Source organism: Gimesia aquarii, from assembly GCF_007748195.1.
GTDB lineage: Bacteria > Planctomycetota > Planctomycetia > Planctomycetales > Planctomycetaceae > Gimesia > Gimesia aquarii.
On record NZ_CP037920.1, the window covers coordinates 3,640,655 to 3,693,945 of the forward strand.

A 53,291-nucleotide genomic window follows, 5' to 3' on the forward strand; every position below is an offset into this window, starting at 1 on the left:
TTGTCCATTGTGGAAGGGCAGAAGTGGTCAAAAACTGATAGCGTTTTTCAAATTTGTGGGAGTTCAGAGTTTTTGGAATCTTAACTCCTGTCTCTTTTTCAAACTGTGAAACTGTTTTGTCATCATAGCCCCAATTTAAACCAGGTAGCTGAAGGTAACCATTTAAAGTCAACTGAACAGCTACGCCCTGAAAAGAAGTGTGATTTTTATAGCGGGCAACTAATTCACTAAAAATATTGGTAATTTCATTTTGCACATGTGGATTTAACGGATTGTAATAAGGAGCTTGACCTCTAGTCGTACCTTTGGAATTTCGCCAGGTTCGACCATGTCGATTTACCAGCTCAATTCCCACAGCTTTATCGGGTTCTTTTGAAATTACATTTTCCAGAGATGGGATGATGGAAGAGAACTGTAATTCTGGTATCAAGGCAAGATGTTCTCTGTCAAAAATTCGAAATAGCATTTCTAAAACGTCTTTTCGGTCGAGATCTTGTCCCGTAGAGTGATACACGCCGGAATCATAGCGGGGAGTGGGATCTAAATATTTTGATGGATAGATCGTACTTCCATCTGCCGAAACAGCCATGAGAAGACTGTTAAACTGATGATAAGTCAGATAAGAGGCTAGTCGATTTCCCGCTTCATAAAATGTCTGCCAGTCATCCAAACTTCGATTACTCATTGCGTCCAGGACTTGTGTCGCCCCAAAGATTTCGGGTAATAAAGGCTTTTGTAGATAAGGTCCAACAAGTCGTTTCTTCTCTACCTGAGTATCAATAACAGGAGAAGCTTCCCCTTCTGAAAGTGGTAGCTCATAAACTTTTATTTGAGCAATCTCAGCTGGTACGTCAGATCCCAGGCTGTGGAATAGAATGATAGGATTATTGACTCGAGGCCAAAATATAACTTCTGATTGAGCATTATTTGATTTTCTCTGCAATGAATTATGCAAAGTGGAATTCGATTGATAAACTCCTGAATCAACACCTACTGGAACCAGCTGACCGGCTGCATCAGGCTCAAGAATACTAAAGCCTAGTTTTGATTGCTGTTTAATCGGATAAGTTACGACAAGTTTATGTGGCTGGTTAGTTTTTCTAATTTTGAGATGGTAAGCAGACCAGGGGAGAGACGATTCTTTGTTTAGTGTTGAGCCTGGAATCGACTTGAGAAGTGACTTGAGAGATTTTCCAAATCGCTTATGCGGACGACGCACAATCAAATCATGATGATTTTGAATCCCATTTAAATTAAGCTCATCGACTAATGGTAATGTTTCATTTATACGATATTGAAGTGACGGACTATTCTTTGTTGGGGAGATGACTACAAACTGGGCAAACGCCTGGTGTCCTGTATCCATTTCGACTACCAGATCATAGGCTCCTTCGGTAGGTGCGGTAACTGTAAAACCGAAACCCTCACTTAATAAGGCGTTCAGATTTTGCTGCATGATATCAATGGAACCGGAGGCAATTCGTTCCTTGGTACGAGCTCGAAACAGTGACCAGTGCATTTCGGAACCCATTGTTGCATCAGTTATCTGGAGAAACTTGGGAAATGCCTGAATCTCAATTACTTCATTTGGTTCAAATACCAGGTGTGGATGACTAACTTTTAAAGTGAAAGCATCTCCGGGGGACTGTTGGATAATTAATTGAGCGTTAGTTTGGCTAATAGGTAATATTTGTTTCTGCGTCAGAATATCTTTCAAAGCAAACTGGTGTTTCATTACAATTTGCGGATCATTTTGATCTTGAATGAAAACTTGTAGTTGCGTTGATACATCTCCGCGAACTTGAAATTCAATACTATTAAAAACGCAGTTTGTTTTCGGTCGATACAACACTTTTTGCTTAGTTTGTGAAATTACCGATGATTCATCTGCACTGACCCCAAGTGAATTTGCAGTATCGATTTGGCCATTGATGATATCAAATCGGGCATTCCAGTTTCGAGGAGTTTGTTCCCCCCATTCGACTCGGAGTTTCACCCTGACCAGACCATCCTGTTCTGCAGGCACAGAAATGGGGCTATGTAATAGGGTAAAAAAAACGACCAAGGTCAGAAATAGGTAATGTTTCACAGAATATCCACTATTTCATACCAGAGAAATTCGGTACTGAAGATTTGACGAATCTTGAATTGTGTGAGATGAATTGCCCTAAAGTTGGCTATCGTGAAATGATATCTTAGGCGAGAGAATGTGATTATAGTTATTTCAGTAAATGAGCCAAGAGCAATTTTTTTAGTGAGATACTGTGAAATTGAGTAGATTTTCAAAGAACACTCTTGACGTAAAACGAAAAAAATGTCAAAAAACGCATCCTCTCTCTCATAAATTGCTTTGACTCTCAACAAAGTGTTTATGAATGTTTCAATGTGGCAGACTAAATTCTGGTCAATAAGACCATGATAGGAATGCAAATGTTGGGACGACAAATCTCACTCCCTCTCTTTAACTGAATCCCTACCTGGACTGATCATGATGTTAAAAAACGGTTTTTCACTAGGATGCGGCGCGTTGGTTCTTGCACTGTTCACAGGCTGTGCTTCGATGGTGGAAATGCAGGCTATTGAACAATTTGCAAACGCCATTGAAAATGATGATCTTAAAAAACTGAAACATCATAGTACAATGAAGTTTTCTAAGGTTGCCCTCCGAAATGAATCTTCGATTGACGATCTGAAAATACTCCGAATTCCAACAGGAGAAACCACGGTAGTTAATATCAAAGATGTTTCGAAAAATCATAAAAAAGTGGTCGTCGAAGTTGGGGAAAACAAAAAGAAACTGCTCTACGATCTAAAACAAGTCACCAAAACAGGCAAATGGGTAGTAGATGATATCTATGTCAAGCAAAAACAAAAAAATCTATCTGTGATGAAATCGGTATCTGAGCAGATGGATTTACTACTCACTGTTCGCGAATTTGTATCTGCCTGGGAAGCTGGAAATCGTGACGACATTCTCGGTACAACGGATACAAAATTTAAAGAGGTTCTAGAAGAATTACATCCTGCATATCTGGCAAGGCTTTCTAAAAACATTGCAGGCGAACCCCAAAAATCAAAAAAGAAGAAGAAACCTGATGCACAGTTAGACAAAAATATCGCCATTGTCAGGCTGCCTCGTAAATCGGGACAGATGGTGATTTCAATGCAACTTGAGAAAGGTAAATGGAAGGCAACAGATGTTGCCGTAGAATCAAAGATCGATGGCAAGCATGTGAAATCTGCCAAAAAACAGGCGAAAATGTTATTGGCTGTTAGTCATTTTCTGGATGCCTACCAGCAAGGCAATAAAGATGATTTGAAAAAATATGCGACAGATCAATTTTTTCGTGGCAGCCTTGCTTTTGGAGACCTGACATTAGCTCCGTTACCTCTGGCAGCTGATGCTGCTGCAGATTATGAACTCAAAATTGAAAGTAATCTGGCAAGTTTTGTGACTCATGCTGCAGGTAGAATGATCAGCTTGTCCCTGATTAAAATTGAATCTGATGAAATCGACATTCCTGAAAAGTATCTGGTAGAGGAAGTCACACTGTTCCATGAGCAGGATAATCAGCAGGTAAATCTGACATCTTTATTTTCAGCGCGTGCTATCACAAAGTTGTTTGGTGATGCTCTTAATAAACGTGATATGAAAATTCTTGAATTTAGTTCGACACCAGATTTTTCTGCACGAGTTTGGAAGAGAGTAAAACCAAATTTAGTCCAGCAACTACCGGTTAAAGAGATCTCTGGCGATGATATCAAAATATTGGATACGAAATTCAATGGAGCCGTAACAACGGTTTCCGTACGACAGGGAAATCTCCCCCTGACTTATATTTTACGAGAGCATTTAGGGCAACTTTTAGTCGATGACATTCAACTCGACCTAAAGGGGAGACCATCTTCTGTAAAAGAGACTCTAGAAGTAATGATACAAGTGCAAAATTATGCGTATTATTTACATGAACAGGATATTCGAAAACTGCAAAGAAATTCCTCACGTGATTTTAACGAAATGGTTTGGAGACAAGTTGACCAGGTTCCTGAAACTGCATACCAGATTCCAGAGTTTCTTATGACTGAATTATCCAGTCTCGATCGTAATGAAAATGAGGAATACTGTCGTATTCAGCTAGGCGACAATTACAAGGGGGCCATTGTCATGATGAAAAAACAGTATGGCAGACTTGTGATTGATGATATTACGATTATGACTGATAAGGTTGCCTCTCAGTCGGTTTCGATGAAGAAAGAACTGCGATTAGCTATGGCGGCAGTTCCAGGGAAGCTACGACAACATACTGTCCAGGCAGCATATACTATCACGAATAAAGAAGATTCAGACACGAAGCCACCGGTTATTGAGCCTGCCGCATTCGAATCGCCTCAACAGGAGCCTTAAAATTGATCGTCAGGCCGTTCTTCGTTGATTGAATTTGAATTCAAATAGCGAATGTGTTTGTGAATTCTAACATTGCTGCTTTGATATCTGGTTTTTAAGTGTCCAGTATCAAACAGGTCCTCACGTATTTGCTCAAGATCATCTGAACCAATGGCATCAGTAAAGATTTTGGAAAGATAATCGACTCCGAGCTTGGATGGCTGAAATCGATGCTCATCATAAAATCCTAAGTGTAGTAATCTGGGGTGGATACCTCGCCAAGAATCTCTCAACGCATTTCCATTGATAGAACTGACATAAAAACCTTTCTGCTCACTCCACTGCAAGATCGCAACATAATTATTTTGGCGTTGTACGATCAGGTCGACTGCTTTGCCTCCTAATTGCGTTGCGTAAAAACGATCAAATAGAATGGGACGCCCTCCACGTTGGGTGTGTCCAATTTTTCGAGTAAAGGTTGCAGACTTTGCGAGTTCATGTCGTTTTCTGGAAACAAAGTAGTGATCCCCGAGTGAATCGATCAGCATGTTTTGCAACACTTCGGCAGCACCACTGAAAATCACGTTCCCCGCAGGGTCCACACTTTGAGAAATATCACCGAGTCGTTTCCCATTTTCATCTCGTAAACCTTCTCCGATGACGATCACCACGTTTTTTTGAACATCATATAAATCGCGTACTCGTTGCTCAAATCGTTCATAATTTAAAGGGACTTCCGGGATCAGAATAATATCGGGTTGACCATAGGCAGACCCCAGTGCGAGATAACCAGATTCTCGGCCCATTACTTCGACAATGGCGATGCGGCGATGACTTTCAGCAGTTGTTCGAATACGTTGGACTCCCTGAGCACAGACATAAACCGCTGTGGCATAACCGGGCGTGGCAAAATTCACAATGTCGTCTAATTCTATGTCTTGTTTGCTAGGCAGTTTTCGGAAGTGTTCTTTTTTGGTTTCCGGGTCGACTTCGCGAACCCACTCATTGGTTTCATCCAGGTAATTTAAACCCAGATCATTGTCGATGGTCTTGGGGGCTAAGACGCATGGCATAAATTGAGAAACAGGTTGCATCCCATTAATTGTCCCATCACCGCCAATACAGATTAAACCTTCGATGCCGAGTTGATCTAAACGTTTTTTGACGAGTTTCAATTCATCTGAATGCGATTCATCAATGTAAGTACGAGAGGAGCCTAATATCGTACCTCCACAACGTGGATCAAGTTCGGGAATTGTGGAGTATAAGGGATTGAGTCGCAGGTGGGGTACATTAGGATCTAGCAGTCCACCAAATCCTTTGATAATCCCTATCACTTCGATTCGTAGTTCATTTGCTCGTTCGACGGCTCCAAAAATTGTCGCATTCAAAGCCGGTGTATCTCCACCTGCCGTTAAGAGGGCAATCCGACGCATACTGATCTATTCCTACTGAAGTTCGAGTTGGATTTTGAAATTACCTTTGATTTCAGTATCCGATAACCTGAAGGGTAGACTTTAGTTAAGATTTGAAAAATGTGATTCGCTATTTACCCTTTTTGAAGATTTGCGATAATGCGATATGTAACTGCTGATGTTTCAGCACTATAGCATAGACTCAACAGTATCAGGTATTCTCGCATCGGATAATGATCTTGTTCAAATCGGATTTCAGGTATTTTTGAGAACTTTTGATGCACATTATCTAATGAATGACATCAGTTAGACTCCTTAACTCTTTGTTTTACCTATATTCTTAGAGTTTCGCTTCATAAGAGGTTTGACATGAAATATATATTTGGTTGTTTTCTCTCAGCAATCCTGGGTGGTCTGATTGTTACGTCAATGAATTCACCCTCTCGTGGTTGGATTTCAATTTCAGAAGCACAAGGTCCACCACCTAAGTTGACGGGACCGAGGATTTTACCTCCTACGCCATTACGCCCGCCAGGTTCGAATCCACCAGTGGCGAAAGATTCAAAATTACCTGACCGGAAGGAAGTCTTTAATGCACGTGGGTTGACGCCCGAAGAAGAAGTCAATGTGAGTGTGTATGAAAAATTAAATAAAAGTGTGGCACACATCACAACGAAAAGCACAAAAACAGATGGTTTTTTCTTACTTGAGTATGATACGGAAGGTGCTGGTTCTGGAGCGATCATTGATAACGCAGGCCATATTCTAACGAATTATCATGTCATCGAAGACGCTCAAGAAGTTAATGTAACGTTGTTTAATGGAAAGTCCTACCCGGCAACTTTTGTTGGCGCTGACGCGATTAATGATATTGCTGTGATTAAAATTGAGGAAGATCCGAGTGTCTTGAGTCCTGTGGTTATGACAGATTCCAGTCAATTAAAAGTCGGTCAAAGAGTTTTTGCGATTGGCAATCCTTTTGGTCTCGAACGAACGATGACGTGTGGCATCATTTCAAGTTTGAACAGATCATTAAAACTACGTGGTAACCGCACAATTAAATCGATCATCCAGATTGATGCTGCTGTAAATCCTGGTAATTCAGGAGGCCCCTTACTCAATTCACATGGCCAGTTAATTGGTATCAATACTGCTATTGCCAGTAAGACTGGCCAAAGTTCAGGTGTTGGCTTTGCAATTCCTTCGAATTTGGTGGCGCGTGTGGTTCCACAGTTACTGACACACGGTCACATGATCCATCCGGAAATTGGAATCCAGCGTGTCTACGAAACCGAACAGGGATTACTCGTCGCTAAGTTAACGCCCGGAGGGCCAGCCGAGAAAGCAGGGATACGTGGCCCCAAAATATTGAGACAGAGAAGAGGTTTGATTGTGATTGAGCGTATTGATCGCGGAGCCGCAGATTTAATTGTTGCCGTTGATCAAAAACAGGTCAAGTCCGCGTCTGATTTTCTTGACTATATCGAAAGTAAAAAACCAGGAGACACGGTGACTGTGACTGTTCTAAGAGGCAAAGAGCAAACTCCTACCAAAGTCTCAGTGACTTTGACGGCCAGTCACCCGAGTCGATAACAAAAAAAGCTCCCTGAATGCATGATTCAGAGAGCCTAGATGTAAATTGTGAATAAGCTTAGTTCAGTGCAGGTTCAACGTTAATTCGTCGACCTTCCTTGTCGAAGTAGACTTTTCCCTCAACCAGAGAAAAAATGGTATAGTCTCTCCCCATACCGACATTTTTACCAGGATGCCATTTTGTTCCGCATTGACGGGCAATAATATTTCCTGCCAGGACGCTCTCACCGCCAAACTTCTTGATTCCACGGCGTTGTGCCTCTGAATCACGCCCGTTACGGCTGGAACCTTGTCCTTTCTTATGAGCCATTTCTTTAATCCTCAGATCGCAAAACTCACCCGCATTTAGGGGTATCAGTAAAAAACGTGTTATTTAAGGCCGTATATTGGCGAATTAGGCCCGAACTTGCAAGTGATAATCGTATTTGACGCTCAGATCTCGCTTTTTTCCAGGGATTGGTAAAAATTAAGGCTTGGGGGCATCAGGATCTTCCAGATTCAGTACTTTTTTCATCGTAGCTGCCGTTTTAGGATCATCTGGTAGATAAACCCAGTAGGGATTCCCTTTCGGACGAAATTCCTGTTCCTGTTGCCCAAACTCATCGCCAGGTCGCCAATATTGCTGTACCAGAACTTTTCGTAGGGTAATCGTTTTTCCGTCAGGTCCTTCTACATTTTTATAGCCATTTGAGAGTCCCGAAAAGAGCAAAGTAAAGTAATCCGTATTGGGGTCAATTCCGGTCCACACACAAAGACCATAAATCGCATTTTCATCTTTTGCGTTCTTGGGAGTTTCAGCTGGTAGTTCGCCAATAATATCGACAGCATTCTTAAACTGGCGTCGTTCTCGTTGATTAATGATTTTCTCTGCCTCAGGAAGAATCTGATTGGGGTAGATTTTCTGTTGGCCATTATCGTTGGTAATCAGTGTCACTTCAGGAACAAATAAAGCTGGCCCTGGAGGCGGAACTTTTTCATTTTCAGGAGTGAATTCGTCGGTATCGTCACGTCGTTCGATAGGACGAAGGACGCATTTGTATACAATGTACCAAACTAAGGTTTTCTCTTTCTTGCCAGTTTTGGGGTTCGTCAAGTCCATGCGAACCATCCGCATCGGCTTGAAAGTCGCATCAAGTACCCATAACGATTTCTGAGCTGCCCGTTCCTCACCTGTGGCTGCTAAGTCTGCTTTAATCGTAAAGCCACGAGTCAAATTTTGAGCAACGGCTTGATTATCAGTCCATGAAAGATGCAAACATCCACAAATCAAAAGGATCAAAGCAGATTGGTTACGAGAATTATGCATGAAGAACCTCAGAGCTTCTGGCGAATCAACATTGAGAGCTGTTTTTGAGAGTACCAGTTTATCGACGTATTCACTGAAACTCCAACAGAGACTTTGTGGAAAATTATGAACGGTACAAATGAATATTTCCGAAAGTGCAAGATGGTGGAACAACTTTTAGCGACATCCACATAATCTGACTATACCCGTGCCGAGAATGGATGGTCAAGCTCTTGATTTGAGAACTCAGAGATTTCGCTGGCAAATTCAGGGCATAGCCATATTGATCCACGAATTTAAGTGGTTCACGTTCGTCGAGAAAGTCCTGTATGCGACTGAATGAGTCGAATTCAGGTGATGAACTGAGCCTTACCAGAACCACACAGTCGATTAATCAGCATAAACGCTACAAACGACAACTGATGTAGGATATGTTTTGATTCAGGGACTGTGCTTTAATGCAAATCATGTCCAGTCAGTTGTTGTTCGATTTCATCGGCATGTTGTGCGACAGCCATGACACTTTTGCGAATGTCCTCGGCATCTACAGTCGAACGCGGGAATGTATCGATCATCACAAATTTTGTCTTGCCATCTACTTCGCGGATGGAGATTCCGCCATGTGAAATCTCTGAATTTAGTCGAAGTGCTTCTTCATAATATTCGGGCTGTGCATCGCAGCAAGTGCTGTAGATCAATAATAATCGTTCATGCATCTGGTGATCGCTACGTTCAATAAACACAGTTTGTTTCCGTTTACCAGATTGTTTGACTTCCAGAATATATTGCAGTCCTTTACGTTTCCAGGAGACGTTCTTATTTCTGCCAAACGCTTCGAAAAGCATCGCTTCAATATTCTTCACTTGTCCCAAAACGGCATTCAGAAACTGTGCTGCCATGAACCCATTTTGGAATCGGTTGGCAGGACTCTTATCCAGCATCAAAGAGACACATTCCGCAATCTCCAGTGAAATGTGGGGACACAACTCACGCACACTTGGTGTGGGTTTGGATGTCACTTCCTGAATGAGAGAATTGAAATCCTGCCCACGATGAGGAAGTTGTCCCGTTAACAATACAAAGAAGCAAACTCCCAACGAATAAATATCTGATGTCGCCGTGGCAGGAGATCCCTGAAATAACTCAGGGGCCATGAAGTTTGGTGTACCTGCCAAGGATTCATGTGAATATAGTTGATCGTCAGCATTAATTCGTTTTGCCAGGCCGAAGTCCGCAATTTTAGGGACTCCCGAACTGGTTAAGAGAATATTCTCCAACTTCAGATCCTGATGAATAATCCCTTTCATATGCGCAGTTCCCAAGCCAGAGGCAATCTGCGCGATTAACGAAGTTGCATGTAAGGGATTAAGTGGGCCATCTTCTCGGATGATATGACTGAGTGCTCTACCAGCGACCAGTTCCATTTCGAGAAACCGGTAACCACGCGCTTCACCAATGGCATGTGCCGTTACAATGTTCGGGTGGTTCAATGTGGCAACTGCACGACCTTCATGAAAGAAACGTTCTACATAGTCTGGATCGCGTTCCGCTAAGCGTGGCAACAAAATTTTCAAAGCGCATTGTCTTCCGAGATCACGGTGAGTTGCCAGGTAAACCATCCCCATTCCACCGCGCCCAATCAACGATTGACATTGATAGACATGTAAATCCGTGCCAATAATAGGGTCTGCTTCTTCAGAAGAAAACGGGGGTACGACAGGAACTCGTGCATCCAAATTATTAAAAACGATTGTTTCTTCTAAAGCAGATGCAGAGATATCATCAACCTGTGCGCCACAAACAGGACAGGATTTTTCCCCTCCCTCCTGGAAGAAACTCGAGTTACAGTTGGCGCAGTATTGAAGTTGGCAATGGTTTTCTTGTGTATCCTCTTCAAGGTCTTGTTCTGATGACATTTCTATAATTTGCTCTTCGGAACAGTTAACATCTGTGATTAATGAGTCGTTCATTGATGTGGCCCTGCTAAATATCATACCTGAATTTGAGGTAAAAGCGATAACTGGTTTCCTTGAGATGGGGGTGTTGTTCTTTATGATTCGCTTGGGAGTTCAGATTATTTGGAATGAATCCCGAATTTCCTGAAAAAAACATGAGTTCGCGCTTCTTAATCAAGACTATATAAACATAGACTGCAGCAAAGCCATTGAAGTTCCATCAGAAATGGTTTTCGTGACATAAAATATTTGAAAAAAATAAGTTACATCAAAACGTCTTGCTGTTCTTTCACGTCAGTAAGCACATTATTACCCAGAAACAGAATATTTTAATGACTGATTCTGAAAATACGCCTGCCGATGAGTCCGAGTCGAAAAACTCCAATTTGGCTCAGAACAATGTGCCTGCGAGCAATAATCAAGGTCCAGAATCTCAAGACTTTTCTGAAGTCGTTGAACAGGTTGTCAATGATGAGGAAGAGCAAATCGTCTGGCTGGCCGATGATCAAGCTGCACCTGACCTGGAAACGCGAGTGAACGTACGCCCGCCGGGTCCCGGGTTATTGGAATCAATTGGCTGGATGTTCGGTGTCATTGGTGCGCATTTCGCAGGTGGTTTGGTTTTTATCGTTGGTGTGTTTGTTTATCTGATTGCCACATCAAAAGTAGGACCAAAGCCCCAGGAAATAAGCAATCAGTTTAAGCAGTTTCTTGAAGATCATGTTCTCGAGTTAGCGGGAGTCGAACAAGGTGTCTTTGTTTTGATTGTCATGGCGGCAGTCGGATTACGTTTGGGGAGAGGTACTTTTGCAAAATTAAACTTGCAACCATTTGCCATTTCCACTGGCTTATTGTTTTTCATTACAGTTCTTCCACTCTCTTTGATTTCAGGAGAACTTTATCGGGTCACTTTTGATGTTTGGAGTCTCTTTGCTGATCAGTGGCCAGTGTTAAAACAGTTCGATGAAATGAATACGATGGAGGCGGTAAAGCAGATGGCCGAAAACAGTCCCTTGTGGGCACTGGTCATTGTAATTGCAGTTTTTCCTGCAATTGGCGAAGAATTGGTCTTTCGTGGTGCGATTGGCCGTGGACTTCTGGCACGTTGGGGATTAATCCCTGGAATTCTGATTACTTCCATAATGTTTGGAATGGTTCATGCGCATCCGGCACATATTGTCGCTGTCATACCGTTGGGTATGTTTATGCATTATGTTTACTACGTCACGCGCAGCTTTTGGGCTCCTGTTCTGGTGCATTTTTTGAATAATGCGTTTGCGGTATCCATGGCGAAAGTCGCGACCTCTCTACCAGAAGAAGCGGCAAAATTAGGTGACGAAACACAGGCCGTCCATCCCATGATAACTTTATCTGCCAGCCTGTTTATCGCCCTTGTTTGCTTTTATTTATGGAAAACACGTTCGCAATATCGTAAAGAAAATGGTGAGGTGTGGACCCCGGGATACGTTTCAAACGAAAGCCCACCGCCAGATACAAGCATCACGCTGCAACGAGGTAAAATTACTTACGGAATCTATTATTATATGGCTGCGCTTTTTCTAGTGTTTCTTGGCATGGTACAAATCTTTGGAATTGAATAGTCTCGAATCCAAATAAACAGTTTCCAGGTCTTAGAGCGTTTTTAAATATTCCAAAACTGCTTGTTTCTGAGACTGATCTAAATCGTTCGGATAATAATGTCCACTCGCCGATTTCCCAAATTGTGTTGTATCAAAATAGGTCCGTTTTTCCATTTTGGATAGCTTTTCTGGAAGCGTTGGAAACGATTTGATTTCTAAACCAACTTTGTTGACGTCATAACCATTTTCCGTACGTTTCCAAACTTGAGGACGTTCCTCAGGATGCAGCACATGCCACAAAGTTGGCACCGAACCATTGTGAAAATAAGGGGCAGAAGCCCAAACACCATTCAATGGAGGCGCAACATATCCTCCTGGTGCTTCAACAACTGGATCTTTTCCGAAGCGGGAAAGCCAGCTCTGGTTTAAAGCGGCACGATACGCAACCGGTAATGAATTCAATCGCGCCGAATCAGTTTGCAAATCATCAATGGATATCGTTTTCTCTGGATAGGTTGAGTTGTCGCCATAAGTTCCATGGCAGCGCGCACAGTGATGATTAAAGATTTTCTTTCCTTGTTGGGCAAGTTGATTGTCGATGTCCCAGCGATAGTGGGGAGCCTCTAATGACTCAATGTAAGCTAGAATGTCAGCAAAATCGGATTCCCAGTTTTTAATTTCACTTGCATTATTTTGTGGCACCAGAATGAACTGCATCAATACCCTGTGATTTTTTGTGACGAAGGCATCTGTATAAATTTTCTGTTTTCGTTTCACATTCCACCAGGCAGGGGGATCCATATCATGGTGTAATAATTGAGGAATCGAACGGCTTTTGTCAAAATTCATCTCAGGGTCACGGAGTGAATCAAGAATGACTCCAAAGATGACCGAGTTAGTGGTTCCATGTGTCGTTCCCAATGGCATGCCCAGCGCAGCCATGTCCAGATGGCTCAATTTCTTGAGTTGCTGAAGTTTCACTTTGCTGACATCTTCCGTGAGTGTGTGTAATGCGACGTGGCTATTCGGCGCACCGGGAATTACAGTGCCAGCCACTTTTCCTCCATGACAAGTAAAACAATTCATCACCCATTTTTGTTGAGGAGTTACTACATAGCCTAATGGAGCGGACTTCGAATCAGGGCGTTCCATGATTCCATAATAGGAATAGATCATCTTGCGGCGTGCTGCGGGTGATGCCTTTTCTGCTTTCTCTTTTAATTCCTCTGGCCAGACTTTCCAGAGATCGTCAAAGACTGCTTGATCAAAATCAGGTGGTAAGTACGCTTTTGACGTTAAGAACCGGTATCCCCGATCGACTGAAGATTCTTCCGCAGATAGTGGAAGTGAGCAACTCAATAATGTCTGAAAAATGCAAATGAAAATGCATAGAAGTCGCATTGGTTTTCTCTTTAGAAATTCAAATTAGCTAAATTGAAATGACACATTCAATCATACGGTAGTTGCCACTTTTAAACAAAGCTAAGCGAGTTTCGGAGAGAGTAAAGCGATCCTCGTTTAGCATTTCGATGGTTTTCTTATTTTAGTACCAGTGAGCAAAAAGGCGAGCAGAACCTTAAATATTCAGTCGCATTATTGAGTAGCTGGTTTATGGATGAATTTCACCAAAAGTTAATAATTATTCCAGATTTTGAGGGGATTTCTTCATCTCAAAGGAGAATCTAAGCGGGAGTATATTCTCAAATAGTGGAATTTCCTTCGATTTAATCCCTGTTTTTATCTAGGTGATATTTCTCTTTTTTTGAGGGGTCTATTGGTTTTACCTAGGAATTATATTTACTTTTCCCTGGGAGATATATTGATGAGAAAGCACTTACGTGGTTTCACGCTGATTGAATTACTCGTGGTCATTGCCATCATAGCTATTCTGATCGCACTGCTTTTGCCAGCTGTGCAGCAGGCACGGGAAGCAGCTCGAAGATCTCAATGTAAAAACAATCTAAAACAACTGGGAATTGCGTTTCATAATTATCACGAGACACACAGTGTTCTCCCGGCTGCTGCGTATTGCAGTGGATCTTCTGGAATTGCTCATTGTCATACCTGGCTCGAATCGTTGTTACCGTTTATCGAACATTCGACACTTTATAATCAGATTGACTTTTCAGTGCCGAATCACCAAGGGCCAAATCCGGCAGCACTTAACGACTGGAAAACAGGGGTTTTGATGTGCCCCTCCGATCCTGAGAGTGGACTTTACCCAAACTCTCGCGAAGCAGGTTATACACCAGGTGCGGGCAACTCACTTGGGGCCAATTATAAACTCTGTGCAGGGCCGTTACATATGAATATTTGCCCCATTCCAGCACTAACGCCTAACATCAACTGCAAGAGTACCGGAGGAGCACGTGCAAGTGTTGAAGCTCCCGGAATGTTTAATGGTGGTCGTATTTCTTACAAATTCAAAGATTGCACTGATGGCACGACGAATACATTTTTGATCGGAGAAGTTTTACCAATCTATAGCTCCTTCAATATGTATTTTGCATCGCATATGCATATCGGCACGACGAATCCTCCTCCTAACTATTTTAAAACCTATACAGCCTGTCCCAAGTCCAGAGATGCACGAGTCGATACCTGCTATGCCCATATGGGGGGCTATATGAGCAACCATGTCGGTGGAGTTCATATGTGTCTGGCAGATGGTAGTGTGCGGTTTGTTAGTGAGAACATTGATTACGCAACGTGGAACTACCTGGGAGATAAAAATGATAAGCAACCCCTAGGTGAGTTTTGACCAAAACACCTGGGTATGTGAGATGTCTGGAAATTTATTGTGAATTTTGCGGAGAGATATCATTTCATGAAGCATCAAGGATCTCGCTTACAAATACTGAAGTGTTCTTTTTTCATAGCGCCATTTCTTTCTGTCCTGTTGGTGGGATGCGGTGGAAACGAAAAGCCTGAAACAACTCTGGTCTCGGGGCTCGTCACGCTTGACGGAAAACCGTTGTCAAAAGGGACGGTTACTTTTCAGTCAAAATCAAGAGGTGAAGGAACTTTGAATCGCCCTGCCATTGGTCAGATTGATGAAAATGGTCGTGTCCAGTTATCAACCTTCGAAGAGGGAGATGGTGTGTTACCTGGGAACTATACGGTCGTCATCACAGCTTTTGATAACGATCCTTCTGTCGAAGAGTATGCCGCTGGTGCACAAAGGAAATCTCTGATTCCGGAAAAGTATAGTAATCCGCTGACATCGGGATTAGAAGCAGTGGTTACTGAAGGCGAAAATGAATTTACATTTGATCTTCATCAAAAAAAATAATGAGAATTCAGTTTATTTGAATAGCTTCGCATAATCACGATTCTATGAATTAATCCCTAAGGCAAAAATGGAAATAACGTTTTGACGTTTTCCTCTGTTAAAGGAGATCCATATTCACATGGCTCGAATGCTTCGATGAGTTGGATTTCCTGACCACGTTTTTTGCCATAAGTTTCGATGATTAGTTCACGATGCTGATCGGCCAACGGTCCGATTCGCTCTCGCATTTTGCTACTTAACCAGACTTTTCGTTCTGATGGATTGGCAGGCACTTCATGTTCATGAAAATGATTATATGGCAACCAGTCATAAAACTGGGAACGATGGCAATCGAGCGCGTCAATCAACTTGTCCCACACAGGCTCTACATCGACCACAACTGTAGGAGAGAAAGGGTAGGGACGTGTAAAATGATCTGAGAGATATGCAATCACCGGGTTTTTTCGTAACGCAGGGACTTCGGGAACAATCGGAGGAACTGTTACCATATAAGCAGCATCACAAACCAACTGTGATGTATAACGGTGGTCAGGATGATAATCATTCGGGCGATGTGTCAAAATTAAATCGGGATCAAATTGGCGAATCAGACGAATGATTTCAAAACGGGCTTCAATGGTCGGTTGTAAATAGCCATCTCGATTTCCCAGGACTTCATATTCTATTCCGAGCGCATTTCCGGCCGCTGTAGCCTCAGCCCGACGAATTTCGGCTAGTTCGGTCCCTGAAAGTCTTTGATGCCCAGATTCTCCGTTCGTCACACTCACAAACTTCACACTGTGACCTGCCTGTTGATATAAGGACGCAGTTCCCCCCGCTTTGATATCGCAATCATCTGGATGAGCACCAAAAATCAGGATTCGTAACGATTGATCTGCCATGGAGTTCTAAACCTTCATATTGTTAGATAGAATTGCAAACATGATCCAGGATCGTGGTCATGTAATCAAATCATATTAGTTGTACATAAAGTACTTTAAATTCACTAGTATGAGTTCAATAATGGTATTGAACACACGACCTGTCGAGCGTGTCAATCAGATACAGAAAATTGAATTGTTGCTTAACTGAAGGTATGAGCAGATGTCATTACCCATGATGGATAATAGTGAAGAAGTCTATGAAGATCCCCTTGATCTAATGGATGAAATCGAAGAGCTCAAAAAAGAAAAAGACGCCACACTATTAGCACACTTTTACATAGACGGTGAAATACAGGAAATCGCTGATTTTACGGGCGATAGCCTGAAATTGGCTCGTGATGCCGTCACAGTCAAAACTTCGACCATTGTTTTCTCAGGTGTCCATTTCATGGCGGAATCGACCAAGATTCTGAGCCCAGAAAAGAAAGTACTTTTGCCGGATCTTAATGCGGGTTGTTCTCTAGCCGAAAGCTGTCAGTTTGGCGACTTGGATTCATTTCAAAAAAAACTGAAGGCAGAGGGCCGCGATTTCGAGACAGTTGCCTATATTAACACAAGTGCCAAAGTAAAAAGCCTCTGTGACTGGATTGTCACCAGTGGTAACGCACGTGAAATCATTGACCGTGTACCACAAGGGAAAGAAATCTTATTCGTACCAGACCAACATCTCGGACGTTACCTGATGGAAGTTACGGGACGGGAAATGATTCTCTGGCCAGGTTCCTGTATGGTGCATGAAATTTTCAGTGTGCAAGGTTTGTTGCGTGCCAAAAAGAACAATCCAGGTTCCCTTGTGCTGGCTCATCCGGAATGTCCCCATAAGATTCTGGAAGTCTCTGATTTCATTGGGGGGACAGAAAAACTGCGGCAATATGTGATGTCGATTAAAGAACCGGGCACTTTTTTAATTGCCACCGAAGCGAACATGATTCACCCACTGGAAAAATCGGCACCACATCATACTTATATTCCGGTTCCAGGAATTATTTCTTCGTCAGGCGAAACTTGCGCCTGTAATCGTTGTCCACACATGGCTCTCAATACATTACAGAAAGTCCGAGACTGCTTGAAACATGGCAAGCCAGAGATCGAATGGCAGCCATACTTCGATCAGGCCAAGGAGGTCTTGCAACGTAGTTTGCTTCAATAAATCAGACTGCGGTATTTGCCTTCTAAATGTGCTTCTTTTCTAGGCAACTTGCTCATTTCTTGCATAAAAATCTTCATGCCGTCTGCAGAATTAATATTTTTGCCCAATAGAAAAGGACGTTTTTCTATTGTAATTTGACGTTATTCCATCTCAGCTTGGGTAGGACTTCTTTTATTAGGTTAGTTGACTTATTTTTTGGCACATTCTTTGCCTTTCCTTAACATTCATAAAATCAAATCTCATAGGGTCTAGCATCTATTGAGGTTGAATCAGGGTGATCTCTCCTGCGCTCACGGAGTATCAGTCACAAAAATTTAATAGAAGTGACATCTACAAAAGAAACTCAGACTGAATTAACTATCATCGCAAGTTCTTCGTGTGGCGCTCTCCCTAAACTTGCCAAACAATAGCAGGCCTTTTCATTCTTTTATTGCTTTGAATTGAGATACCCTTGCGCGCCGTTCATCTCTGATCGATTCGTTCAATATTTCTCAATGGTTAAACGATTGAAAATTCCAAAAGTAGCTGCAAAAAGAAAGCACAACGGAAATGGAAATTCAAAATAAAGCAACCAGGATTAATCTATTCAATTTTTCGACTCCGCAAATGCGTGCATTTCATATGTCCTGGTTTGCATTCTTTCTTTGCTTCTTCGCCTGGTTCGGTATTGCTCCCTTGATGAAGGTGGTCCGGGAAGAGATGCTCCTGACAAAAGAGCAAATTGGCTGGTGTATCATTGGTTCTGTTGCAATTACAGTCATTGCTCGGCTCTTTATCGGCTGGCTCTGTGATCAAATTGGGCCGCGTTTGTCTTATACATGGCTATTGATTTTGGGTTCTCTGCCTGTGATGGGAATTGGATTCGCCCACGACTATACCACTTTTCTGATGTTCCGAATTGCCATTGGTGCGATTGGGGCTTCGTTTGTGATTACACAGTACCATACCTCAATTATGTTTGCCCCGAATTGTGTCGGAACTGCCAATGCCACTTCTGCTGGCTGGGGAAACCTGGGAGGGGGAGTCACACAGCTTGTGATGCCACTCATATTCACTCTGTTTATCGGAGTATTGGGATTCAGTGATTCCTTAGGTTGGCGTGCTTCCATGTTTGTAGCTGGTCTGATTTGTGCTTTAACAGGTGTTGCTTATTACTTCTTGACACAAGATACACCAGATGGAAATTTTAAAGAATTGCGTGCTGCTGGGAAGTTGCCTCAAAAAGCAAATAACAAAGGAAAGTTTTGGACTGCCTGTAAAGATCATCGAGTTTGGGCACTGTTTGTCATCTACGGTGCCTGCTTTGGAATTGAACTTACGATTAACAATATCGCTGCACTCTATTTTCTGGACCACTTTGATTACTTCCAGGATATGGAAACAGCACACGCGATCAAAATGGCTGGTTTGTTTGCTGGTATGTTTGGTTTGATGAATATTTTTGCCCGCACTCTGGGTGGACTTTTTGGTGACCGGTTTGGAGAAAAATGGGGGCTTAGTGGACGAGTCAAGTGGTTATTTGTTGTGATTTTCTGCGAAGGTATCGCACTGATGCTCTTTTCACAGATGAGTATTCTTGTGATGGCGTTACCCGCTCTCATTATCTTCAGCCTATTCGTCCAAATGTCCGAAGGTGCCACTTATTCTGTGGTTCCGTTTATTAATCCCAAAGCGTTGGGGGCCGTTTCCGGTATTGTGGGAGCCGGTGGAAATGCAGGGGCCGTTGCAGCCGGTTTTCTGTTCAAAACACATGCAATTACCTGGCCAACTGCCTTGTTTATTATTGGAGCGATTGTGACGTGCTGTTCCTTCTTGACCTTCATTGTGCGGTTTAGTGAAGAAACGGAAGAAGAAGTACGACTCGCTCATGAATTAGCAGTGACTGCCAGAAGTGGAGAGAAAGAGCTTGCTACAGCCATAGGTAATTAAAAAGCTTATGTGACTCTGCGAATAACAAATTAAGTGCTCTGAGTAAAAGGTGGATTCACTGTGATTCAAAGAAATTCTGAACCAAAGAAGAATGTGGTTGTCATTGGCAACGGCATGGTGGGGTTACGGCTGTGTGAACAACTGGTTGAGAAAGACCAGCAACAGCAATTTAAGATTGTAACATTCTGTGAAGAACCACGTGCTGCATATGACCGTGTGGGATTAACACAATTTTTCGCTCATAATGATGCAGAAAAATTAATGTTGGCTCGTCAAGAATGGTACTCGGAAAATGACATCGATCTCCATTTAGCAGACCGTGCAGTCAGTATTGATAGACAAACTAAAATTGTCCGTTCCCAAAAGGGTATTGAGATACCTTATGATAAGGTGATCATCGCAACAGGGTCCTATCCTTTCATACCAGAAGTTCCTGGAATCAAAAACCGAGGAGTCTTTGTATATCGTACAATTAACGACTTGGAATCGATCATAGACTACGCGAAACATTCGAAGCGGGTAGCAGTGATTGGAGGTGGGCTCCTGGGCTTGGAAGCAGCAAAAGCAGCACTGGATCTGGGCCTGGAAACACATGTATTGGAGTTTGCTCCACGTTTAATGCCGCGACAAATTGATGACGCCGGTTCAAAAATTCTGATTCAAAAAATTGAGGAATTGGGAGTTCGCGTCCATCTGAATAAAGCTACCAACGAAGTGTTGGGAGAATCCAAAGTGACGGGGATTCAATTTCAAGATGGCGAAGTGCTGGATGTTGACATGATTATCGTCTCAGCCGGTATTCGTCCTCGTGATGAGTTAGCTCGTGAATGCAATCTTGAAGTGGGAGAACGAGGGGGGATCCTCGTCAACGATTTTCTACAGACCTCTGATCCCGACATATATGCTGTAGGAGAAGTCGCCTTACATTCAGGAATGGTGTATGGTCTCGTTGCACCTGGATATCAAATGGCAGAGGTGGCGGCAGCTCACTTATGTAGTATCGATCTAAAATTCGAGGGAAGCGACCTTTCCACTAAGTTAAAGTTAATGGGCGTGGATGTTGCCAGCTTTGGTGATTATGAAGCCGATCCCAAAAATTCGAAAAGCCTCACTTTTGAAGATCCTTTTGCAGGCGTCTATAAAAAATTAGTTTTTAATTCCGATGGGACCAACCTCCTGGGGGGCATTTTAATCGGCGATGCTTCTGATTATGGCAGTTTGTCGATGCTGACTAAGACCGATGGTGTGTTACCTTGCAGCCCACATGAACTCGTCGTTGGCTCCAATAGTGGCATTCCGGGAGGTAGCATTGCAGAGATGCCAGACGAAGGGCAGGTCTGTTCTTGTAATAATGTCACAAAGGGGCAAATCTGCGCGGCAATTCAAGATGAAAAACTGACTTCAGTAGATCAGGTAAAAACGTGTACCAAAGCTGGAAGTGGATGTGGGGGATGTTTGCCCCTGGTGACAGATCTATTTCAAGCAGAGATGGAAGCGTCTGGTCTTGCGGTCAACAATGACCTGTGTGAGCATTTTGAATTTTCACGAACAGAACTACTCAATATTATTAAAATTAAAAAACTCAAAACATTTCAGGCAGTTCTCGATGACTGTGGTTCAGGTGCGGGATGCGAAGTCTGTAAGCCGACGGTGGCCTCGATTCTTGCCAGTTTATGGAACGAGCACGTTGTTGACCATGCATTTTTACAGGATACGAACGACCGCTTTTTGGCGAATGTGCAACGCGGTGGACTCTATTCAGTAGTGCCTCGCGTCCCCGGGGGCGAAATTACTCCAGACAAATTGATCGTTCTGGGAAATGTCGCTCAGGAATATGGCCTTTATACGAAAATCACCGGCGGACAACGCGTTGACTTATTCGGGGCGGAAGTTCATGATCTGCCTGCGATCTGGGAAAAATTGATCGACGCTGGATTTGAAAGCGGCCATGCATATGGTAAAGCGCTGCGTACAGTCAAAAGCTGTGTTGGCACAACCTGGTGTCGTTATGGAGTGGGAGATTCTGTCGGTTTCGCGATACGACTGGAAGAACGTTATCGCGGAGTCCGTGCTCCACACAAAATCAAAGGAGGTGTTTCGGGGTGTGTTCGCGAATGTGCGGAAGCACAGAGTAAAGATTTTGGGCTCATCGCGACAGAAAATGGTTATAATCTCTATATCTGCGGGAACGGCGGTGCCAAACCACGACATGCCGATCTTTTTGCATCAGATCTTGATGAAGAAACTTGTATTAAGTACCTGGATCGATTTTTGATGTTTTATATTCAGACTGCGGATAAGCTAACGCGTACTGCTGCCTGGCTGGAGAAACTGGAAGGGGGGATTGACTATTTAAAAGAAGTTGTCATCGAAGATAAATTGGGGATTTGTGAAGAGCTGGAAGCCATGATGCAATCATTGGTTGATAGTTATCGTTGTGAGTGGAAAGAAGTCGTTAATAACCCTGAGAAAAGAAGGCTATTTAACCAGTTCGTGAATACCGAAGATCACCAACCCTCAATCGAATTGATTCCACAACGCGGGCAGCATCGCCCAGTCGACTGGGCTCCCGATTTTATTCCGATGGATGATCTCAAACCGTTGGAAAAAACTGTCGAAGATAATAATTCCCAACTAGATGAACAACCACGCGAGTGGGTCCATGTAGGAACTGTAAGTGATTTTCCAGAGAATAGTGGAGCTACTGTAAGATATGGTATTTCACAAATCGCAGTATTTAATTTTACCAGTCGTGGTGAATGGTATGCTTGCCAGCAAATGTGCCCTCATAAGCAGGCAATGGTATTATCACGCGGAATCATTGGTGATACACAAGGCATCCCCAAAGTGGCATGCCCCTTACACAAAAAAACATTTTCTCTGGAAAACGGGACTTGTTTGAGTGGTGAGCAGAATTATTCAGTAAATGTGTTTAAAGTAAGAGTTGATGATATGCAGAATGTGTACTTGGAACTCCCTGAGGAAAAAGTACTAAATGAATTACTAAATCAAATAGAATGTGCTGGCGCTCACTAAGCACAGGATATCAAATGACCTTATCTCAACAACAGAATTCAAAAAAACAAGACGAACAACTTTTAGCACTGTCAGTAATTGAAGTAGTACAGGAAGCAGATGAAGTTCGTACCTTTCGATTGGATAACTCCAAAGGGATTTTTCCGATTCATAAACCAGGCATGTTTACCAAGGTTTGTCTTAACATTGATGGAAACGAAGTTTGGCGAAGCTTTTCAATAAGCTCATCGCCATTGCAGCCGGAAAACATTGACTTAACAATAAAACGCAATTCTCAAGGACAGGTCGGAAATTATTTTTTTGAACAGATTCGTCCAGGAAGCCGCCTATTGTTAAAAGGTCCTTTGGGACGATTTTACTATGACCAGGAGCAACATAGAGAACCACTTGTGCTGTTGTGTGCCGGTATTGGTATCACTCCGATGATGAGTATTGTGCGCTACTTACAAGATTTCAATCAAAACAGACTCTGTTATTTGTTTTATGGTGCCAGAACTCATAGGGATATTATCTTTGATGAGGAAACTCGACAGCTAATCACTCAAATGCCTGGATTCCATTACTATTTGACTCTTTCCCAGCCAACTCCTCATTGGTTGGGATATTGTGGATATCTCAATTTTGAATTTATGCAATCAAAGGTCTCTCAACTTTTGGCATCTCGTTTCTTTTTATGTGGTCCCAACCGATTTAATCAGGATTTTGAAGAACAGCTTTTGGAAGCCGGGGTACCACAGACATTCATTCATAGCGAGCAATTTCATAAAACACGAAAGCCTCAATAAAAGATATGACATTTGACGTTGGTAGAGATGACCAGAATCCAATAATCGCTTTTGATGACCCTGCGTCGAATTTACAAAGTAATGCCGCCTGTAGTACAGAGCTTGATCTGATTGCGATTCTCTTGAAAGAGCAGCAGTCATTAACTGCCATCGATCAATTTTCAAAACAGTATGACACCCAGGCAATACCAGCTCAGTCAAGATACTATTCTGATCTGATTCCTTCAGCGTTTCCACAATCCGGGGAACAATATGCTTTTGAGGTGGATTTGGACCGTTGTTCCGGCTGTAAAGCGTGTGTGACAGCCTGCCATTCACTCAATGGACTTGATGAAAACGAAACCTGGCGTGATGTTGGTTTACTGATTGGTGGGTCGAATCAGGATCCGATTTATCAACATGTCACCACTGCTTGTCACCATTGTCTGGAGCCAGCATGTATGCATGCCTGTCCTGTAAACGCTTATGAGAAAGATCCACTGACCGGAATTGTGAAACACTTGGACGACCAGTGTTTTGGTTGTCAGTATTGTACATTAGCGTGTCCTTACGATGTTCCTAAATACCAAAGCCACAAAGGAATTGTTCGGAAATGCGATATGTGCAGTCAGCGGTTATCTGATGGTGAAGCACCCGCTTGCGTGCAAGCGTGTCCTCATCAGGCGATTTCAATTAATATCGTCAATCAGGAACAAGTCATCGCAGATTCGGAAGTCAACCCATTTCTACCTGCGGCGCCTGATCCACAGATTACGATTCCCACAACAACCTACAAGTCGAAAAAACCGTTTCCCCGTAATACATTACCGGCAGATTATTATTCGACCAGTCCTCAACACGCCCATCTACCATTGGTGATCATGCTGGTACTCACTCAACTTTCTGTCGGCGCTTTTCTTGCGGGATCTGCTTTAGAGTATTTATTCAGTGTAGAAGAAACAGCCATCATGAATCGCTTATATGCGACAAGTGCGCTGTTCTTTGGTTTAACTGCATTAGGAGCCAGCACACTCCATTTAGGGCGTCCTCTGTATGCGTTTCGAGGCATATTAGGGCTGAAACATTCGTGGCTGAGTCGAGAAATTCTAGCATTTGGTATTTTTGCCGGTGCAGCAATGTTGTATGCAGTTTTGACTTGGGTTTCTGATTCGACGTTTCCGGAATTGGAATCCTGGCAACCTCTGGCAGGACAAATAGTTAGTTTCTTGGGAATGGTTGGTATTTTCTGCTCGATCATGATTTATGTATTTACGAAACGTGAATTCTGGAGCTTTGAAACAACCACGATCAAGTTTTCTCTCACTACGATTCTATTGGGAATTGCTTCGACATGGTTGACGATTTTCATTGTGAATTGGACTGATGACTCTCCAGCATCAAATCTATTGATCGCTCAAGCGGGACCGCTCCTCTCCAAGGCATTGATTCTGACATCAATCATCAAGCTTGGTTTTGAAGCTTCGATATTTCGTTATCTGATTCGTCGACAAAACTCACCACTCAAGCGTTCGGCTTTATTGATGAGTGGGCAATTGTCAAATGTGACACTCGCTCGTTTTGCATGTGGTTTACTGGGAGGGATATTGATGCCTTGCTTTTTACTGAACCAGCAAACACAACCTCCACATAGTTTAAATCTCTTCATAGCCGTCAGCATATTATTTATTGCATGTTTGTTCGGTGAATTATTGGAAAGATATCTTTTTTTCTCCGCGGTGGCAGCTCCTCGAATGCCCGGAGTATTACGATAAGCGTTAGTTTACAATCCTACTGGAATTCATTTTATGTCCATCATCAATCAATCAAGGCTCAGTGATCTGATCCATCAAAAAGAAGGGCCGCTCACGCGAGAGTTATTGCTCTCTCCCGGTGGATTTGGACTAGGAAAAGTTCCTGAAAAAAATACTCCTGACGCAATGACTCAGATGGTCTGTGGGTTTTGCGGTACAGGTTGTAATTTAAATATTCATCTGAAGGACGGTGAAGGGGTTTGTGTGACTCCAACCACAGAATATCCCGTCAATCTAGGGATGGCGTGTCCCAAAGGCTGGGAAGCTTTATCTGTGCTGAAATCTCCCGACCGAGCCATTAGCCCTCTCATTAAAAAATCTCACAATCACTGGGAACCGGTCGATTGGGACACAGCCCTGAATCTCTTCACGCGAAAATTCAAAGGCATCCAACAGCAATATGGGACAGATTCAGTCGCCTTTCTGAGTACAGGCCAAATGGTTACTGAAGAAATGGCATTTTTAGGAGCGCTTGCTAAATTCGGCATGGGCATGCTTCATGGAGATGGAAATACACGACAGTGTATGGCTTCGGCGGTCACCGCATATAAGCAATCATTTGGATTCGATGCGCCTCCATTCACGTATCAGGATCTCGAAGAATCAGACGTATTGGTATTTGTCGGAGCTAATCCCTGTATTGCGCATCCGATTATGTGGGAACGCGTCATGCGTAATTCGCACGATCCAGAAATTGTAGTTGTTGATCCACGAAAAACCGAAACGGCGATGCAGGCGACTCAGCACTTACAGATTTATCCCAAATCAGACCTGACATTATTTTACGGTATCGCGCGCATTCTTATCGAAGGTGGGTATCTTGCTGAAGATTTTATTCAAAATCATACGGAAGGCTTTGAAGAATTTGCTGCGCATGTCAGAGATTATACAATCGAGCGGGTTGCTAATGAGACAGGACTCAGTCGCGCTGCCATTGAACACTTTGCAGAAATCATTCATTCCGGAAAGCGGGTTTCTTTCTGGTGGACCATGGGAGTCAATCAAAGCTATCAAGGCGTACGCACCGCTCAATCATTGATTAATCTGGCTTTGATGACAGGAAACATTGGAAGAGCAGGAACCGGTCCGAATTCGATTACCGGCCAATGTAACGCCATGGGATCGCGTCTATTTAGCAACACAACAAACCTGTTGGGAGGACATGATTTTCTCAACGCAGAGCATCGTAGTAAAGTTGCTGAAACGCTTTCGATTCCAGTTGATCGTATTCCCACTGAAAACAGTTGGCCATACCATAAGATCATTGAAGGAATATTGGCCGGTAAAATTAAAGGGCTTTGGGTCATCTGCACCAATCCAGCACATTCATGGATTAACCAGAGACAGGTACGTGACATTTTAAACCGGTTGGATTTTCTCGTGGTACAGGACATGTATCATACTACCGAAACAGCCCGTCATGCGGATTTGGTCTTACCAGCGGCTGCCTGGGGAGAGAAAGAGGGCACGTTTATTAATGCAGAACGTCGAATCAGCCGTGTCAAACGTGTCACACGTGCTCCGGGACAGGCTTTATCTGATTTTTCGATTTTCAAATTGATCGCTCAATACTGGGGCTGTGCTGACATGTTTTCGCAGTGGAAATCACCAGAGGATGTCTTTCAAATGATGAAGCAGCTGACAAAAGGACAACCATGTGATATTTCCGGTATTGAAGATTATGCAGCAATTGAAGAGCAGGGAGGTATTCAATGGCCGTTTCCTGAGTCAAATACCAAACCTTTAGAACAACAACGTCGATTATTTGAGGATGGTCAGTTCTATCATCAAAATGGCCGTGCCAAAATGATTTTTTCCGAACCAACAAAAATGCCGGAAGCGCCAAATGAGCAATATCCTTTTATTTTGTTGACCGGTCGAGGCACCGCTTCACAATGGCACACTCAAACCAGGACGAAAAATTCTGACGTGTTGCGGAAACTCTACCCAGCGCGAATTTATGTAGAACTCAATCCACAAGATGCAAGTGAATTGTCTATCAAACCCAATGACAAGATATTTGTGGAATCACAGCGAGGGCGTATCAAAGCACGGGCATTTATCACTCAATCTGTACAACCGGGACAAATTTTTATTCCCATGCATTACGAACAGACCAATCAATTAACCGATGCGGTTTTCGATCCCTATTCGAGCCAGCCCTCTTATAAATGCTGTGCCGTTCGGGTACTGCGAAATTGAACCAAATCTACGAGATCAAGTTATGCAAACCATTTTGAGATATGGTTGCCTCCAATATTCCTGACTATTCTCAATGATGCGCGTTTTTGTTCAGTAAAATATGGTCATCTTTGCTGACCAACGCCCAATCTGATCCGGGTGTGCCTTGGAGACTTTAGCCGAATTCCCGTTTTCTTGTTCGATTTTGATAATGGTCAGCGACTAATCCATAAAATCGGAGTTTGTCTTTTATTGCGCTAATGGATTCCGAAGAATACCGATATTCCTCATAAGCACTCTGAGCAAACATAGATCAGGAGTGCGCGCTGCATGTGAGACAAGATGATTTCAACCCTTTCATCCTTGGAATAGCATAAATCAGGCCAATGAATTTATTGACAACTCGATCCATGCAGCTTAAAGCTTGCTTCTTTTTCTGTTTATTCCTATGTTCCATGCCCTTATATGCACAGGAAGCTTCTTCAGCTCCGGCTTGCATTAGCGATACACAACAATGTGTTCCGGATCAGGATTGCACTTCTTGTGTGACTGAACTCAACTACTGGGTTGTCAGTAGTCGTTGTTGTGTTCAGAAAAGTAATTGCTGTTGCCCATGCTGTGAATTTGATGTCTATCATTCCAGTGGAGGAGGAAATGTTACAGAGTCTTCATTTGAGACTTTAGTCCAATCGTTAGATCCTAATGCTCCGATTTGTATCATGGTGCATGGCAGCTTTGTGAAGTGGGAAGGAGCGCTAACAGATTCGTATAATACCTATTTTTGGCTGAGGAACGCAGCCCCAAATCGTCCGCTGAATGTGATCTTCTTCACATGGCCCAGCGGTGAAATGCCTACAAAGATACTACCAATCGATGTCAACATCCTTGGAAAGCGAGCTGAGTATAACGGGTATTATTTAGCACAATTGATTTCCCAATTGCCTGAACAGCACGATATCAGCCTGTTAGGTCATAGCCATGGTGCTCGCATTGTATCGTCAACTCTGCATTTAATTGGAGGTGGTTCGATTCAAGGCTTCTCTTTGAATGAATGTGGGATTTGTATCCCTTGTCACTCGCGACGCATTCGTGCGGTATTTGCTGCCGCGGCTATTAATCACAATTGGTTAAATCCCGGGCAACGTTATGGCTGCAGTCTGAACTGTATTGAGTGCCTCGTTAACCTTCGAAACAAAAAAGACAGAGTGCTTCTCTTCTATCCCGTACTTGCCACGTTTTCACGCAGAGCATTAGCGCGTACCGGCTTCACTTATCTTGATCGACGCGCCCTTGGTGATTGTCTCAGTCGCGTGAATGATATCGATGTTTCGAAGTGTGTCGGCGCAGGCCACATGTTTCCAAACTACTATAGCCATCCAGAAATCGCGGAAACCATTGTGCCAGCAATTTATTTTAATGAGAGCCACTAGTGCTCCGTTAAAGTTTGCAAATGTTTGGTCCGCATAAAAAAGCTTAATGATGGTGCCTGTCAAAATGAGGTCTGCGTAAGACCGGTCCTTAAGCTTGCATTCCAATCCGATCGAGAAAGTTCTGGCTGGCCCCACTCTCTAAACGAGAATTTTCTGATCGAAAGCAGATTCTCACAGAATCCCCAATTTCGTAGTCGAATCTGGAACTCTTTTTTTACATAATGGTGGCAACAATCCTCTATCTCATAGAAGATTGTGTATTATTTTCTAATGTCGATCTGTTGTATCATATTGCAGTGATGTGACTTATGGCGTGAATCGCTCTCAGGGCATTTTTTTGAAAAGTCTGGAGATTCTGAAAATAATTTCGCCAGTTCGTGCATCCTTATTACTAAAAGCCGCGGTTTTGTTATTGAACGGGAGTAGATATTGGCCACCGGTAACGATGGCAAGCTCGCCCCCGAGATCGTCCATCAATTATTTGAACAGCATGCTGCCGAATTGCGCGCTTTTTTAACGGGGCTCTTACGCGACCACGATTTTGTTGATGAAGTAATTCAATTAACTTTTTCCAAAGCACTACAATCAGGCAATCAGGCAAAGGAAGAAACCAGAAAAGGTTGGTTATTCAAAGTCGCTTATCACGAATCAATGGCTTTGTTGCGTCGGAGTAAAATTGATAAAAAATCACTGAAAAATTTGTGTCATACAACGGCTGTTTATTGGACTGAAAAACCAGAGCATCAACTTTTAGAAAATGAGAATATTGAACAAGTCAGGCAAGCGTTGAGTAAACTGCCCGAAAATCAACAAGAAGTAGTGATCGCGAGGATCTACCAAAATAAAACATTCAAAGAGATTGCTCAAGAATATGAGCTTCCACTAGGTACTGTATTGACGCGAATGCGAATTGCAATCAAAACCTTGTCAAAACAACTTGATAATCCAGCAGAGAATCGTTGATATTAGTTTTTACATTCTATTTTTAAGACGTATTTCATGAGTGACACATCAGGCAACCCCGTTCCTAATAATTCTCCAGATGATCTGGAGTGGGTAGCATTCCAATATGTGTCTAATGCGCTTTCTGAACAGGATTTACAACGGTTTGAAGAATCACTCAGCGAGAGACAGGATGCCCGAGAAGCTTTAGCTACTGCCACTCAGCTAATCGCGGGTTTGAAAACGATTGAACTAACACCAGTCAGTCTCTCAGGAACAGTCACGTCAAAGCAGACCGCTTTAGATCCTCGATCTGGCTCTTCTTCACGTGTTCAATACTGGACCTTGCTGGGGTGTGCTGTTGCTCTGCTATGTTCGGTTTCGTATTTGTTGAGCGTTTCACCCTACTGGACAACGACAAACTCACAAATCGTTGAAAATGAGCCTTCGCAAGATGATCTGGGACAATTACTTGATCTATGGTCTGAATCTGCTGAAGGTAGGAGCACCACTGTATCATCAAATTCTAACACTGTTCAAATTGATTTGATTGATCAACAAGCCAGTCTGGCTGAAGTTGATACATTAGAAGTTCCCGACTGGCTTTATACCGCGGTTTCACTTCCGGATGAAAGTGTGAATTGATGTCTTTGGCACGTTTTAATATCCAATATTTTAATAATTTCGTACCGGTGATCCCGATCTGCGTAATCGTTCTGTTTGCAGATCTGACTTATGCCGACGACTCAGCAAAAACGGGAACGGTTTCAGTTTCCGTAGAACGCTTGCAAAATAAGAAATCATTCACAAAATCTGTTACTACTACGAAAGAGCGGAAGGCTGCGACTGGCATTGGTCCCAATCGGGAAAAACTCGCACTCGAATTTGCGAAGCAGCATCATCCTGAATTAGCAAAATTAATTCAACGCCTCAAAAAACATAAACCACGTGAATATAAACGAGCACTTCGTGATTTGGACAACACACGCACCAAATTGGAACGCTTCAAAACTAGGGATACAGAACGTTATCGTCTGACTTTGGAACGTTGGGAAGTCGATTCTCGCATCCGTCTTTTAGCAGCCCGGGTTTCAGTAATGGGAAGCGCAACAGACAAATCAAAATTAAAAAATCTGATTACAAAACGAGTCGACCTTCAGCTGGAACTTTTGCGATATGATCAAAAACAAGCTGAAAGACGAGTTGAAAAGCTTCAAAAATCAATCTCAGAAATTGTTGAAAACCGAGATGACTATATTGATGCTGAGTTTAAAAAAATAAATCGTAGTATCAAGAAAACTGGTCAAAAAAATAAAAACAAGAAGTAAGCGGATTACTTTTTGACTGACGATATTTCGTCCTTATGACAAGGTGTGTTATGAAATCAACCAAAATGACAAATTTTTATTCTACATATGTAGCCGGAATCCTGGCATTAGTTGCTTTGACGACGACGGTTAAGGCGGCGAATGACACACAAATCAAAAAACCGGTCAGTCAGCGTTTTGCTGACGCTGGTAACAAGGAAGTCCCTCAATTTCAACAGCATGTTGTTCCTCTGCTTGGAAAACTCGGGTGCAACGGACGTGCTTGCCATGGTTCCTTCCAAGGTAAAGGCGACTTTCGGCTCTCACTGTTTGGTTACGACTTCATCATGGATCATAAACAGATTACCGCGGAAGACGTTGCGCGGATTGATCTCAAAGAACCTGTCAAAAGCTTAGTCCTGCAAAAACCTCTTGAAGAAATTGACCACGAAGGTGGCAAACGCTTTGATGCGGGTAGCTGGCAACACCAGCTCTTAACTCGTTGGATTGAAGGTGGCGCATTGGGAGTTCCGAAGGAAGCTCCGAAATTTAAGCGACTGGTGATAACTCCGAATTCCATACAATTCAATAAAGAGGGAGAGACCGTTGCGTTGCGTGCCGTTGCAGTCTGGTCAGATGGCGCTCAAGAAGACGTCACTCCACTTTGTCGATTCCAAACCAATAACGAACAGATCGCGACAATTTCACCAGAGGGTTTAGTTACTGCACAAAAACCAGGCGATACCCACGTCGTTGCGTTTTACGATTCGGGAGTCATTCCCATTCCTGTAATTCGACCTGTTTCCGATCAATATGGCAATAAATATCCTGAAATCGCAACATCAACTCCCGTTGATAAACATGTCATTAACAAGTTGAAAAAATTAGGTATGGTGCCTGCGGAAAAATGTACTGATGCAGAATTTTTGCGTCGTATCAGTTTAGACCTTTCTGGAACTTTACCTGCTCCACACGAAGTTGAATCGTTTGTTAATAACACATCACCAGACAAGCGATCTAAAAAGATTGATGAACTACTGGAATCTCCCGGCTATGCAGCCTGGTGGACTACAAAGTTATGTGACTTTACCCAGAATAATTATGATGATTTAATCAATGTGTCTCCGGTTCGGGAACGTCCCAGTCAGGATTGGTACGACTGGATTAAAAAACGCGTTGCGGACAACGTCGGCTATGACGAAATTACCGAAGGAATCTTACTGGCAACCAGCCGTGAACCTCAAGAAAACTTTGAGCAGTTCACGACTGCGATGAATGCGATTTATCAGGACAAATCTGACAAGGAGTTTGCTGATCGTGGCCACATGCCCTACTACTGGGCAAGACGCAATTTTCGAAATCCTGATGACCGTGTTTTAGGGTTTGCATATACATTCCTGGGGATCCGAATTCAATGTGCCCAGTGTCATAAGCATCCCTTCGACCAGTGGACACAAACAGATTTCAAAGAGTTTCGCGGGTTCTTCACGCGTGTTAATTTCGGAGTCAATCCGGAATCAAGGACTGAATATACAGCGATGGTGAAAGAACTTGGTGCAAATAAGTTGCGAGGAAATCAACTACTCCGTGAGCTGAATAAAAAAGTCAAAGGCAAGAAGAGTGTCCCCTTCCAGGAAGTCTATGTGACAAAAGCACGGCCTGTACGCACCAATAACAAAAATAAAAATAAGAAAAGACGACGCAATAATTCACGGAGTCCTGATACAGCGAAATTACTGGGGGCCGAAGTCGTGAAAATCAGTCAAATGCAAGATCCTCGGACTGCATTGATGGAATGGTTACGTCGGGAAGATAATCCTTATTTTGCAAAAGCGTTTGTGAACCGTGTCTGGGCTTCTTACTTTAATCGAGGAATCATTGAGCCACCTGACGATTTAAATCTGGCGAATCCCCCCAGTAACGGACCATTGCTTGATTATTTATCGCGTGAGTTTATTCGACATGATTTTGATATGAAATGGCTGCATCGCCAAATTACGAATAGCGATACTTATCAGCGTAGTTGGAAAACCAACAAAACAAATGAATTGGATGAAATCAACTTTAGTCACTACATCCCCCATCGTTTACCCGCTGAAGTATTATACGATGCAATTCACCAGGCGACTGCTTCGGATGATGCGATCGACTCTATGAAAAACAGTGTTGATGGGCGTGCAATTGGAATCCCTGCGTCTGGAGTACGTAATCGTACAATTAGAGACAAGCAATATGCGCTGACGATTTTTGGTCGTTCCACTCGCGAAAGTAACTGCGACTGTGATCGTTCAGTCGATCCCAGCTTACTACAGACGATGTATATCAAGAATGATAATGATGTTTATTCAGCGATCAATCGTTCTAACGGCAGTTGGTTATTCCAGGTTGGTCAGCAATTAGGGGCGGTTCAAAAGCCGGCTGAACGAAAAGAGCGATTCAATAAGCGAATTGATCAACTCAAAGAACAATCGAAATCGACGAAACAGCAGGTTGCAAAATTACAAAAACAAAAAAACAAGAAAAAAGAACTACAGCAGGCGCAAAAACGGTTGCGGGCTTTGAAAGCGGAGCTAAGGAAAGTTCAACAAGCATCTAACAAGATGAAAAATACTCCGGTTCGCGTTCAGTCTTTTGAGCAACCTCTTGCCGAAGACAAAACGGAAGAAATTATTACTCGAACTTATTTAAGAAGCTTGAGTCGTTATCCAACTGAAGCAGAGAAAACTGCTGCCAAAAAGTATCTTGATGAATCCAAGGACAAAATGGCAGGTATTTATGATCTTGTTTGGGCAGTGCTGAATACTAAGGAATTCATGCTTAATCACTAGTTTATTTCTCAAACTGATCCGATTCATTTCAATACAACTACAAACAATTAGAGCCTGACCAAAAATGTTGGGCAATTCAATGCGAAAGGAATTCAAATGGCTATTTCAATGACATGTGATGGAGTAAAACGCCGTGATTTTCTCAAGGTCGGTGCACTCGGCTTCACAGGTTTGACACTTTCTTCTTATCTAAGAATGGTCGATGCCGGAAAAACCAAATCAAAAGGTGCCAAATCAGCTATTTTTATTGAGCTACCAGGCGGTCCCTCCCATATGGACACGTTTGACTTGAAACCGGAATCACCGAGTGAGTATCGTGGAGAATTCAATCCGATCAAAACAAACATTGACGGAATTGAAGTCTGTGAGCATCTACCAAAGCTTGCTTCTTGTATGGATAAGTTTGCACTGCTACGCGGTGTCTCGCACTCTGTTGCAGCGCATGCTTTAGGACGTTCTTACGTCAATACTGGTAATCGTCCGTTGCCTTCTTTGGAATATCCAGGTTATGGAGCCGTATTTACAAAAGAAAACCCAGGACCTGAAAACCTTCCTCCTTATGTTTCGATTCCCAATTCGACTCAAAAACCTGGTTTTCTCGGTGTCAAGTATGCTCCACTCAATACCGGTGCGACTCCTCGTCCCGGCCAACCGTTCAATGTACGAGGAATTTCTCTCCGTTCTGGTTTGACAGTTGAGAACATCGAACGCCGTGAATCGCTGTTACGAGATATTGATCAAACCTTCAACGGGTTAGAAAAGAATTCGCAGTTAATTGAAGGGCTGGATCAGTTTGGTCAACAGGCCTATTCAATCATCACATCCAAAAGAGCACGAGATGCGTTTGATATCTCTAAAGAATCTCCCGCATTTTCGAAACCATTTGGCGAATCCAGTTTTGGGCAAAGTTGTCTGTTAGCTTCACGTCTCGTTGAGTCGGGAGTTCGTTTTGTGACTGTTTCCACTGGTGGCTGGGACACACACCGAAATAACTGGGACAGTCTGGAGAATCGATTACTGCCTTCGCTCGATACTGGTCTCTCAGCGCTCTTTAACGGACTTGCTGAAAAGGGATTGCTCGAGTCGACAGCAGTTTATGTGACGGGGGAATTTGGACGGACTCCTAAAATCAATAGAGAACGTGGTGGACGCGATCACTATCCCCGCTGCATGTTTATGTTAATGGCAGGAGGCCAGGTCAAAGGGGGACAGGTTATTGGAAAGAGCGACGACAAAGGGACCGGACCGATTGACGATGGTTATTCTCCGGACGATGTTGCCGCTTCATTCTACCACAATCTCGGTATCGATTTCACACAGGAATATCATACGAATACAGGACGTCCCATCACAATTGTTCGTGATGGATCTGTGATTGATAAGCTGTTCACATAACATTAGGACGATTTCAAGATTTCAGCCAATATATCTATGTGTAGATCTGGCATTATCGGTGATTAAATTATTTCCTGAGGGGGAATGAAAATGTTGAAACTATCAAAAGCGCTTTTGACGATGACTTTAATTTTGGCCTGTGTTGCTTCAGTTGATGCAGCAGATAAAGAAGCAAAAAAGAAAAAAGGTAAAAAACAACAAACGGTTAGAATTCAGGCTTTGAATTTACCGAAAACGATCGAATTAACTGATGAACAAAAAGAGAAGATTGCTGGTCTAAAAAAGGAATACACACCTCAATTTGTTGCCTTACAGAAAAAGAACCGCGAAATTCTAACTCCCGATCAGCGTAAAGCCCGTGGTAAAGCAATGAAGCAGGCAAAAGAAGAAGGTAAAAAAGGGAAAGAACTTCGTTCTGCCGTTAATTCTGCTCTCAAGCTCTCTGATGACCAGAGCAAGCAAATGAAAGAAGTGGGGGCAGAAATGAAAAAACTGAATGGTGAAGTCAGAGGTAAACTTTCAAAAATCTTGACCGCCGATCAACTCGCTAAAATTAAAAAACCTGGGAAAGGTTCAAAAAAGAAAAAGAAGAAAAATACTTAATTCGATGGAGTCGTTTTGACTTCTTGTGCTGAATTACTTGTTGGCCAATCAGCATGATCGCTCCCCTGGTTCTACTATTTGAACCAGGGGTATTTTTTGTATAAATCGAATTTTAGCTAGAAAATGTAGACGAGTTCGCTCTGAACAATCACAAAAAAGAGTTGTTTTTGCTCCTAAATCCTGATATAAACATGAGTTGATGTGATTCTGTTGTACAAGAGCAGATATGTTCTGATTTCGAGCTTGGAGCGTGATTGATGCTACGGCCTGTTCAATCTTTCTACACAGAGCGCCTATTGTTTATCATCTTTTTGATGTTGGTAGGCACCATAACAAATGTAGATGCCAAAGATGCTTCGTCAAAAAGTAAAGGGATCGAGTTTTTCGAAGCAAAAATTCGTCCTGTATTGATAAAACACTGCTATGAATGCCATGCTTCGAACTCCAAGTCGGTTCGGGGTGGATTACTACTCGATACTCGTGCTGGAACTCTGAAGGGAGGAGATTCTGGGGCAATATTCACTCCTGGAAAGCCAGAAGAGAGCCTGTTATTAGAATCACTCCGGTTTGAGAGTTTTGAAATGCCTCCTTCCGGCAAGCTGGCACCGGAAATCATTGCTGATTTTGAGACATGGATTAAAATGGGAGCCCCTGATCCAAGAGATGGGGAAAGCAAGATTGTCAGGCAGAGTATTGATATTGAAAAAGGAAAACAATTCTGGGCTTTCCAGCCTGTCAAAAAACGATCCCTACCCAAAGTTTCTGATCCTGCCTGGAGTCGATCAGATATTGATCGATTGATTCGGTTTGCCCAGGAAAAACAAAATCTGACCACAGCACCCGATGCAGATCGTACAACTTTAGTACGTCGACTCTATTATGATTTGATTGGTCTGCCTCCAACGCCCCATCAAATGGATCAATTTCTAAGTGATGAGAGTCCTGATGCTGTTGCACGTCTAGTTGATCAACTACTTGCATCGCCTCATTTTGGAGAGCGTTGGGGCCGTTACTGGTTGGACGTTGCCCGCTATTCACAATCAACGGGTGGAGGTCGCTCATTACTATACCAGTCAGCCTGGAGATACCGCAATTATATCATTGATGCTTTTAATCAGGATAAGCCCTTTGATGAATTTATCATGGAGCAAATTGCCGGAGATTTGCTGGAATCCAACAACTATTTACAAAAACGTGAGCAGTTATTTGCAACCGCGTTTCTAGTTCTAGGACCAACTAATTATGAGCAACAAGACAAAGAACAATTGCGCATGGACGTCATTGACGAGCAGATTCAAACTGTAGGTCGTGCCTTTCTGGCGATGACCCTCGGTTGCGCCCGTTGCCACGATCATAAATTTGATCCAATTCCTGCAACTGATTACTATGCTTTGGCTGGGATCTTTCGCAGTACAAAAGTCTTAACTCCCGGAAATGTTTCCGGCTGGACAAAACGGCCTCTCCCGCTTTCGCCAGAGAAGCAGCGTACAAGAGATGAGTACATTCAAGTGATGGCACGACTCACCGCTGATCAGAAAGTTAAACAGACTGAATTGAAGGAATTGGAGCAGAAATTAAATACGATCACACTCGATGATTCTTCTGCCACACTTGTCGGAAACTGGCAGAAATCGACGTTTTTTAAAGACTATGTTGGCCAGGGTTATATTCACGACCAGCATGCTGCCAAAGGGAAAAAGCAGGTTAAATTTTCTCCAAAGCAGCTCAAGTCAGGCCGCTATGATGTGCAGTTGGCATATAACTCTGCCGAATCTCGCGCCTCACGTGTTCCTGTCACGATTAAAACATCAAAAGGAGAGCATACCGTTTATGTGAACCAGAGAATCGAACCGTCTGATGGTGCATTCTCCTCATTGGGTGAATTTGAATTTTCTGGTACAAAAAACGAGGAAGTCATTATTTCGAATGCAGGAACTGATGGCTATGTGATTGTAGATGCCATTCGTTTCATTTCGGCACCGGTCAGTCAAGATTCTGAAAAGCAGAAAGAGGTAGCGGTAAACCAATACAAACAGACTTTGCTCAAAATTAAAGAAACAAAAAAACAACTTAAATCACTCAAACTTGAGATCGCAAGCAAAAAGAAAGCAGCCCCGCCAAAAGTTGCAGAAATCATGTCCATTTACGAAGACGAGCAACCGGGAGACTATCATCTTCTCATTAGAGGCGATGTGCATAATCTCGGAAAAAAAGTCCCACGTGGATTTCTTTCTGTTGCTCAAGTACGAGATTCCATCACGATCCCGAAGGCCTCAAGTGGACGGCTTGAAATGGCCCAATGGATAGCCAACCCACAAAACCCTTTAACGGCACGTGTTTATGTGAATCGGATTTGGCGCCATTTGTTCGGAGTCGGTTTAGTGCGCACTGTCGATAATTTCGGCACACGAGGGGAGTTACCTTCCCATCCCGAATTACTAGATCATTTAGCCTTGAAGCTGATTGAGAGTGGGTGGTCAACCAAATCGATGATTCGTGAAATCGTGCTTTCCAAAACGTATCAACTTTCAAGTGAATCGACTGCGAAACAACGTACGGCTGATCCAGACAATCGACTCTTAACCCATCAGAATCACAGACGTCTAGATGCGGAAGCAATTCGAGATACGATTTTGTTTGTCAGTGGAAATCTTGACCTTTCTCGACAAAACCAGACAATCAAAGAGAACACAAAATCAGAATATGGTTATCAATTTACGAATAATTATCGAAGTGTCTATATCCCCGTCTTTCGTAATCGATTGCACGAGCTATTGGCCATATTTGACTTTCCGGATCCCAATTTGTCTGTAGGAAACCGTAATACAAGTACCTTGTCAACTCAGGCCCTCTATCTGATGAATAACCCTTTTGTGATCAATCAATCACAAAAGCTTGCGAAACGGTTGATTGAAGAAGTTTCCGAAGATCAATCTTCTCGTATCGACACACTGTTTCAAATGACTCTCGGGCGGTTACCCAATTCGAGTGAAAAAACAGGGATGGCACGCTTTTTAAGTGAGGCAAAATTGAAAGGCGGAGCATCTGAAAGAGAAGCCTGGACTGCAGCCTGTCAAACAGTGATTGCCTGTATTGATTTTCGATATATCAAATAATTACCAGCAAATTACTTAATCATAAATCTGGAGCCTTTCATGTTGGATGCGAATCGTCCTGTTTCAAGAAGGAATCTATTACGATCATCAGCTTGTGGCTTTGGCTCGCTGGCATTCTCAGGTCTGCTTTCTCAAACCCGCGCTAATACCCCTAGTGTTGCTCTTCAAAACCCCTTGGCACCACAAGAGCCGATGTTTACTCCTCGCGCCAAACGGATCATTTTCATCTTTATGCAGGGAGGGCCAAGTCACGTTGATACGTTTGACTATAAACCACTGCTTGAAAAGAAAAACGGCGCTGAACTGGAATTTAAGAATTCACGCACGATTGCCAAAACTGGAACTTTTGGTAAAGAAAAGGTCATGCAGTCTCCCTGGAAGTTTCGGCAATACGGTGAATGTGGTCATTGGGTGTCGGACCTTTTTCCGGAGATTGGTCGACAAGTTGACGATTTGTGTTTCATTCACAGTATGCATACTAATGGTGTCGCACATGGCCCCAGCACTTTGTTTCTGCACACAGGAACGACAAATCTAATCATGCCCTCGGTTGGTTCCTGGATCACCTATGGATTGGGAACAGAAAACGAAAATATCCCTGGTTTCATTACAATTTCTCCCTCTTCAGCGAATGGGGGGCCACGAAATTACTCGAATGCGTTCCTTCCCTCACATTTTCAGGGAACCACACTGGGAAGAGCAGGGCAACCAGCCAGGGAAGCACGCTTCAATAATATCAAAAATCAGCAATGGTCTCTCAATAAGCAGCGCCAACAACTTTCACTTCTACAGTCATTGAATCAGAGCCAGCTGCAAACACACAAAGAAGATGATGAATTGTCTGCTGTGATCAATTCCTACGAGCTTGCATTTCGCATGCAGCAACACGCACCCGGACTAACAGATCTTTCTGGTGAATCAAAAGCAACACTTGATATGTATGGAATTGATCAGAAAGAAACGGAAGACTTTGGACGTCAGTGTCTTTTAGCACGTCGCATGGCAGAGGCGGGAACTCGTTACATTCAGGTGAACTATGCAGACAATGGTAACAATCCACGTTGGGACCAGCACAGCAAAATACAACGCCATGAAATTCATGCCAAAGCTACAGATAAACCAGTTGCTGGTCTGATTCAAGACTTGAAACAACGAGGTTTACTCGAAGATACTTTAGTTTGGTGGGGTGGCGAATTTGGCAGGAATCCCTTTATGCAGGGAGCCGATGGCCGCGATCATAATCCGAAAGGTTTTACTCATTTTCTATGTGGTGCAGGTGTAAAATCTGGATTCTCATACGGAGCCACCGATGAGTTTGGTCATGAATCTATCGAAAATAAAGTCCATATGCATGATATGCATGCAACCTTGCTCCACCTGCTGGGGGTTGATCACGAACGTCTCACATATCGTCATGCTGGTCGCGATTTTCGCTTAACAGACGTTGAAGGGCATGTGAAAAAAGATCTGTTTTCGTGATTATTTAAGACTGGCTCTTTAGTTCTTCTGCTTCCGAAATCAAACGATTGTCAAAAGTAAAACCAAGCGAAGCATATCGTTCTTGAATCCGTTCCATACCCTGTTTGACCATAATCAGATCACAGCCATGACAGATGAATTTTGCTCCCATATCAAATAACATCTGTGTGTGCTTTGGAGTGCTGCTGACTGTTCCCCACCACTTCCCAGTGTTTTTTGCGGCTTCTGAAACGCGGCGGTAGGCATCTGTGATCAAAGGGTGATCAAACTGATAAGGAATGCCGGCAATCACACTCAAATCACCTGGTCCAAGCATCAACACATCGATGCCTGGCACATTCGCAATTGCTTCGGCTTGTTCGAGAGCATTGGGTGATTCCAGTTGTGCAATCAATAGCGTGTGGTCGTTGGCCGTTTTTAAATATTCTGGCATCGGCATACAGCAATAAGGATTGTCACCATTAGCACCGTCTACTCCCCTTTCTCCTTCAGGAGCAAATTTTGCCCAACGAACTAATTCTAAAGCTTCTTCTGCCGATTCACACCGTGGGTACATGATTCCTTGTGCGCCTGCTTCAAGCAATCGGCCCATTCTCATAAATTCACCTTTAGCCGGGCGCGCGATGATGTCTGATGTGCCAACGCGTGCAGCGCGCATCAGTGATGCTGCTGTTTCTCCACTGGTAGAATGGTGTTCCACATCAAGCCAGATCCCGTCAAATCCCATCAGGCTGACAAGCTCATAAACACTCGGGTCAGTGAAGTGACAGCACGTGATTAGTACAGGCTCCCCGCGATTTAATTTCGCTTTTACTCGACTCAATCTCATCTGCCACTCGCTCCTTATCAGAATATTAAATTTGTAGATTATTGATGGTCGAATAAAATTTCAATTCACTTTGGCTGTTTTCTCATCAAGCTGTGATTCACTTTCTGCCTCCGGCAAGTAGTGACGTAGTTGCATACGAATTAATGCGCGAGCACGTTCGATATCGTGATCACGAATCGCTTCTGCGAGTTCGGTATGCTCCCAGGCAATACGCTCTGTACTGCTATCATCAAGAGAGTCACTGATTGCAATATTACCAAAGAAGTCTACCAGAACACGCTGCATTCCAGCGATGATTTTTGAGCCCGTCATTTCCAATAATAGTGAGTGAAAAGCGATGTCGAGTTCCTTGCCCTGATTCACTTGCGTTTTGGAATTGATGACTGTTTTCATCTGTTCAGCAATATTCATCAATTGGGTTATCTGGCTGGGACTTGCATTCTTTACTGCTAACTCAACCGCACCTACTTCCAGAACATAGCGTAATCGTGAAAGTTCAGACACATCCTGCTTTGATTTTGCCAGAAATGGTAGGCTGGCTGAAAACAGCTTTACGGGATCAGGACGCCGGATAATGAGTCCTTTCCGTTGACGACCTTCAAGTAAACCAATTGCACGCAGTTGTCCTACAGCTTCACGTGCAACAGCACGTGATACATCAAATTGCTCTGCGACTTCAGCTTCAGTCATAAACAAGGAGCCATCTGGTAGTTCAGCTTGCTCAATATACTCTCGAATCCGTTCTGAAAGTTGATACGAAAGGTTTTTTCTTGGTTCTTCAGGCATAAATAAAACCTATTTATTAAGAATTTAATTAGCCCCAAATAATGAGTCCACTTAATAAATTGCTAAATATACAGTATTTTATAAGCAGAGAGGGTTTATGGTTGAAATGCGATTTTCATTATAATAGTATTTTATTGAAATTCAACAGTATTGAATTGGTTTTGACTCAAGGAGATCAAATATTGCGATTTATTATCTTCGTGATCATTTTCAATATTCATTTGTCAGTTTCACATCTCTCGGCACGCGATATCCGAGTTGATCCAACATCTGGCGATGATTCATCAACCTTTGGTCCGGTAAAGTCTATAAGTCGGGCGATTCGTATTGCGAAACCTGGCGACACGATTCACCTGCTTCCAATTGTCTACCGAGACTACGCCGGTTTTTATGGTGTGCAGGGCGAACCTGGTAAGCCGATCACCCTTGATGGACATGGTGCAATACTAGAAGGCTCTGACCCACTTGATCCAAAGCAATGGCAAGAAGTTCAGCCTGGATTGTTTCGTTGCAGCAACCTATTGCCCCATCTTAACAATGCTATTATTAGCCGGTGGTTTTTCCTCTGGAACGGCAAGATGAATCATATGGGGCGTACTTCAAAAGGGCCCAGTGCACCTCTGAAAAAGCCTGAGGAACTAGAATCTGGAGAGTGGACTTTCATAGAAGATGTTAGCAGGAAACAATCTGAATCAAACAAAATATTCGGTGACTTCTATCTAAAGCTATCACCGGGAATGGAGCTTGCCAAAGCGAATATTTTTGTGCCCACTCGATCAGCTGGCGTACAATTTAGCAGCAACAAAGAAAATCATAATGCGCATTTAATCATTCGCAACCTGACAGCGACACATCCCTACAACGATGGATTTAACATTCACGGCCATTGTGAAGATGTATTATTTGAAAACATTCGTGCCATTGAGTGTGGTGATGATGGTATTAGCGCACACGAAACAGCCCAATATCGTGTCGACGGTTTCGTCTCGATTGGAAATTCAACTGGAATCTGTGATACAGGAGACAGTCAGACGAGTTACAATCGCGTTTTCATTCGTGATTGCCTTGGGTTCGATCTCTACTTCCTTGATACAGGGCGATATTCTTTGAGCAATGCCGTAGTGCTTTCATCGGCAGCGAGAACCCTGCATGTCACCGGACGTGAGAAAAAATATCGACCATGTTCACTTAAGATTGATAATGTCTATATTCGCCGTATGACGGATGCGAATGAAGTTCGTGTCTCCAAGCACTCACGATTTGATGCACGCCGACTTACGTTGCAGGGACTCAAGTTTCAAGCAACGGGTGGAGAAGTCAAACTACATAATTCGATGATTAAAAGTGAACCTAAAGCGAAACAGAAACCTCCGCGCTATGACTACATTGCAGCCACCGAGTCACGGGGGCCTTTAGTATCAGAAGTGATCTTGTGGCGGGACGTGCGATGGATTGCAGATCACAATATTTATGATGTCAGCATGTTTCGCTTTGATAAAACAACTTACACGAAGAGTAATTTCAGTGAATTCCAAACGCTGACAGGTCAAGATACTCACTCACATTTCCAGATCTCTGCCGCAAACAATGAAAAAACAGGGGCTGATTTGAGAATGCTCGAGAAACTCGTAGTACCTGAAAATGACCAACCTCTGCTCCGGATCCCTTAGAACTAAGATGAAGATGAATCAGAAAGTTTTCAAATGAACAGACTACAATTGCCGGTTGCATCTCTAGCTCCCACATGGGGAAAACATACACTCCTGCTAGTGTTATTCGTTTTTTCATTACAGTTCAGTCCGCAAACTGTCAGAGGAGAGGAGCAAAACGCACGCGACTTGAAACCACCAGTTCGTGTCTCAGTTTCAGGTGGTCCTGAGGTGGAAGAGGCTGTTTTTTTCTCTTTCGATGATCATGCGATTCCGTGGCGAGATAATTTGCAACTTACTCCTGTTGAAGCGAAGAAGCATCCTGCCAATCCTGTTCTACGCCGTGGACCTGCTGGTACACCGGATCATGGTCATGCGATACTTTATGGAAGTGTACTCCAAATGGATGGAAAGTTTCGCATGTGGTATCTGGGGATGTTCGAAACCAAGATCAAAGCAGGGCAGGCACCTGGGTGGTGGCGTCCCATGTGTTATGCCGAAAGTACGGATGGAGTCAATTGGATCAAACCCAAATTAGGTCTCGTTGAATTCAATGGAAACAAGCAGAACAATATCTGCCTGGTGGAGTCTACGGTTCCTTCATTGTCTAAGGTGAATGACTTTCTAACCGTAATGTACGACCCCAAAGACCCTGATCCAAATCGTCGTTATAAATGCGTTTATATCGCACATCCACCATTTGATGATGTTCGAGGTGGACGTAGTCGAATTGGGCCTGATGAACGACGATGGGGGGCATTTATCAGTGCAACAAGTGCTGATGGGTTGAGTTGGAAAGTGATTGGAGACCGTCCCATGAACTCTGGCGGCGAACGTTTCGAAGTCTCAGGATTGTATCACTACAATGGATTTTATTACGCCACAGGACAGTTGATCTCTCCATGGACATGGAGAATGGATGGAAGTGATATCGGGCGGGTCATGCTCACGTACCGTTCATCTGACTTTAAAAATTGGTCACGAGCGAAAGCAACTTCTTTTGCAAGGCCAGGGCAATTCACGGCCAAACCAATCACTGGCCAACAAACACACATGGGAGCGGGGCTCTGGAATCGCGGTAATGCAATCATCGGGCTCTATGGCATGTGGCAGGATGCGGCAAAGAAACCAAAAGATAACGAATATTGGAATGAAGGCGTCACCGTCGATTTGGGATTGATTGTGAGTAATGATGGAATTCATTTTCGCGAGCCAGTAGCAGATCACAAAGTAATCTCACGAGGCAAAAAAAATGAATGGGACAATACTGCACTACTACAGGGGCATGCTTTTGCGAATATCGGTGATAAAACAATGATGTGGTATTCACATTGGGATACTGGTGGCAAACTACGAAATATGGAAATTGGCCTCGCAACACTTCGGCGCGATGGATTCGGCTATCTTTCTCGAAAGGTCTCTGATTCTGCTGCGTATTTTGCAACAGCGCCATTCAAAATTCGAGGTGATGCTAAACTTTTTGTGAATGTAGACGGTGTCTCTTCAACTGCGGCTCTCACCGTTGAATTGCTTGACGAACGCGCTAAGCCACTCGCTGGATTCTCTGGTAAAGATGCTGCTCAAATCAAAAAATCTGGCACACATCTCGAAGTGATCTGGCCAGGTTCGCATGACTGGTTACCTGCCAATAGGAACATCTCAGTCAAAGTGAGTTATCCAAAAGCAAATAGTGCCAAAGTATATGCTGTTTATGTTGGAAAGAATTAAGGCAAGACTATGAACGCATCCGTGAGTCAAGCTGCTAATGAAATCAATCCATATGTCTGGGCAACAATCAATGATGAAGATCTCAAACTGTTCGATCAACAGTTAAAGAGTTTTGTTCCACCAAATTCATTTGATGCACATGCACATCTTTGGCGTACTGCCGACCTAGGAACACCGACTCCACCACTGGCGGCGGCAGGGCCTTCTGAAGTTACTCGGGCAGTATATGATGAAAGACTTTCACTCTGGATGCCGGAACGGTGTCCAACAGGGGGGCTGTTTTTTCCATTTCCCACACGTACATTGAATGTTGAAGCAGCAAACCAGTTTTTGGCAGACCAGGTGAAAGAGTCACCAGATTCGCGTGGTCTGATGATTGTCACACCACGTCAAAAGCCAGAAGCAGTTGAGCAACAAGTCGTTAACGATGGTTTTGTTGGATTCAAAGTATATCACTTATTTGCCGAACGAGAAGACACGCTATTTGCACCGACGGAAGAGTTCCTCCCAGAATGGGCCTGGGAACTGGCGCATCGGTATGAGCTGGCGATCATGTTGCATATGGTGCTGCCACGAGCATTGGCAGAGCCCGCAAACCAAACATACATTCGTCAGCATTGCGAGCGATACCCTGGTGCGAAATTGATCCTTGCCCACGCAGCTCGTGGCTTTTGTGGTCGCCATACAGTCGAAGGCATCTCTTCATTACGAGGATTGGAAAACGTTTTTTTTGATACTTCTGCTGTATGTGAACCAGAGGCATTCGAGGCCATTCTGAAAGTTTTTGGTCCCACCCGACTCTTTTTTGGTGCCGACTTTTGTGTTACGGAAATGCGCAGCCGTTGTATCAACCTGGGAGATGGTTTTTTATGGCTCGATGAGATTCGACCAGATTTCAGCCACTCTCGATTTGCAAAACCAACACTTCTCGGGATCGAGTCACTACTGGCACTGAAACAGGCATGCGAAAATCAGCATCTGACCGATGGGGATGTGGAAGAAGTCTTCTGCCTGGGAGCCAGACGACTGCTCAAGTTACCGCTGACTCAAAGCCCGCCAGATGTACAAGCTGTCTATCGAGAAGCAAAAGAGATCTTCCCTGGTGGTACGCAATTACTAAGTAAACGACCAGAAATGTTTGCGCCAGATCAGTGGCCCGCCTACTATCGTGAAGCCAGAGGCTGTGAAATCATTGATATCGAAGGACGCCATTTCATCGATATGAGCCTTGGTGGAATTCTTGCCTGTATTCTTGGCTACAGTGATCCAGATGTGAATTCAGCTGTGATTCGTCGTGTTACTCTTGGATCAATGGCGACTTTACAAACAGCTGACGAACTAGAACTCGCAAAACTACTGCTCAAAATTCATCCCTGGGCAAAAAATGCGAGGTTTACTCGCGCGGGAGGGGAATCAATGGTTGTTGCGGTTCGTATCGCACGCGCATTTACCGGACGCGATAAGGTCGCAATTTGCGGCTATCATGGTTGGCATGATTGGTATCTCGCCGCAAATTTACCTGTAAATGAAAATGGCCAAAAACAACAAATCGATCATTTAACCGGTCACCTTTTACCGGGCCTCGAACCACGTGGCGTTCCCACCAATTTAGCAGGAACAGCATTGACGTTCCATTATAACAAACTTGATGAGCTCGACGAAATCATTGCGAAACACGGTCATGAATTGGCTGCGGTAGTAATGGAACCAACTCGAAAAACAGATCCCGATCCAAATTTTCTTGAAGGTGTCCGCGAGCGCTGTGATCGCCTTGATACACCATTAATCTTCGATGAGATTTCAAGTGGTTGGCGACTCTGTCTTGGAGGCGCACATCGTAATTATGGTATTGAACCTGATCTAGCAGTCTTTGCTAAGGCACTCGGTAATGGTTTTCCCATCGGGGCGATTATCGGAACACAAGCAGTCATGCAAGCTGCTCAGGAATCTTTTATCTCCAGTACATTCTGGACAGAAGGTGTGGGACCCGCCGCAGCAGTAGCATGCGTAAAGAAACAAATGGATTTTGATATTCCTGCTCATCTGGCGCATATTGGATCTCTCGCCATTGAAGGCTGGGAAAAACTTGGATATAAGCACAAAGTACCTGTTAATACAGGAGGTCATCCAGCGATGGCGGTACTGACATTCGATCATCCAGAAGCAGCAGCACTGACTACACTAATGACTGCTCGCATGCTGAATCATGGCTTCCTTGCCGGTGGTGCTTTTAACGCAAGCCTTGCGCACGAGCCACGACATGTCGAAGCTTATCTTGCCGCTTTGGATGAAGTATTTGAAGAACTTGCCACTGCAATCCAAGACGGAGAGATTCGAAAACGGATTGGTGGCCCAGTAAAACACACCGGATTTGCGAGATTGACTTAATTGATCGAGTTTCTCAATCGATCAAACATTCGTTTTGAATCACTGGAAGATGTAATTGGTTCCATTGGCTTGTGGCATCTAAATAAAAACACCACTGAATTCATAATCCAGTAGCGTTTGTTAGTCGGTACTAATGGAATCAGAATCTGTCTTTACGGTTACTCAGCAACGCGAACTGATGTAGCGCAGGGACCTTTACGGCCTTCACCAACTTCGTATTCGACCATTTGACCTTCTTGAAGTTCTTCAAAAGTTAACCCTTGTATTTCAGAATGGTGGAAAAACAAGTCGCCTTGTTCTCCTTCAATGAAGCCAAAACCGCGATCTGAAACTAACCTCTTGATTTTACCTTGTGGCATTTCTGCGCTCCAACATAAAAACCTATGACATACGGTCATGCTTAAAGTATAGCAAACCCGTAGTCCCAAAAAACAAAAAGCAGATAGAGCAACAAAAAACTGAAGCGAAAACTTACGTAGAAGCCCTGCTACGCAGAATGAAGCGGGAAGAGAAAAATGACTCAGAGTCAGTTATACCTACACCTTGTCTCTGCTCGTCACGAACTGCCATGACCACTGCATTATACTAGGTACTGGCTAAGTGTAAAGGCGACAAGCCTATTTTAAAGCGTTTCTTAACCTGCTCTCAAGCCATTGCTAACCACAAAAAAGAGGTATTGAGAGGTCGTAGACTTGGAAACCACTTTTACCAGAATGAAACTGCCGCTCCAAATAACACCATGAGCTTCTACCGAAAATTATAGCGAGCTACTTTCCTTTTGAAAGAAATATTAAAATTTAACGACAGACAAGGGCTTGAACTGCACATAGAAAGTTCCGTCGATTTACCAAAACATCAAGCGATAGTGGTTGTAGATCTCTTCCGGACCTAAGATTCGTTTGTAAAGCGCGAATTCATCAATTGCCCCAACAAACTGTCGCAGTGTATTCACAATTCTGAGTTGACCAAGATATAGTTTGTAAGTCGATGGCTCATTCTCCAGGTTAAGAAAAACGCGTCGGGTAATTGTTCCATCTATATACATCTCAAGCATATCATTTTTTTTAACGACAACAACATGCATCCATTGACCAGGGGTGCATCTTTCTTTCGAAAAGAGATTCGCACCAGTGAATCCATCAGGACTGGGAGGATATCGTTGGAGAAAACGGATGTTACCGAGATCATGAACAAGATGTGAAAGGTGCTTTTTAGTCATAATCTCAATAACGTTTAGATGTTTAATTCCAACGTCGTCATCATCTTGAACCACTGACAGGCAAGTCATGTGTGACAAATGATCTGCTTTTAACCAAAATTCTATCGAGAAGGGGCCTTCATTAAGAAGTGGAAATGGATCAGCAGACATAATCATGCGAGGGTTTCGCGAGGTATTAAATCGAGCATACCCATCAACAATCTGTAAGCTATTTGGCTCATCTAGATTTCGAATGATATTGGCCGGCCATTGAAGATTCATTTCATTTCGTACCTGTCCATGGTCTTCTGATTCAAAACGCCAGTAAACCAGAGGCTCAGACTTCTTTATCGACTCTACATAATCTTTCCTCACGGGTAAGGCTAACGATGGCGTTTCTACAACAGTTTGTGAAGTCGTCGACGAGTCTAGCTTGTTATTGACTGCTATTTTATTTTGATCAACGCGAGCTCTTTGTGATTCATTAAGCTTTTTGCTGACAATTGAATTTCCATCATTTCCTAAAAGAGAGACCTTTGCTTTACCTTTAATCACGTCTATATCAGTTGAACCATCTTTATCGACCTGAATACCGACCTCTGTTCCTAAATCAACGACTGCAGACTCCGGTGCATTGATAACAAAATCAATTGCAGATTCGGGAATTTGTGCGGTTGCCCTTCCAGATCGGAGAGTTGCAGACGACCGTGAGATCATATCAATCTCTGCCGGTCCAATAATCGTAATTTGTGCCCCGCTGAAAAATTCAAGTTTGATTTTTCCATGAGGAATTTTAAGTGTACCAGCCTTAAAACATCGTCCCAGTTTTAACTCATTAGAATCGATTCCTTCAACATGAGTTAGAATTGCAATGTCCGGTGTTTCTTTTTTCTTATCAGAAGTGTAAATGATACGAGGATTTTTTTGTTTTGGGGCTTCAGTAAGTTCAACTTTAGATGGGAGAGCATTGCTTGAAACTGAGTTTATTAAGAATGAGAGAAATAACAGGAAACATACAGCGCAGAGAGTCAGGGCGATGAATTTTTTGTTGGTTTTTGACTGATGCGGAATTCTTAATGGTACTATACCAGACGAGTGTGTATTGGAATTTGGTACTGAGCATTCTTCATAGAGTGCAGATTCAAGGTCGACTAACTGGATATATCGATCTCGAAAAGAAGTATCTGACTGGAGGCGGATCTGAATTGCTTCAAACTCGTCTTCGGAGATATGTCCATCAAGTAAACGACGAATAAGGTCGACGTCACTTTCGGGGATTTGCCCATCAGGAATTGATGCTGACATCTGATTAGGTCCTTTATATCCTGTCCAAAGCAGCGACTCGGCGCTCGATACAATCGGAAATTAATTTGCGTACTCGGTCTAGTCGTCGGTAGAGTGCTTTGACAGTACGCCCTTGCTCTTCGGCCAATGACTTAATCGTTGATGAATCTGTATATCTTCGTTCCAACATGTTTCGATCTTCTGTGGAAAGTTCGGCCAGACATTGTTTGAGTGCAGAACGTCGTTGGCTCAAGTATGACTCTTGTTCTTTTCGCGACTGTGTCAGAAGCGACATGATCTCCTCACTGAATATCAGCCTGCTACGGGCGCATTCCTTTCGAAAATTAAGTGATTCAAAATAGGCGAAACGTGTTGCCCATGGCAGGAAATCTCTCGTTTGGTCGTATTCCTCAAATTTTTCCCATAACACGAGTGCTGTTCGTTGTAACACTTCTTCTGCATCATCCCGACGAGGGATGAGCATCATAATATACCGTAACAGCTCACGATCATAAGTGACCATCAACTTGGCAAAAACATTTCCAGAAGGCTTCATCGTGTCACATTGATAAGGAGATTACTGGCGCCGCTGTTCGACCTCATCGGCTTGTTGTGAACTATCAGCCTTCTTCTCCAATTGGACGCACAATTCCCCCAGAAATGTTCTTTTTTTTTATTGATTAATGAATTTACAGACTAATTCCAACAAATTCATCAAATATTCACAAAACCTGAGGGGAATGTAAAACACGAAAGGAGAATTTGAGTAGGAGAAAGGTCCATGCATACACCCCATTTGGTCTTTCTTCGATTTATTTACCACCGTGAATGACAAGATACCTTTATTATTTTTATCTGGGGTGGATTCTTTATTGGGCTGGGATAATTAATTATGAGAAAAAGTGTACGTGGTTTCACGCTCATTGAATTGTTGGTCGTCATTGCCATTATCGCCATTTTAATTGCGCTACTTCTACCAGCCGTTCAACAGGCACGCGAAGCGGCTCGTCGATCTCAGTGTAAAAATAATTTGAAGCAACTTGGAATTGGCCTGCACAACTACTATGAGACGTTTTCACAATTTCCTCCTGGAGGTGTTCACTCCGGTGTACCGCGAAATGGAGGTAGTGGACACAGTTTTGGCCCCAGTTTTTATGGATTAATCTTACCATTCATGGACCTCGCTACCATGTATAATTCGATGGAATGGGAAGGGGAGTCCCCCGGCTATGTCAATGAAGGCGCTGGCAGCGCAGGTGATTTAAATCGTGTGATCGTCAATGAAGCAGGTCGTATCCCCGCATTCACATGTCCTTCATCGACACTGGCAGTTCGCAATGGGTCTTTTTGTCCTTTTGCTCATTATGCCGGTATCACAGGAGCCGCTGATCCAACGACATTTACTGAAAGTCGTATTTTTGATGATGGTAGCCTCGGTCTGATTTCGGGTGGAGGGATGCTCGTCCCAAATAAAGGAATACGTTTGCGCGACTGTACTGATGGTTCGAGTAACACCATCATGATCGGAGAGGCTAATGGAGAACTTGAACGGCTTATTGCCGGAACCTATTCGAAGTTGGCAGCGACTGGCACCACACACGGCTGGCTGATGGGACTTCGTGTAACTGGTACACCCCCCAACCTTCAACCAGTTGCAGCGAATTCTGATCAACGTTGTTTCAATCTCACCACTGTCAGGTACAGTCCTAACCAAGAGCCTTTTGCCAATCAACTCTTTCCTGGTATGGGCAGCAATGTGGGGGCAAATAACCCACTGATGTCTTTCCATGTTGGAGGGGTCCAGGTTCTGCTCGCAGATGGTTCTGTAAGGTTTCTCAGCGAAAACGTTCATCTTGAAACTCTGAAGCAGTTAGCTACACGTGATGATGGACAACCAATTGGAGAGTTCTAGGGTTGATTTCTTAATGAAGTCGATGACTTTGTGCGTGACTTGAGTCTTGCTACTAAGTTGATGTGCGTCTGAGCTTTGTGATCATAAAGGAAAATTACTCATGTATTTGTCCCGTCTTGTTATACCTTCATTACTGATTGTTTTGATCGGATTCACCTTTTCGGCATGCTCAAGCAAAACAGACTACGGTCCTATGGGGAGTGTCAATGGTAAGTTGACTCTCGATGGAAAAACCATTGATGAGGGAACGCAATTACTATTCATGAAAATGGACGCCGGATATGCTGCGTTTGGTGAGACTGATGCGGATGGAAATTATTCCATTACGTGGGCTCGAGACGGGGAACGTAAATCAGAACTTCCCTTAGGTAGTTACAAAGTACTAATCCAACCTCCTACGGTTGGTAAAAACACCGAAGAAATGTCTGCTGAAGAAATGCTTGAGGGTGGGGATGCTGCACCAGCCAAACCGAAGTTTCCTGTCAAGTATCAGCAACATTCAACCAGCGGACTTGAATACACCATTAAAGAGGGCGAGAATAAAATCGACATCGATTTGAAGTCAAAGTAAATATATATTGCAGCAATTCGCTTTACTAACCTATTCAGAAACAAAGCCTTAGTTCACATAGAGCTAAGGCTTTTTCAATGCCCTCGCAAGGAATCGTACCTAAAACCTACTGATTAAAAGTTGGCGGGTATTGTCCTATGGGATTCTCAAAGAAGCTGACTATAGGTTCGATGGCTCCTCCAATCGCTTTTATCGCCTCGGCCACCAATAACAAATCGGTTAGATATGTCGAATACTTAAAACACGAAATGTGATAGTTATCTAATCAACCGAGTATTTTAATTTGGTCTGGGTTCGTATAAACGAACTTTGTAATTTATTCAGCAGAGCAGGGAGAGAAGCTAAACGTGCAATGATTCTTAATGAATGAGATCTGGGATTCACAATGTTACTGCTTTTTACTTTCACATTCATACAAAGCGTCTGCAATCCACAAAAAAAGCCCCCTCAAACCGGAGTTTGAGAGGGCTGACGTTTTTCTCAGTCAGACGACTAGTTCAACAGCGGATTGTCGCCATCAACAATCGAACTGAAGAAGTCATCCACGT

The 53,291-nt window shown here is 43.3% G+C and carries 38 protein-coding genes (1 of these 38 cut by a window edge); 26 read left to right on the forward strand and 12 right to left on the reverse strand.

Translation table 11 applies throughout. The annotated features are described in order from the left end of the window. On the reverse strand, positions 1-2,089 hold the 5' portion of the coding sequence (locus tag V144x_RS14340) for a family 10 glycosylhydrolase (protein WP_144985834.1). It extends 1,634 nt beyond the left edge of the window; only the first 2,089 of its 3,723 coding nucleotides appear in the window; the start codon lies at positions 2,087-2,089; the stop codon falls past the left edge of the window. Positions 2,090-2,488: 399 nt separating this feature from the next. Between V144x_RS14340 and V144x_RS14345 the strand changes: the two genes are divergently transcribed. Continuing rightward, positions 2,489-4,405: a hypothetical protein gene (locus V144x_RS14345; RefSeq protein WP_144985835.1), complete on the forward strand. Its 1,917-nt coding sequence runs from the start codon at positions 2,489-2,491 to the stop codon at positions 4,403-4,405. Here V144x_RS14345 and V144x_RS14350 read toward each other — a convergent pair. Next, positions 4,402-5,820, reverse strand: coding sequence for a 6-phosphofructokinase (locus tag V144x_RS14350; RefSeq protein WP_144985836.1), 1,419 nt, complete (start codon positions 5,818-5,820; stop codon positions 4,402-4,404). The genes V144x_RS14345 and V144x_RS14350 overlap by 4 nt on opposite strands. A gap of 348 nt (positions 5,821-6,168) precedes the next feature. Here V144x_RS14350 and V144x_RS14355 point away from each other — a divergent pair, with 348 nt between their 5' ends. Next, the gene (locus V144x_RS14355) at positions 6,169-7,392 is read left to right on the forward strand and encodes a S1C family serine protease (protein WP_232102816.1); all 1,224 of its coding nucleotides are present in this window, start codon (positions 6,169-6,171) and stop codon (positions 7,390-7,392) included. Positions 7,393-7,450: 58 nt separating this feature from the next. Here V144x_RS14355 and rpmA read toward each other — a convergent pair whose 3' ends face one another. The 3 genes from rpmA to V144x_RS14370 form a co-directional block, all read right to left on the reverse strand. Next, on the reverse strand, positions 7,451-7,702 hold the full coding sequence (rpmA, locus tag V144x_RS14360; RefSeq protein ID WP_144985837.1) for a 50S ribosomal protein L27: 252 nt from the start codon (positions 7,700-7,702) through the stop codon (positions 7,451-7,453). 156 nt (positions 7,703-7,858) lie between these two features. Next, positions 7,859-8,698 carry a hypothetical protein gene (locus V144x_RS14365; protein ID WP_144985838.1) on the reverse strand — a complete coding sequence of 280 codons (840 nt, stop codon included), beginning with the start codon at positions 8,696-8,698 and terminating at the stop codon, positions 7,859-7,861. 434 nt (positions 8,699-9,132) lie between these two features. Beyond that, positions 9,133-10,647: a serine/threonine protein kinase gene (locus V144x_RS14370; protein ID WP_197998935.1), complete on the reverse strand. Its 1,515-nt coding sequence runs from the start codon at positions 10,645-10,647 to the stop codon at positions 9,133-9,135. Between the two features lie 317 nt (positions 10,648-10,964). Here V144x_RS14370 and V144x_RS14375 point away from each other — a divergent pair, with 317 nt between their 5' ends. Beyond that, on the forward strand, positions 10,965-12,233 hold the full coding sequence (locus V144x_RS14375) for a CPBP family intramembrane glutamic endopeptidase (protein ID WP_144985840.1): 1,269 nt from the start codon (positions 10,965-10,967) through the stop codon (positions 12,231-12,233). Positions 12,234-12,263: 30 nt separating this feature from the next. On the opposite strand, the gene V144x_RS14380 is transcribed toward V144x_RS14375, so the two are convergent. Beyond that, positions 12,264-13,613, reverse strand: coding sequence for a c-type cytochrome (locus tag V144x_RS14380; protein WP_232102817.1), 1,350 nt, complete (start codon positions 13,611-13,613; stop codon positions 12,264-12,266). 421 nt (positions 13,614-14,034) lie between these two features. On the opposite strand from V144x_RS14380, the gene V144x_RS14385 reads away from it, so the two are divergent. Together V144x_RS14385 and V144x_RS14390 are read left to right on the forward strand one after the other, a co-directional pair. After that, positions 14,035-14,973, forward strand: coding sequence for a DUF1559 domain-containing protein (locus V144x_RS14385; protein ID WP_144985841.1), 939 nt, complete (start codon positions 14,035-14,037; stop codon positions 14,971-14,973). A gap of 66 nt (positions 14,974-15,039) precedes the next feature. Next, positions 15,040-15,504 (forward strand): carboxypeptidase regulatory-like domain-containing protein, encoded by a 465-nt coding sequence (locus V144x_RS14390; RefSeq protein ID WP_144985842.1) that lies wholly within the window; start codon positions 15,040-15,042, stop codon positions 15,502-15,504. A gap of 56 nt (positions 15,505-15,560) precedes the next feature. Here the strand turns inward: V144x_RS14390 and V144x_RS14395 are convergent, their stop codons facing one another. Continuing rightward, positions 15,561-16,385 carry a PIG-L deacetylase family protein gene (locus tag V144x_RS14395; protein WP_144985843.1) on the reverse strand — a complete coding sequence of 275 codons (825 nt, stop codon included), beginning with the start codon at positions 16,383-16,385 and terminating at the stop codon, positions 15,561-15,563. 202 nt (positions 16,386-16,587) lie between these two features. On the opposite strand from V144x_RS14395, the gene nadA reads away from it, so the two are divergent. From nadA to V144x_RS14470, 15 genes are all read left to right on the forward strand, one after another. Then, positions 16,588-17,577, forward strand: coding sequence for a quinolinate synthase NadA (gene nadA, locus V144x_RS14400; RefSeq protein WP_144985844.1), 990 nt, complete (start codon positions 16,588-16,590; stop codon positions 17,575-17,577). A gap of 549 nt (positions 17,578-18,126) precedes the next feature. Next, positions 18,127-19,506, forward strand: coding sequence for an MFS transporter (locus V144x_RS14405; RefSeq protein WP_144985845.1), 1,380 nt, complete (start codon positions 18,127-18,129; stop codon positions 19,504-19,506). Between the two features lie 60 nt (positions 19,507-19,566). Continuing rightward, entirely contained in the window at positions 19,567-22,542 is a 2,976-nt protein-coding gene (nirB, locus tag V144x_RS14410; RefSeq protein ID WP_144985846.1) for a nitrite reductase large subunit NirB, read from the forward strand. A gap of 14 nt (positions 22,543-22,556) precedes the next feature. Continuing rightward, complete coding sequence (locus V144x_RS14415; RefSeq protein WP_197998936.1) at positions 22,557-23,327, forward strand: ferredoxin reductase; 771 nt, start codon at positions 22,557-22,559, stop codon at positions 23,325-23,327. A 5-nt stretch (positions 23,328-23,332) separates the two neighbouring features. Beyond that, entirely contained in the window at positions 23,333-25,078 is a 1,746-nt protein-coding gene (locus V144x_RS14420) for a DmsC/YnfH family molybdoenzyme membrane anchor subunit (RefSeq protein WP_144985848.1), read from the forward strand. 33 nt (positions 25,079-25,111) lie between these two features. Continuing rightward, on the forward strand, positions 25,112-27,319 hold the full coding sequence (locus V144x_RS14425) for a molybdopterin oxidoreductase family protein (RefSeq protein ID WP_144985849.1): 2,208 nt from the start codon (positions 25,112-25,114) through the stop codon (positions 27,317-27,319). A 524-nt stretch (positions 27,320-27,843) separates the two neighbouring features. Continuing rightward, positions 27,844-28,728, forward strand: coding sequence for an alpha/beta hydrolase (locus V144x_RS14430; protein WP_197998937.1), 885 nt, complete (start codon positions 27,844-27,846; stop codon positions 28,726-28,728). Positions 28,729-29,157: 429 nt separating this feature from the next. Next, positions 29,158-29,691 carry an RNA polymerase sigma factor gene (locus V144x_RS14435; RefSeq protein ID WP_197998938.1) on the forward strand — a complete coding sequence of 178 codons (534 nt, stop codon included), beginning with the start codon at positions 29,158-29,160 and terminating at the stop codon, positions 29,689-29,691. Positions 29,692-29,727: 36 nt separating this feature from the next. Then, complete coding sequence (locus V144x_RS14440) at positions 29,728-30,315, forward strand: hypothetical protein (RefSeq protein ID WP_144985852.1); 588 nt, start codon at positions 29,728-29,730, stop codon at positions 30,313-30,315. Further along, positions 30,315-30,998, forward strand: a complete 684-nt coding sequence (locus V144x_RS14445; RefSeq protein ID WP_144985853.1) for a hypothetical protein — start codon at positions 30,315-30,317, stop codon at positions 30,996-30,998. Before V144x_RS14440 ends, V144x_RS14445 begins: the two co-directional genes overlap by 1 nt. Positions 30,999-31,048: 50 nt before the next feature. Next, positions 31,049-33,805, forward strand: coding sequence for a DUF1549 and DUF1553 domain-containing protein (locus V144x_RS14450; RefSeq protein ID WP_232102818.1), 2,757 nt, complete (start codon positions 31,049-31,051; stop codon positions 33,803-33,805). Positions 33,806-33,901: 96 nt separating this feature from the next. After that, positions 33,902-35,200 (forward strand): DUF1501 domain-containing protein, encoded by a 1,299-nt coding sequence (locus tag V144x_RS14455; protein WP_144985854.1) that lies wholly within the window; start codon positions 33,902-33,904, stop codon positions 35,198-35,200. A 90-nt stretch (positions 35,201-35,290) separates the two neighbouring features. After that, on the forward strand, positions 35,291-35,803 hold the full coding sequence (locus tag V144x_RS14460) for a hypothetical protein (RefSeq protein WP_144985855.1): 513 nt from the start codon (positions 35,291-35,293) through the stop codon (positions 35,801-35,803). Positions 35,804-36,060: 257 nt separating this feature from the next. Then, positions 36,061-38,919 carry a DUF1553 domain-containing protein gene (locus V144x_RS14465; RefSeq protein WP_144985856.1) on the forward strand — a complete coding sequence of 953 codons (2,859 nt, stop codon included), beginning with the start codon at positions 36,061-36,063 and terminating at the stop codon, positions 38,917-38,919. 39 nt (positions 38,920-38,958) lie between these two features. After that, a complete protein-coding gene (locus V144x_RS14470) occupies positions 38,959-40,398 on the forward strand; it encodes a DUF1501 domain-containing protein (RefSeq protein ID WP_144985857.1) in 1,440 nt (479 codons plus the stop codon). A 4-nt stretch (positions 40,399-40,402) separates the two neighbouring features. Here the strand turns inward: V144x_RS14470 and V144x_RS14475 are convergent, their stop codons facing one another. Together V144x_RS14475 and V144x_RS14480 are read right to left on the reverse strand one after the other, a co-directional pair. Beyond that, positions 40,403-41,227 (reverse strand): HpcH/HpaI aldolase family protein, encoded by an 825-nt coding sequence (locus V144x_RS14475; protein WP_144985858.1) that lies wholly within the window; start codon positions 41,225-41,227, stop codon positions 40,403-40,405. 60 nt (positions 41,228-41,287) lie between these two features. Then, positions 41,288-42,013 carry a FadR/GntR family transcriptional regulator gene (locus tag V144x_RS14480; RefSeq protein ID WP_144985859.1) on the reverse strand — a complete coding sequence of 242 codons (726 nt, stop codon included), beginning with the start codon at positions 42,011-42,013 and terminating at the stop codon, positions 41,288-41,290. A gap of 182 nt (positions 42,014-42,195) precedes the next feature. Between V144x_RS14480 and V144x_RS14485 the strand changes: the two genes are divergently transcribed. Genes V144x_RS14485 through V144x_RS14495 form a run of 3 tightly spaced genes read left to right on the forward strand, consistent with a single transcriptional unit; the run spans position 42,196 to position 47,778 of the window. Then, entirely contained in the window at positions 42,196-43,683 is a 1,488-nt protein-coding gene (locus V144x_RS14485) for a hypothetical protein (RefSeq protein ID WP_144985860.1), read from the forward strand. Between the two features lie 33 nt (positions 43,684-43,716). Further along, a complete protein-coding gene (locus V144x_RS14490; RefSeq protein WP_144985861.1) occupies positions 43,717-45,390 on the forward strand; it encodes a hypothetical protein in 1,674 nt (557 codons plus the stop codon). 9 nt (positions 45,391-45,399) lie between these two features. Next, positions 45,400-47,778 carry an aminotransferase class III-fold pyridoxal phosphate-dependent enzyme gene (locus V144x_RS14495; RefSeq protein ID WP_144985862.1) on the forward strand — a complete coding sequence of 793 codons (2,379 nt, stop codon included), beginning with the start codon at positions 45,400-45,402 and terminating at the stop codon, positions 47,776-47,778. A 158-nt stretch (positions 47,779-47,936) separates the two neighbouring features. On the opposite strand, the gene V144x_RS14500 is transcribed toward V144x_RS14495, so the two are convergent. The 3 genes from V144x_RS14500 to V144x_RS14510 all read right to left on the reverse strand — a co-directional run bounded on the left by V144x_RS14500 (position 47,937) and on the right by V144x_RS14510 (position 50,816). Further along, positions 47,937-48,137, reverse strand: a complete 201-nt coding sequence (locus V144x_RS14500) for a cold-shock protein (RefSeq protein ID WP_144985863.1) — start codon at positions 48,135-48,137, stop codon at positions 47,937-47,939. A gap of 485 nt (positions 48,138-48,622) precedes the next feature. Then, positions 48,623-50,281, reverse strand: coding sequence for a LamG-like jellyroll fold domain-containing protein (locus V144x_RS14505; RefSeq protein ID WP_144985864.1), 1,659 nt, complete (start codon positions 50,279-50,281; stop codon positions 48,623-48,625). Between the two features lie 13 nt (positions 50,282-50,294). Continuing rightward, a complete protein-coding gene (locus tag V144x_RS14510; RefSeq protein ID WP_144985865.1) occupies positions 50,295-50,816 on the reverse strand; it encodes a sigma-70 family RNA polymerase sigma factor in 522 nt (173 codons plus the stop codon). A gap of 336 nt (positions 50,817-51,152) precedes the next feature. On the opposite strand from V144x_RS14510, the gene V144x_RS14515 reads away from it, so the two are divergent. From V144x_RS14515 to V144x_RS28725, 3 genes are all read left to right on the forward strand, one after another. Further along, entirely contained in the window at positions 51,153-52,172 is a 1,020-nt protein-coding gene (locus V144x_RS14515) for a DUF1559 domain-containing protein (protein WP_144990904.1), read from the forward strand. Positions 52,173-52,272: 100 nt separating this feature from the next. Continuing rightward, the gene (locus V144x_RS14520; protein ID WP_144985866.1) at positions 52,273-52,743 is read left to right on the forward strand and encodes a hypothetical protein; all 471 of its coding nucleotides are present in this window, start codon (positions 52,273-52,275) and stop codon (positions 52,741-52,743) included. Positions 52,744-53,109: 366 nt separating this feature from the next. Further along, the coding region (locus V144x_RS28725) for a hypothetical protein (protein ID WP_232102819.1) at positions 53,110-53,291 on the forward strand (182 nt) is incomplete at its 3' end.

What these genes read in the sequence shown, in the direction of transcription:
- V144x_RS14345 (WP_144985835.1), top strand. Translation starts at nt 2,489, where the DNA reads ATGATGTTAAAAAACGGTTTTTCACTAGGATGCGGCGCGTTGGTTCTT.
- V144x_RS14350 (WP_144985836.1), bottom strand. Translation starts at nt 5,820, where the DNA reads ATGCGTCGGATTGCCCTCTTAACGGCAGGTGGAGATACACCGGCTTTG.
- V144x_RS14355 (WP_232102816.1), top strand. Translation starts at nt 6,169, where the DNA reads ATGAAATATATATTTGGTTGTTTTCTCTCAGCAATCCTGGGTGGTCTG.
- rpmA (WP_144985837.1), bottom strand. Translation starts at nt 7,702, where the DNA reads ATGGCTCATAAGAAAGGACAAGGTTCCAGCCGTAACGGGCGTGATTCA.
- V144x_RS14365 (WP_144985838.1), bottom strand. Translation starts at nt 8,698, where the DNA reads ATGCATAATTCTCGTAACCAATCTGCTTTGATCCTTTTGATTTGTGGA.
- V144x_RS14370 (WP_197998935.1), bottom strand. Translation starts at nt 10,647, where the DNA reads ATGAACGACTCATTAATCACAGATGTTAACTGTTCCGAAGAGCAAATT.
- V144x_RS14375 (WP_144985840.1), top strand. Translation starts at nt 10,965, where the DNA reads ATGACTGATTCTGAAAATACGCCTGCCGATGAGTCCGAGTCGAAAAAC.
- V144x_RS14380 (WP_232102817.1), bottom strand. Translation starts at nt 13,613, where the DNA reads ATGCGACTTCTATGCATTTTCATTTGCATTTTTCAGACATTATTGAGT.
- V144x_RS14385 (WP_144985841.1), top strand. Translation starts at nt 14,035, where the DNA reads ATGAGAAAGCACTTACGTGGTTTCACGCTGATTGAATTACTCGTGGTC.
- V144x_RS14390 (WP_144985842.1), top strand. Translation starts at nt 15,040, where the DNA reads ATGAAGCATCAAGGATCTCGCTTACAAATACTGAAGTGTTCTTTTTTC.
- V144x_RS14395 (WP_144985843.1), bottom strand. Translation starts at nt 16,385, where the DNA reads ATGGCAGATCAATCGTTACGAATCCTGATTTTTGGTGCTCATCCAGAT.
- nadA (WP_144985844.1), top strand. Translation starts at nt 16,588, where the DNA reads ATGTCATTACCCATGATGGATAATAGTGAAGAAGTCTATGAAGATCCC.
- V144x_RS14405 (WP_144985845.1), top strand. Translation starts at nt 18,127, where the DNA reads ATGGAAATTCAAAATAAAGCAACCAGGATTAATCTATTCAATTTTTCG.
- V144x_RS14415 (WP_197998936.1), top strand. Translation starts at nt 22,557, where the DNA reads ATGACCTTATCTCAACAACAGAATTCAAAAAAACAAGACGAACAACTT.
- V144x_RS14420 (WP_144985848.1), top strand. Translation starts at nt 23,333, where the DNA reads ATGACATTTGACGTTGGTAGAGATGACCAGAATCCAATAATCGCTTTT.
- V144x_RS14425 (WP_144985849.1), top strand. Translation starts at nt 25,112, where the DNA reads ATGTCCATCATCAATCAATCAAGGCTCAGTGATCTGATCCATCAAAAA.
- V144x_RS14440 (WP_144985852.1), top strand. Translation starts at nt 29,728, where the DNA reads ATGAGTGACACATCAGGCAACCCCGTTCCTAATAATTCTCCAGATGAT.
- V144x_RS14445 (WP_144985853.1), top strand. Translation starts at nt 30,315, where the DNA reads ATGTCTTTGGCACGTTTTAATATCCAATATTTTAATAATTTCGTACCG.
- V144x_RS14450 (WP_232102818.1), top strand. Translation starts at nt 31,049, where the DNA reads ATGAAATCAACCAAAATGACAAATTTTTATTCTACATATGTAGCCGGA.
- V144x_RS14455 (WP_144985854.1), top strand. Translation starts at nt 33,902, where the DNA reads ATGGCTATTTCAATGACATGTGATGGAGTAAAACGCCGTGATTTTCTC.
- V144x_RS14460 (WP_144985855.1), top strand. Translation starts at nt 35,291, where the DNA reads ATGTTGAAACTATCAAAAGCGCTTTTGACGATGACTTTAATTTTGGCC.
- V144x_RS14465 (WP_144985856.1), top strand. Translation starts at nt 36,061, where the DNA reads ATGCTACGGCCTGTTCAATCTTTCTACACAGAGCGCCTATTGTTTATC.
- V144x_RS14470 (WP_144985857.1), top strand. Translation starts at nt 38,959, where the DNA reads ATGTTGGATGCGAATCGTCCTGTTTCAAGAAGGAATCTATTACGATCA.
- V144x_RS14475 (WP_144985858.1), bottom strand. Translation starts at nt 41,227, where the DNA reads ATGAGATTGAGTCGAGTAAAAGCGAAATTAAATCGCGGGGAGCCTGTA.
- V144x_RS14480 (WP_144985859.1), bottom strand. Translation starts at nt 42,013, where the DNA reads ATGCCTGAAGAACCAAGAAAAAACCTTTCGTATCAACTTTCAGAACGG.
- V144x_RS14490 (WP_144985861.1), top strand. Translation starts at nt 43,717, where the DNA reads ATGAACAGACTACAATTGCCGGTTGCATCTCTAGCTCCCACATGGGGA.
- V144x_RS14495 (WP_144985862.1), top strand. Translation starts at nt 45,400, where the DNA reads ATGAACGCATCCGTGAGTCAAGCTGCTAATGAAATCAATCCATATGTC.
- V144x_RS14500 (WP_144985863.1), bottom strand. Translation starts at nt 48,137, where the DNA reads ATGCCACAAGGTAAAATCAAGAGGTTAGTTTCAGATCGCGGTTTTGGC.
- V144x_RS14505 (WP_144985864.1), bottom strand. Translation starts at nt 50,281, where the DNA reads ATGTCAGCATCAATTCCTGATGGGCAAATCCCCGAAAGTGACGTCGAC.
- V144x_RS14510 (WP_144985865.1), bottom strand. Translation starts at nt 50,816, where the DNA reads ATGAAGCCTTCTGGAAATGTTTTTGCCAAGTTGATGGTCACTTATGAT.
- V144x_RS14515 (WP_144990904.1), top strand. Translation starts at nt 51,153, where the DNA reads ATGAGAAAAAGTGTACGTGGTTTCACGCTCATTGAATTGTTGGTCGTC.
- V144x_RS14520 (WP_144985866.1), top strand. Translation starts at nt 52,273, where the DNA reads ATGTATTTGTCCCGTCTTGTTATACCTTCATTACTGATTGTTTTGATC.